31 protein-coding genes are annotated in these 40,875 nt (G+C 56.0%); 14 read left to right on the forward strand and 17 right to left on the reverse strand.

The annotated features are described in order from the left end of the window. The 10 genes from ISP15_RS16615 to ISP15_RS16660 form a co-directional block, all read left to right on the forward strand. Positions 1–242 (forward strand): hypothetical protein (locus ISP15_RS16615; RefSeq protein ID WP_404548894.1); only part of this gene is annotated, 242 nt, incomplete at its 5' end. 731 nt (positions 243–973) lie between these two features. Further along, on the forward strand, positions 974–1,198 hold the full coding sequence (locus tag ISP15_RS16620) for a hypothetical protein (RefSeq protein ID WP_404548895.1): 225 nt from the start codon (positions 974–976) through the stop codon (positions 1,196–1,198). Further along, on the forward strand, positions 1,195–1,695 hold the full coding sequence (locus tag ISP15_RS16625; protein WP_404548896.1) for a hypothetical protein: 501 nt from the start codon (positions 1,195–1,197) through the stop codon (positions 1,693–1,695). Before ISP15_RS16620 ends, ISP15_RS16625 begins: the two co-directional genes overlap by 4 nt. Next, complete coding sequence (locus tag ISP15_RS16630) at positions 1,692–3,449, forward strand: hypothetical protein (RefSeq protein ID WP_404548898.1); 1,758 nt, start codon at positions 1,692–1,694, stop codon at positions 3,447–3,449. The genes ISP15_RS16625 and ISP15_RS16630 overlap by 4 nt, the downstream gene beginning before the upstream one ends. Before the next feature lie 338 nt (positions 3,450–3,787). Then, positions 3,788–4,909 (forward strand): glycosyltransferase, encoded by a 1,122-nt coding sequence (locus tag ISP15_RS16635; protein ID WP_404548899.1) that lies wholly within the window; start codon positions 3,788–3,790, stop codon positions 4,907–4,909. 4 nt (positions 4,910–4,913) lie between these two features. Beyond that, positions 4,914–5,399, forward strand: a complete 486-nt coding sequence (locus tag ISP15_RS16640; RefSeq protein ID WP_404548901.1) for a hypothetical protein — start codon at positions 4,914–4,916, stop codon at positions 5,397–5,399. 4 nt (positions 5,400–5,403) lie between these two features. Then, the gene (locus ISP15_RS16645) at positions 5,404–14,745 is read left to right on the forward strand and encodes a calcium-binding protein (protein ID WP_404548902.1); all 9,342 of its coding nucleotides are present in this window, start codon (positions 5,404–5,406) and stop codon (positions 14,743–14,745) included. A 182-nt stretch (positions 14,746–14,927) separates the two neighbouring features. Further along, positions 14,928–16,205, forward strand: coding sequence for a glycosyltransferase (locus ISP15_RS16650; protein ID WP_404548904.1), 1,278 nt, complete (start codon positions 14,928–14,930; stop codon positions 16,203–16,205). Positions 16,206–16,287: 82 nt separating this feature from the next. Beyond that, positions 16,288–17,010 carry a cysteine peptidase family C39 domain-containing protein gene (locus ISP15_RS16655; RefSeq protein WP_404548905.1) on the forward strand — a complete coding sequence of 241 codons (723 nt, stop codon included), beginning with the start codon at positions 16,288–16,290 and terminating at the stop codon, positions 17,008–17,010. A 147-nt stretch (positions 17,011–17,157) separates the two neighbouring features. Beyond that, complete coding sequence (locus ISP15_RS16660) at positions 17,158–17,751, forward strand: DUF4158 domain-containing protein (RefSeq protein ID WP_404548907.1); 594 nt, start codon at positions 17,158–17,160, stop codon at positions 17,749–17,751. Positions 17,752–18,386: 635 nt separating this feature from the next. Here ISP15_RS16660 and pspF read toward each other — a convergent pair. Then, positions 18,387–19,457, reverse strand: coding sequence for a phage shock protein operon transcriptional activator (gene pspF, locus ISP15_RS16665; RefSeq protein WP_404548908.1), 1,071 nt, complete (start codon positions 19,455–19,457; stop codon positions 18,387–18,389). A gap of 216 nt (positions 19,458–19,673) precedes the next feature. Here pspF and pspA point away from each other — a divergent pair, with 216 nt between their 5' ends. The 4 genes from pspA (at position 19,674) to ISP15_RS16685 (ending at position 21,530) form a co-directional block, all read left to right on the forward strand. After that, positions 19,674–20,351, forward strand: a complete 678-nt coding sequence (gene pspA, locus ISP15_RS16670; RefSeq protein ID WP_404548909.1) for a phage shock protein PspA — start codon at positions 19,674–19,676, stop codon at positions 20,349–20,351. Between the two features lie 297 nt (positions 20,352–20,648). Beyond that, positions 20,649–20,912, forward strand: coding sequence for a PspC domain-containing protein (locus ISP15_RS16675; protein WP_404548910.1), 264 nt, complete (start codon positions 20,649–20,651; stop codon positions 20,910–20,912). A 3-nt stretch (positions 20,913–20,915) separates the two neighbouring features. Further along, positions 20,916–21,308: an envelope stress response membrane protein PspC gene (gene pspC / locus ISP15_RS16680; protein WP_404548911.1), complete on the forward strand. Its 393-nt coding sequence runs from the start codon at positions 20,916–20,918 to the stop codon at positions 21,306–21,308. Between the two features lie 9 nt (positions 21,309–21,317). Then, positions 21,318–21,530, forward strand: coding sequence for a hypothetical protein (locus ISP15_RS16685; RefSeq protein WP_404548912.1), 213 nt, complete (start codon positions 21,318–21,320; stop codon positions 21,528–21,530). A gap of 391 nt (positions 21,531–21,921) precedes the next feature. On the opposite strand, the gene ISP15_RS16690 is transcribed toward ISP15_RS16685, so the two are convergent. The 16 genes from ISP15_RS16690 to ISP15_RS16765 all read right to left on the reverse strand — a co-directional run bounded on the left by ISP15_RS16690 (position 21,922) and on the right by ISP15_RS16765 (position 40,797). Beyond that, a complete protein-coding gene (locus ISP15_RS16690; RefSeq protein ID WP_404548913.1) occupies positions 21,922–22,359 on the reverse strand; it encodes a RidA family protein in 438 nt (145 codons plus the stop codon). Beyond that, positions 22,302–23,375: a PLP-dependent cysteine synthase family protein gene (locus ISP15_RS16695; protein ID WP_404548914.1), complete on the reverse strand. Its 1,074-nt coding sequence runs from the start codon at positions 23,373–23,375 to the stop codon at positions 22,302–22,304. The genes ISP15_RS16690 and ISP15_RS16695 overlap by 58 nt, the downstream gene beginning before the upstream one ends. A gap of 86 nt (positions 23,376–23,461) precedes the next feature. Beyond that, positions 23,462–24,190, reverse strand: a complete 729-nt coding sequence (locus ISP15_RS16700; protein ID WP_404548915.1) for a TenA family transcriptional regulator — start codon at positions 24,188–24,190, stop codon at positions 23,462–23,464. Next, positions 24,183–24,746: a GNAT family N-acetyltransferase gene (locus ISP15_RS16705; RefSeq protein ID WP_404548916.1), complete on the reverse strand. Its 564-nt coding sequence runs from the start codon at positions 24,744–24,746 to the stop codon at positions 24,183–24,185. Before ISP15_RS16705 ends, ISP15_RS16700 begins: the two co-directional genes overlap by 8 nt. 4 nt (positions 24,747–24,750) lie before the next feature. Beyond that, on the reverse strand, positions 24,751–25,215 hold the full coding sequence (locus ISP15_RS16710) for a ParB N-terminal domain-containing protein (protein ID WP_404548917.1): 465 nt from the start codon (positions 25,213–25,215) through the stop codon (positions 24,751–24,753). 396 nt (positions 25,216–25,611) lie between these two features. Beyond that, positions 25,612–26,631 carry an amidohydrolase family protein gene (locus tag ISP15_RS16715; protein WP_404548919.1) on the reverse strand — a complete coding sequence of 340 codons (1,020 nt, stop codon included), beginning with the start codon at positions 26,629–26,631 and terminating at the stop codon, positions 25,612–25,614. Between the two features lies 1 nt (position 26,632). Next, a complete protein-coding gene (locus ISP15_RS16720; protein ID WP_404548920.1) occupies positions 26,633–26,899 on the reverse strand; it encodes an acyl carrier protein in 267 nt (88 codons plus the stop codon). Further along, positions 26,896–28,578 (reverse strand): AMP-binding protein, encoded by a 1,683-nt coding sequence (locus ISP15_RS16725; protein WP_404548922.1) that lies wholly within the window; start codon positions 28,576–28,578, stop codon positions 26,896–26,898. The genes ISP15_RS16720 and ISP15_RS16725 overlap by 4 nt, the downstream gene beginning before the upstream one ends. Then, the gene (locus ISP15_RS16730; protein ID WP_404548923.1) at positions 28,579–29,658 is read right to left on the reverse strand and encodes a beta-ketoacyl-[acyl-carrier-protein] synthase family protein; all 1,080 of its coding nucleotides are present in this window, start codon (positions 29,656–29,658) and stop codon (positions 28,579–28,581) included. Between the two features lie 4 nt (positions 29,659–29,662). Then, positions 29,663–30,925, reverse strand: a complete 1,263-nt coding sequence (locus tag ISP15_RS16735) for an ABC transporter permease (RefSeq protein ID WP_404548925.1) — start codon at positions 30,923–30,925, stop codon at positions 29,663–29,665. Positions 30,926–30,986: 61 nt separating this feature from the next. Beyond that, on the reverse strand, positions 30,987–32,285 hold the full coding sequence (locus tag ISP15_RS16740; protein WP_404548926.1) for an ABC transporter permease: 1,299 nt from the start codon (positions 32,283–32,285) through the stop codon (positions 30,987–30,989). A gap of 16 nt (positions 32,286–32,301) precedes the next feature. After that, on the reverse strand, positions 32,302–33,588 hold the full coding sequence (locus tag ISP15_RS16745; protein ID WP_404548927.1) for a cytochrome P450: 1,287 nt from the start codon (positions 33,586–33,588) through the stop codon (positions 32,302–32,304). 26 nt (positions 33,589–33,614) lie between these two features. After that, positions 33,615–34,382 (reverse strand): aspartyl/asparaginyl beta-hydroxylase domain-containing protein, encoded by a 768-nt coding sequence (locus ISP15_RS16750; protein ID WP_404548929.1) that lies wholly within the window; start codon positions 34,380–34,382, stop codon positions 33,615–33,617. A gap of 44 nt (positions 34,383–34,426) precedes the next feature. Then, the gene (locus tag ISP15_RS16755; protein WP_404548930.1) at positions 34,427–35,260 is read right to left on the reverse strand and encodes a phosphotransferase; all 834 of its coding nucleotides are present in this window, start codon (positions 35,258–35,260) and stop codon (positions 34,427–34,429) included. Next, complete coding sequence (locus tag ISP15_RS16760; RefSeq protein ID WP_404548932.1) at positions 35,253–36,077, reverse strand: aspartyl/asparaginyl beta-hydroxylase domain-containing protein; 825 nt, start codon at positions 36,075–36,077, stop codon at positions 35,253–35,255. Before ISP15_RS16760 ends, ISP15_RS16755 begins: the two co-directional genes overlap by 8 nt. A gap of 127 nt (positions 36,078–36,204) precedes the next feature. Then, positions 36,205–40,797: a non-ribosomal peptide synthetase gene (locus tag ISP15_RS16765; RefSeq protein WP_404548933.1), complete on the reverse strand. Its 4,593-nt coding sequence runs from the start codon at positions 40,795–40,797 to the stop codon at positions 36,205–36,207. Positions 40,798–40,875 lie beyond the last annotated feature (78 nt).

The following is a 40,875-nucleotide window of genomic DNA, read 5'->3' on the forward strand; positions in this document are numbered from 1 at the left end:
TCTGCGTGATGCCTGGCTGCCCGCGGCATTGGCCAGGGCGCTTTGACAGAATCACCTTTTATGCACAACCGCTGGAGCTGGCTTTCCTATTGCCTCAAGCTAGCCTTGTTGTTACCGGTGGCGTGTCGACCACGACGACGACGTTACTTGTTGGTCTGCCGATTCTTTCGGTTCCGCGCACGTTGGAGCAACACAAAGTTGCTCACATGCTGGAACGGAGCGGAGCGGAGCGGCCAAGATAGCTGATGGGGGAGACGTGGAGCGCATTGCTCAGGACATCAGCGAGTTACTAGTCAATTCGAAGTACAGGCAGGCGGCCATACGAATTGCCACGAAGTATATGGCAACTCAATTTGAAAATAATGCCCCCAGTGTTGTCGGAAACTAAAATGCAGGGACAAGCCGTGCTACGAGGATTTCAACTGTCAATTGTGAGTCAATAGGCATCTGAATCAAGATGCTCGGAGTATGCAATTTATGAGAGTTTCGGCAATCAACTATCTCCTTTTGGGTGTAGTCGCCTTTGCAGCTTTCTTTGGTATCCAGACGTTGGTCGTTCCTCATTATCTGCCGACGCCGACCATTGAGAATTTAGCCATCCTTTAGAGGTGAGTGGAAGCTACACATATTATAAAGGATCTCGCACGCAGAGCGTCGTCTGGGTGAATAATAAGCCGTTCTATTGTGGTGCGAGTGCCATGGGTTATTATACTTGCCTTAGATATACAAATGGTTTGCCACAACGATCGCCAATTACCGTACAGATTGTAAATCTGAAAACAGCTTACTGTGATATAGCGATGGCAATGAATATTAAATCTTCGGGCGCAGAATTGTTTAGTCAAACCCCTGTTCAGTGTATAAATGCCTGGAGAAATGGAAACAATTTTTGGTTTTCTGCCTTTTCTTTGATTATTGCGATCTTGGTCGTAGGCTTTACTCACATTTTTCTCACTAGTAGGGATAAGATGGTATGAGCGCTCTGACAAGTTTGGCTGGGCCGAGCAACTTTCATCTGAAGAAGAGAGTTTCCGGAGAGTCGATGGAGCGAATTGCTGAAAACATAAGCGAATTTCCAGGTGATCTAAAGTACAAGCGAGCGGCTAAAAGGATGGCTGTGAGATATATGGCATTTCATTTTGAAAAAGATGCGAATAAATTGAGGCCGGAAAATATACTTGAGGTATGCTCGCAATGAAAGATTCGGCAATCCATTATATCCTCCTTGGCGCTATAGTATTTGCAGCTTTCTTTGGCATTCAGGCGATGGTCGTTTCTCATTACTTTCCGGTACCTGATACTGAGGACTTTAACCATCCTTTAGAGGTGACTGGAACCTATAAATATTATAAAGCTTCTCGCGGTGCGAGCACTGTTTGGGTAAATAACACGCCGTTCTATTGTGGGGCTGGAGCTATAAGCTTTTATACCTGTCTTCGATATACAGAACGTTTGCCGCAGCGGGCAGTCATTACCGTGCAAATTGTAAACATAAAAATGATATACGGCGATATTGCGATGGCAATGAATATCAAGTCATCAGGTGCGGAATTATTCATTCAAACCCCCGCTCAATGCATAAATGCGTGGAGAAATGAAAATATTTATTGGTTTTCCAGCTTGTCTTTGATTATTGCGATTTTTGTTGTGGGCTGTACACGTATTATTCTCACTCGGAATAGGATGACAACATGAGCGCAGTGACGAGTTTGGAGACATGGGCTGAGAATTTCTCCTCTGAGGAAGGGAATGGAAATATCATTTCCTCATTCGCTGGGCTCGGCGTAGATTCCGTGGCCTTGTGTGAAGATATTAGTCTTTATTTAAGTGGTAAAGCGACACTTAATCAGCTAATGGTTGATGCTTATAAGATCGCTCGTGACGCTTCTGAGCTCGTTGTCGAGGTTCAAAAGTCTGATACTGTCCTCGGGAAGGTCATGGGCCGAATCTTTGCAATTGCCTCTGTGCCTGGCGATGTAGCCGATGTTGTGGCTAAAGTCGATGGCGCGAAGGGTGTGAGTGGTTTATCAACTTCAGATATTTTTGCGATATTAGGCGACGTGCTTGACATGGACGGAAGCTTGGTCGCAATTGCCGGGGTTGTTGACCCTCCTGTCGAAGCTGTTGGCCTTACTATCAAGACGGCTGCGTGGGGATTGGGGGTGTGGTCGGTTCATTTGTCCGAAGAGGAGGATTCGCAAGAGGGTCAGCAAAATACTGCTTCCGAATCTGAATCCAATCCGCAGCCTGCGACTATTACTCCCACCGGTAGCGCTGACCCAGGCGTCACTATGGGTTCGGGCACCGTGACTCAGTCCGATGGCTCTCAAGCCACATATCAATCCGGCGCCAATGGTCTAGTCAACAGCGATTCGTGGACATCTACCAATCAGACGACTGAAACCGATACGCTGAATGCTGATGGCTCGACCACCAGCAAGATTACTTATGCCAACGGTACCTATGCCACTGTGACTGACGATGGCCACGGTAATGTGACCACCGACTACTTCACCCAGAATGGCATCGAAACCCGTTCGACTTGGATACATTCCGATGGTACGTCGGGCTCGGTAACGGTGTATCAGGATGGTTTGACCAATATCCCGAATGGCCCTCCGCCTTATACGGTTCCGCTATCCGAGGCGATGATCATCCAGAATCCTGATGGCAGCTACGAGAATGTCAGCTCAAATTCGCAAGACCAAACGCTGACAACCAACTACAGCTCCACCGGAGACCAGACGGGTCAAAGCAGCGCGACTGGAGCGGGCTCCAACGATTTGACCGTGGCCAGTAGTAGCACGCCCATCAATAACGGTGCAGGCGAGGAGATAACTAACAACTACAACGCGGCGGGCAATTGGATCGGCGATACCTGGGTCAGTATTGCAGGCGCGGGCGTCTATGTGGCCTGGGCCAATACCAACATGACCAAAGGGACAAGCGTCGTTAATGCCAGCGGCGTGGAAATCACCAATGACACGGCGGTAGATGGGAGTATCTGGCGCGACACTGCGGAGGGGAACGGAACCACGATCACCCACCTCAATGCGCAGGGAACGCTGCTTTCGGATCAGTGGACTGACACGGATGGAGCCAGTGGCACGGATACCTTCGATTCCGACTCCTCGGGCTCGGGCACCTTCAGTAATGCGGACGGTAGTGGCGGCACGGTGACCCTCGGGGCGCAGGGCGACATCACCATCACCAATACCAACCAAAGTGGGCAGACGACCAGCACGGATGTCTGGCATCAGGCCACGGACAGCTATGACATCACACTGTTCAATTCCGATGGCAGCATGAGTTCGGACTACGACTACTTGGCCAATGGCAATGTCGTCGTTACGGATTACAACAGCGACGGTTCAGTGGCGGCTCAGAGTCTCAATGTAGTCCAAAGACTACACGTATGTAGGGCAACTCCCATATTCGTTATGTTGTAAGGAATGTAAGCTACATATTAAGGTGCAATCTATTCATTAGAGGGCACGGGGCACACGAAATTCGTCAATGGAAGACGTGCAGGACTTTAAAGTCTGGCGCGCTCATTCCATGTGGCCAGCGGGCGCCCTGCGAGTCCCCATGGTTACCATTGCAAGTGGGAAGCGAGCCTGCACGTCAGGCTGGCCAGGGGAGAAGGAAGCAAATGTGGCAAGCAAAGGATGGCTTGGGGCGAAGGCAACACTCTCGCGTTGAGCCGAGCGACACACCGAAACCGCAAGGCGCTGGGCGTGTTCTTATAGCCGGCGAATTCGCGAATAATTGGGGACATCTCGGCTGCATGCTCGCGATGGCGCGTGCCTATCGCGCCGCTGGGCACGAGGTGGTTTTGGCTGTCAGTGACTTGAATGCGGCCCGATTCTTCTTCTCAGGCGATGACTTCCCGCTGCTTCAGGCCCCCGTACTTCGTATTACTCAGCATCCCGCAGCTCACCAAGGAGCAGCGCTCAATTTTGCCGATCTGTTGTGGCGGCTAGGCTATGCAGATCCCGTTGCACTTGCTGCGGCCACGGAGGCATGGGTAGCGCTGCTCGCCCAGATAGACCCGACACTGCTGGTGTATGTCAACGCACCCACTGCGGTGCTGGCAGCGCGTGTTCGGTGTACGCCGACCCTTTTTGTGGGGGGCGCGTTTGACGTTCCACCAACTCTCACCCCGTTGCCCATCTTTCGGGAAGCAGTCGACCCCTCTGTACAAGAACTTGCGATGCTGCGGGAAGCGGAGGTCACGGAAAACATCAATTCGATTCTGAGTCGATTTCAACAACCCGCTCTCAAGTTCTTGGGAGAACTCTTCCCCGCAGAGCAGGTAAGACTCACCACGTTGCCCGAACTGGATCCCTTCGGTTCTCGCCTCCAGGAGCAATACGTCGGGCCAATATTTGCACTGCCTGCCTTTCATCGCGCTGGGTGGAAAAACACTGGTGCAGGCACTCGAATTTTTGCGTATCTGCACCCGCAAGCACCTGCCTGTGAAAGTGTTCTACAGGCACTCAATAGCCTTGAGGCCGAAATACTCTGCGTCATGCCCGGCTGCCCACCGCAGTGGCCAGCAAGTTTCGACCGCATCGCGTTCTATGCACAGCCATTGGAACTGGCTTTCCTGTTGCCAAGGGCGCGTCTCGTCATCACCAGTGGCGTGGCGACCACGACAACATCGTTGCTTATCGGGCTGCCGGTCCTTTCGGTTCCACGCACGTTGGAGCAACACGTGGTCGCCCATGCGTTGGCGCAGACTGGAGCAGCCAAGACTGTAGAGGGTGGTGCTTCAGTGGAAAGCATTGCCAGGGATATTGGTGAATTATTGGAGGTTCCGAATTACAGGCAAGCAGCCGTGCAGATTGCCATGAAGTATATGGTGGTCAAATTCGAGAATAACGCACAACTTCTTGTGGGGGAATGAAGCAATGACCGGCTCATTATTTTTCAAGATTGCAATCGGTTTATTTATTTTCTTGGCGGCGATCACCTATCAGTTTGGAAAGCTAAAAAAACTGGCTCCAAGTTTAGATGATTTCAAGAAAACGACGGATATTTCTGGGGCTTATTCATATCAGAAGTTTGGGAAAAATTACGAAACGCAGGTGGACGGAAAGTACATATATTGTGGCGTTAATTACAGCGGTGGCGTGGGTTCGTGCATCGCGCATTTAAAGGAGGTTCCACCAAACAGTCAGGTTACGGTCACTGTGGCTTCGATTAAGACAAATGGTGGAGACGTGCTGTGCGCAAGTAGTATCAAGTTTGAAGGTAGGGAAATATACAGAAAATCACCGGAAAAGATTTTCAGTGACTGGTGGTTTACAAGTCGCCTGCATGTAACGATTATTCCAATGCTTCTGGTTGCCATTTATCTCGTCATCATATTCGTATTCTTTACTCAGAGGGGGTGATTTCATGGGTCTCGGTCTCGACTTTGCAAGCACCGCGCTGGATGCCAAAAACCTGGGTGCGGATGTTTTGGATTATTTGGGTAGTAATGAAAACGACCTGACGGATACACTGGTTGACCTGACCAAGTTATGCATTGATCTCACGAATACGCTAAAGGATTTTGAAGAAGCACCGGCTACAGAGCTTCTTTCGAAAATTCTCGGCGTGCCAGCCATGGTGGCTGATGCAGCTCAAATAATGGATAAGATAGAGACAATTAAATCGGGTGACGGGACTTCTGCCGATATATTGACGACCATAGGTGACTTGATAGATCTATATGGAAATTTCGCCGAAATTTGCCCGCCCTTGGAACCGAGCGCCCTTGCGGCAAAGGTAATTGCATGGGGGATCGGTGTTGCTGCAGCACAAATAGACCCATCCGAGAGCGTAAATACGTCCAATAACAGCTCACAATCGTCCTCGACCTCTCAAGACCCTCAGGCAGCCACCCTTACCACCGCAGTCGCTCCCAACCCTGGTGTTACGGATGGTTCCGGCACACTGACCCAGTCCGATGGCACCCAAGACACATATCAGTCGGGCAGCAATGGCCTGATCAGCGGCGACTCCTGGACGGCGACCGACCAGACGTCAGGCACCGACACGCTCAATGCGGACGGTTCGACTACCAGCAAGATCACCTACGCCAACGGTACTTACGTCACTGTCACTGACGACGGCCTTGGCAATATCACCACCGACTATTTCACGCAGAATGGCATCGAAACCCGTTCGACCTGGGTGCACTCCGATGGCACGTCAGGCTCCGTAACGGTGTATCAGGACGGTTTGACCAACCTCCCGGATAGCACCACCCCTTATACGGTTCCGCTATCCGAGTCGATGATCATCCAGAACCCTGATGGCAGCTACGAGAATTTCAGCTCAAATTCGCAAGACCAATCACTCACAACCAACTATAGCGCCGCCGGAGACCAGACTGGTCAAGGCAGTGCCACTGGAGCGGGCACCAACGATCTGACCGTGGCCAGTAGCACCACTGCTACCAGCGGTGGTGAACAGATAACCAATAACTACAACGCGGCGGGCAACTGGATCGGCAATACCTGGGTCAGTACTTCAGACGCAGGCGTTTTTGTGGCCTGGGCCAATACCAACATAACCAAAGGAACAAGCGTCGTTAATGCCAGCGGCGTGGAAATCACCAATGACACGGCGGTCGATGGCAGTATCTGGCGCGACACTGCGGAGGGTAACGGGAACACCATCACCCACCTCAACGCGCAGGGAACGCTGCTTTCGGATCAGTGGACTGACACGGACGGAGCGAACGGCTCGGATACCTTTGATTCCGGCTCCTCGGGCTCTGGCACCTTCAGTAATGCGGACGGTAGTGGTGGCACGGTGACCCTCGAGGCACAGGGTGACATCACCATTACCAATACCAACAAGAGCGGGCAGACGACGAGCACGGATGTCTGGCATCAGGCTACGGGCAGCTATGACATCACACTGTTCAATTCCAATGGCAGCATGAGTTCGGACTACGACTACTTGGCCAATGGCAATGTCGTCGTTACTGAGTACAACAGCGATGGTAGTGTCGCCGATCAGCAAACCGTTGCAGCCGGCCTGGTGATCGATCCCGACGGATCCAGTTTTGGCGATGTCGTCAACGCGGACGGTACTTACACAGTCTATTTCGAAAATGCTTCCGGCGACACTACCGCTTGGCAGTTCAGCGTCAGCGGCGAGCTCACCGGCAGTTATCACACCACGAGCAATAATTCCCAGGCCTCGGCGTGGACAGGTACGTTTACGAATGGGCAGGCATGGACTAGTAGTGATAATTCCTCCACGGCCCACTTTACCGATTCGCAAGGCAATACCTGGACCATATACACGAACTCGTCAGGGCAGGAGACGGGTGGCGACTACAGCAACGCATCGACCGGGGCGCATGGCTCCGTCACGTACAACTCAGATGGCTCTAACGAAGAGGTCAATTACGCTGCGGATGGTAGTTCGTACACCATTTTCACCGGCGCGAATGGTGAGGTCAGTAACGAATACTTTGACGCCAGCGGTACCGAAACCAGCGACGTGTGGCAAAATACTGATGGAAGCGGTGGCGGAGACATTTACAATACGGACGGCAGTTCGGAAACCTACATTAAGGATGCGTCAGGTAACACAAGTTACTTCTATTACAACGACCAAGGCGAATTGACGGGTGTTGAGTGGAGTAGCGGCAATAGCGATGTAACCACTTCCACCGGTACCAATGCTGCGGGTGCCGTGGTCATCACCAGCACCAACAGTTACGATGGCTCTAGCGTCGTCGAGACGCTCAATCAAAACGGCAGCCAAACCATCGTGGGCAGCGACGGACTAGGCAATACCGGCACGTTCAATACCAGTGCAGACGGGGCCTCGAGCGACAGTTGGCAAAATGCAAATGGCAGTACGGGCACGGCCATTACCAATGCCAATGGCTCCGGCTCCAGCACATTCGTCACGACCTATGGTTCGGGCAGTGGCAAAACGACCAACGCGGATGGCAGTTACAGCGCCTTTACCACCGATACGTGGGGCAATACCAGCACTGACAACTACAACGTCCAAGATGTGCTGACCGGTGTAGCCTGGAGTAGCAACAACACCGACGTGACCAGTACGACCAGCACCAATGCAGCGGGAGCTACGGTCACCACCAACAGCAATGGCTACGATCACTCCAGTATCGTCACCACGGTCAATAGCGATGGCAGCGAGACCATCGCCTACAGTGACGGGAATGGCAACAGCATTACGGATAGCTACAACGCCAGCGGGTTACTCACAGCAGATGCCTGGACCCAATCCGATGGGACGACGGGTAGCGACAACTATTATGGTGGCCTCGGCATTGACGGCCCCTTTTCGACCATCATCCATGCAGGTGCCGGCGGCACAGAAACCGCACCCCTTGTGGTTATCGCAGGTAGCGGAAGTGCGACAGTCTACGCGGGCGCTGGGTTCGATCAAATCCAAGGCGGTAGCGGTGCTAACACCATTGAAAGTGGCTCGGGCTCCGCAAAGATAGTGGGTGGTACCGGGCAGTCGACTTACGTATACAACCTGGGCGATGGGTCGGACACGATCGACGAAAACGCTACAACGGCCGGCACCGATGTACTGGAGTTCGGTGCCGGTATCAGCTCATCCGATTTGACTTATAGCTATAACTCGACCTCGAACACCCTGACCATCGGCTTTGGGGCGTTGTCCGATACGACGTTGACCGTGGCGGGCTTCGAGGCTTCGCAACCCAGTCAACATCAGATCACGACATTCTCGTTTGCCGATGGTACGACCCTGACTCAATTGCAGGTCTTTCAGAAGGCCGTTGCCATCAACGGAACGACTGGAAACGACTCACTGGTGGGTACCACGGGTGCGGACTATTTCGATGGTGACGGTGGAAACGATACGGTAATCGGTAACGGCGGTAGCGATACCTTCGTGTTCAATGCTGGTTATGGGCAACTCACCATCGACGAGACCTATTCCAGTGGTCAACAGCCCGTGTTGCAACTGGGGGCGGGGATCACCGCATCTGCGCTGAAAGTGACAGAGAATGGCGCCGATCTGGTGCTTACCGACGGCGTCAGCGGCGACCAGATCACTCTGGACGGCATGTGGTCATCGAGTAGTGACGGCGTGGCAGTCGTCCAGTTCGCCGACGGTACCAGCCTGGTTGCAGCACAACTGAAGCAGACGGGAATGACCGGTACGACCGGTAGCGACACGATCTACGGTACATCGGGCGCTGATCTGATCGATGGCAAGGGCGGCGGCGATATCGAATATGGTGAAGGTGGCAGCGATACTTTCGTATTCAACGCTAGTTACGGCCAACTAGAGATCAACGAGAGCTATACAACCGGCCAGGTACCGGTGTTGCAATTGGGAACTGGGATCACCGCGTCCGCGCTTCAGGTCACGTCGAATGGCACCAATTTGATATTGACCGACGGTATCAGTGGCGATCAAATCACCCTGGACGGCATGCTTTCTAGCAGCGGTGATGGTGTTGCGGCCGTGCAGCTCGCCGATGGCACGAGCCTGACGGCATCGCAGTTGATCCAGATGGAGATGACTGGAACAACTGGCAGCGACACGCTCTATGGCACGTCGGGTGCCGATCTGATCGACGGTAAAGGCGGTGGTGATTCCGTCAACGGTGGTGGCGGTAGCGACACCTTCGTCTACAACGAGGGCTACGGCGAGTTGGTCATCAATGAAAGCTACTCGAATGGTCAACAACCCGTGTTGGAGCTTGGCGCGGGCATCACAGCGTCGACGCTGCTGGTCTCGTCGGATAGCAACAACGGGCATGACGATCTGGTTCTCACGGATGGAATCAGTGGCGATCAAATCTATTTGCTGGGTGAAGATTCACTTCCCAACACTGGCGTAGCCGAAGTGCAGTTGGCTGATGGAACGACGTATACCGCGGCTCAACTCATCCAGATGTCGCATGACATCAACGGAACGACCGGCGACGACACCCTGGACGGCACAGCCGGGGCAGACTTTTTTGATGGCAAGGGTGGCAATGATCTCGAAATTGGCGAGGGCGGCAATGATACTTTTGCGTTCGACGCCGGTTACGGCCAGCTTACCATTGACGAAAATTACTTGAATGGTCAGCAGCCTGTGCTCCAATTGGGCGCGGGCATCACGGCCTCGTCGCTGCAAGTCACGACGAACGGCGAGGATCTGTTCCTGGCTGACGGTGTCACGGGCGACTCCATTGATCTGGAGAGCATGTGGGCGAGCCCATATTGGGGTGTCGCTAGCGTGCAATTGGCCGACGGCACCACGTTGACCGCAAGCCAGTTGATCCAGATGGGCGTGACGACAACGGGTACGACCGGCAACGACAGCATGTATGGCACCTCGAATGCCGAGTTGTTCGATGGAAAGGGCGGAAACGATTACATCAACGGTGGCGGCGGTAGCGACACGTTCGTATTTAATGCTGGCTATGGTCAGCTGAGCATTGAAGAGAACAACGACACCGGTAATCTGCTGGAGCCGCGAGATACCTTCCCCACCGGCGTAGTGCCCGTGCTCGAACTTGGCGCCGGCATCACCCTGGCTAATCTGAAAGTGACGGTGGGTAATAGTATCGTCTTGACCGACGGCATTGCGGGCGATCAGATTACCCTCGATGGCGAGGGCGCTTATGGTGGCTACGGTGTCGCTGAAGTGCAATTCGCTGATGGAACCACGTTGACCGCCGCGCAGCTCATCGCACTTGGCTTCATCGGTACGACTGGCAATGATTATATTGTCGGCGACCCCGATAACGAATTGATCGATGGTAAAGGTGGGGATGACACAGTCGTGGGTGGAGGTGGCCAAGACACCTTCGTATTCGACGCCGGCTACGGTCAATTGAATATCACTGAGACAAACAGCGGTAACGCCGTTCTCGAGCTAGGCCCTGGGATTACCGAATCATCGCTGCACGTGTCGACACAGGCTGCCGCGTATTACCCAACCTACACGTTTGGAAACATGTACATCACAGATGGCATAACCGGTGATGAAATCACTATAAACGGCGGGTGGGACAATTACGGAAACGGTATCGGCACCATCCAATTTGCCGATGGCACGACCATGACCATGGCGCAGCTAGAACAACTTGAAATGCAAGGCACGTCAGGTAACGACGTCATCTATGGGACGTTGGGTTCCGATCTTCTCGATGGAAAAGGCGGCAACGACACCATTTACGGCAGTGAGTGGAGTACAGATCCAAATGACTATCCCTATGTGCCGGGGGACGGTAACGATACGTTCGTATTTAATGCTGGCTATGGTCAGTTGACGATCTGGGACCAATATCGCAGCGCGGCAAATGGCCAGGGTAACGTCCAAAACGGAGAGCCTGCTGAGACCCCCATTATCCAACTGGGCTCAGGCATCACAGAGTCGGCGCTACAGGTGACATCAAATGGGCTTGACCTCATTTTGACGGACGGCATAAGCGGAGATCAAATCACCATCAAGGACATGATGGCTGGAGATGCGGGTTCGACAACGTGGGGCATAGCAGCCGTGCAATTTGCCGATGGCACAACGTTGACCGCTGCCCAATTGGAACAAATGGAAATGACCGGGACCACCGGCAACGACACGATCTATGGCACCGCAGGTGCCGACCTGCTCGATGGCAAGGGCGGTGACGATTCTATCGTTGGCGGTGGCGGCAACGATACCTTTGTCTTCAACGCCGGATATGGACAGCTTGTCATTAATGAAAGCTACAGCAGCGAACAACAGCCGGTACTGCAGCTCGGCACTGGCATTTCAGCATCCAATTTGCATGTTACATCCGATGGCACGAGCCTATTCCTGACCGATGGCGTCAGCGGCGACGAGATTACGCTGTTTGATGAATTGCGGTACGAAGATGAAGGCGTCGGCGAGGTGACCTTTGCCGACGGCACGTCCTTGACCGCAGCGCAGCTCAATCAAATGGAAATGACGGGTACATCCGGGAATGACACCCTCTACGGGACCTATACCAACGATGTGATCGACGGCAAGGGCGGAAACGATTTAGTCATCGGCGCGGCGGGATCGGACACCTTTGTCTTCGATGCGGGCTATGGCCAGTTGGAGATCCAGGACTCGGCATACTCTTCCTCAATATTGCAGTTTGGCGCGGGGATCACTGCCTCGTCACTGCATGTCACATTTAGCGGTAGCAATTTGATTGTCACGGATGGCATCGCGGGTGACCAGATCACCATCGACAATATGTGGTCCAACAGCAGTGAGTACGGTGTTGTCGGGGTCGACTTTGCCGATGGCAGTACGCTGACGGCGGCCCAGCTTATCCAGTTGGAACTGACCGGGACAACGGGCAACGACACCATTACGGGTACAACCGGTGCTGATCTGATCGACGGCAAAGGTGGTAATGATTCCGTGACCGGTGATGGTGGCAGCGATACCTTTGTTTTCAACGCTGGCTATGGGCAGTTGACGATCAACGAGGCCTATACCAGTGGCCAGACGCCGGTATTGGAGCTCGGTGCTGGCATCACCGCCTCGGCACTTCATGCCACGAAGAGCGGCAACAACCTGGTGTTAACCGATGGCGTGACAGGCGACCAAATCACTTTGATTAACATGTGGACGACCAGTGGCGATGGCGTGGCGAGCTTGGCGCTGTCGAACGGTACGACGCTGACGCGGGCGCAGATCATCGCGTTGGAAATGACCGGTACGACGGGTAATGACACGATCACGGGCACGTCGGGCGCTGATCTGATCGACGGCAAAGGTGGTGATGACTCCGTGACCGGTGATGGCGGCAGCGATACCTTTGTGTTCAATTCCGGCTATGGACAGCTGACGATCAATGAGACCTATACCGGTGGCCAGACACCGGTGTTGGAACTCGGTGCTGGCATTACGACCTCGGCACTTCACGCCACGAAAAGCGGTAACAATTTGGTGCTAACCGATGGGGTCAGCGGCGATCAAATCACCCTGGTCAACATGTGGACAACCAGTACAGATGGCGTTGCGAGTCTGGAACTGTCCAATGGTACGACCCTGACACGGGCCCAGATCATCGCACTGGAAATGACTGGGACGACAGGTAACGACACCATCACAGGTACGACGGGCGCTGATCTGATCGATGGCAAGGGCGGCAACGACTCGGTGACGGGCGATGGCGGTAACGACACCTTCGTTTTCGACTCCGGTTACGGGCATTTGGCGATCAATGAGGTCTACACCAGTGGTCAGACACCCGTATTGAAGTTCGGTCCGGGGATTACCTCCTCGGCGCTGAAAGTAACGAAAAGCGGCAGCAATGTAGTCGTCACCGATGGCGTGACAGGCGACCAAATAACCTTGGATGGTATGGATACGAGCAGCACCGATGGCGTCGCTACGGTGCAGTTCTCCAATGGTACATCGCTCACACGGGCTCAGTTGATTGGGATGATTGGCCAAACGCCAACGCCCACCCCGACGCCTACGCCTACGCCCACCCCGACGCCCACACCCACCCCGACGCCCACACCCACACCTACTGTGCTGACAGCGGGACCGAGTAACACGCTAGTCAGCACCAATGGCGTGGACATTCTGGAAGCGAATTCGAGCAACGATACGCTGACAGGCGGCTCGGGTACGGATACGCTGGAAAGCGGCGTAGGCAATACGCTGATGCATGGCGGTTCCGGCGCAGAAACCTACCTGTTCAACGCGGGCTTCGGCCAAGACACCCTCGTTGCCAACGATAACGCCACCAGCAATACGATCCAGTTCGGTGTGGGGATCACGGTTTCGGATCTGGAGTTTGAAACGGACGGCAGTGAATTGCTGATCGAGGACACAGTTTCGAATGGTAGCGACGGCCAGGCCAGCTCCATCACGCTGCCCGATCACTTCGTCAACGGCTCGCCAGTGAACGACGTCGGCGAATTGCTGTTCAGCGACGGCAGCTACGTAACCATGGGGCAGATCAATCAGTTGTTCGCCTCGCCATCGCCATCGCCATCGCCAGCACCTTCGCCGACGCCGACCACAGTGCTGACCGCTGGATCGAGCAACACCCTGATCAGCGACAACGGCATCGATCTGCTTGAAGCCAACTCCGGCAACGACACGTTGACGGGTGGTTCCAATATGGACACGTTGGAGAGCGGCGTGGGTAACACGCTGATGAACGGCGGTTCTGGTGCGGAAACCTTCCTGTTCAATACGGGCTTTGGCCAGGACACCATCGTGGCCAATGGCAAGGCGACGAGCAACACGATCCAGTTTGGCGCGGGGATCACGGTTTCGGATCTGGAATTCGAAACGGACGGCAGTGAACTGCTCATTCTGGACACGACGTCGAACGGAGGCGACGGCCAGGCCAGTTCCATTACCTTGCCCGATCATTTCGTCAACGGTTCGCCGGTGACCGACGTGGGCGAGCTGGTATTCAGTGATGGAAGCTACGTGACGATGGCGCAGATCAATCAGCTGTTTGCGTCCTCGCCGTCGGCATCGCCGGCAGCTACGCCTGCCATGGCGCCGATCGATCGTGCGTCGACTGCATCGAACACGAGTTCGGCGGTGACATCCTCATCAAGCAGCTCAAGCGTCGTTAGCCAGCCTCATGAAATGGACGTGCCGGAAAACGCCCTGGTACTGCAGGTCAATCCGTTGATCCACGCCATGGCGAGCTTCAGTGGAACCAGCCTGGCGGCGGATGCTGCGCTGACCCTCACGTACAAAACCGAGGATGGAGCCATGTTGCACGTGGCGGCGTAGCGTTCTCCGGCTGCCTCATCGCCAGGGTAGTGACTCGTGGATTAGCCGATCAATGGCGGTTCGGCGGACTTTGCAGGCCTCACGCTTGGAGTCCGCCGAATCGCCGGCGTCAAAGCTATGTGTCATTTCCGTAACGACGGTGCGATCTATCTGGCTCATTTCACTCACGACGTTCGTTACACATGCCGCGCCGAATCGTTTTCATCCATCAAAATGCTCCAGGACAATTCAAGCATCTTCTGACTCATTGCGCGCAAAGCCCTGAGTATGAGGAGGTGGTAGTCATCGGCGAGAAGCGCCGCGTTCTCGCTCATTTTCCGCGTGCCGTGCCGGGCGTGAAATTTCACGTCTATGAAATGGCGGAGATAACCCCCGGGCAATTGCCACCGGAATTGCTGTACACGGCAAACGCGATGCGTAGAGGGCGTGCGGTAGCCCTGTGCCTGCAAAGTTTGCGCAGCACCGGGTTCCGACCGGATGTGATCTACGGACACCCGGGGTGGGGCGACACGCTGCACGTACGCGATGTCTTTCCGGAAGCGCGGATCATCAATTACTGCGAGTTCTACTTTAATCGGGAAGGCCAGGACATCGGTTTCGATCCTGAATTCCAGGCCGAAGTGACAGATGCCTATCGCGTTCGCACGGACAACATGACTCAGCTGTCCAGCCTGGTGGATGCGGATGCCGGCATCAGTCCCACATTTTGGCAGCGATCCCGCTATCCGGAGCTGCTACGCAAATCCATCTCGGTCATCCACGACGGTATCGATCTGGATGTCGTGCGCCCCGATCCGGCTGCCGAGGTCGTGCTACCGCATGCTTCGCTTCGCTTGAGCCGGCAGACACCCGTCATTACCTATGTCGCCCGAAATCTGGAGCCTTATCGCGGGTTTCACGTATTTATGCGCTCGTTGCCGGCCATACAGGCTGCATTGCCGGATGCGCGGATCGTGATCGTCGGTGGCGATGACGTGTCGTACAGCAAAAAGCCTGCACGAGGCGGGACCTATCGCGAAATGATGCTGAGCGAGCTGGGGGCGCGGCTGGACACCTCTCGCGTGCACTTTCTTGGCCGCATTCCCTACGCCCAGTATCTACGCGTGCTGCAGGTATCGAGTGTCCACGTTTACCTTACTTATCCCTTCGTGTTGTCGTGGTCGATGCTGGAAGCCATGGCGACTGGAGGCATGGTCGTTGCCTCAAGAACCGCCCCTGTCCAGGAGGTCATCGAAGATGGCATCAATGGCCGTCTCGTCGATTTCTTCTCACACCAGGATCTGACCGAAGCGGTATCCAAAGCGTGTCTTGAACGGGATTCGCTCGACGCGCTGCGCCACGCAGCTCGAGAAACGGTGGCGAAGCGTTTTGATCTCAAAAGAATTTGCCTGAGCCAGCAATTAGCCTTGCTGGATCCCGCTTACCCACCCGCATTCGTTTCTGCGAGTGCTACGCAATGACTGCCAGGATGATTGACATGGTGAATGAATTCGCCAAGCCGACGTGCAACCAGCACGTCATCGCGACAATGGAACGCATCGCATGAGCGCCGTAGAAGCTACCGTGACGGCGGACAAGCCGGATGCCAGGCCGGATCCAGGCCTGGCGCTGCTCCTTCTGATTGCCGGGTTTCATGGCGTTCCGGCCGAGGCGAGCCAGATTCGTCACAACGCCGGATTGCAGCGTGGTGTTTTTGAAGAAGGTGACCTAGTACTCGCGGCCCGCTCCCTGGGGCTGCGCTCACGTGCCATGCCGCTGCGGGTAGATCGCATGGATCGTTTGCCGCTGCCAGCGTTGGTGATGGACAAGCAGGGTGACCACTTCGTCATTGCGGCGATCAAGGATCAAACCGTCCTCGTGCAGGAGGCGAACACCAAGGCACCGACAGTACATAGCCGCGATGCGATCATTGCCCGTTCGAATGGTCGCGTGTTGCTGTTTGCCTCAAGGGCTTCGCTGGCCGGCGAACTGGCCAGGTTCGACTTCTCCTGGTTTCTGCCGGCCATGGTGAAATACCGGCACAACCTCTTGGAGGTGCTGGGCGTTTCGGCTGTTCTGCAGTTGTTCGGTCTCGTCACGCCTTTGATGTTCCAGGTGGTAATGGACAAGGTTCTCACCAACCGGGCCGAATCGACGCTTATTGTCATATGCGTCGCGCTGCTGGCCAGCAGCTTGTTCGAAGTCTTGCTGACCGGCTTGCGCAACTACGTCTTTGCGCACACCACCAACCGGATCGACGTGGAGCTGGGGTCGGTGTCACTTTGATTTAGGTGCAAATAGTGGCGCTTTGGCCCGTTGATTAACTTATTGATTCACATGGAAATATCTTGGATGTCCGACCAACATGTTGCGTAAAATCAACGACTTGCTGTTAACCTCTGGCACGTCCCCATGGAAAGATCAGAGGCAGGCATGCAGTACTGGCAGACGCCATATCTTGGACTGCGATCGATCCCGAAAGAGCTCAACCAATTCGAGCTCAACGCGTTTTTCACCTACTCGCCGAAGGAGCAACGCGCGATTCTCGCCAAGCGCGACACGCTGCATCGTCTAGGTTTAGCACTGCAGATCGGCTTTATCCGGATGACCGGCAGCGTGCTTGCCGCTGTCAAGGTAGTCCCTGCTGAGCTGTGGGCACATCTGGGTAAAACGCTGGGGATCGCCACACCGGATATCGCCTCGCTCCGATCGCTATACCGGCGCCAACGAACATTGTTCACGCATCAAAATGTTGCGATAGACACCTTGGGCTTCGTTCGCATGTCCGAACACCAGCGCCGCGCCCTGGTGCGCCATTTGCGTGTTGAAGTGCTATCTGAGTTTGATCGCCATCGCTTAATGACGCATGTCAAAACGTGGCTATATGAGCACTGCATCCTTATCGAGGGTGAGCGTATTAAGGAATATGCCATTTTCGTTCTTTGCATCACGGATTGGACCAAAGTTGTCAAACTTCACCAAAGAGCGTGTCAACGATGGGAAGCCCACCTCAAGGCGGTGAACTGAATGCATTTCCCAAGTCGGCATAATCCTTTATGCGGTTGGTGCAAACGGCGCAGACTTATTTGGGGCAATGGCAAAGTTCAAGTGCAGTTGGTGTACAGACTTAAGTGCCAGAGTCACAAAGCGCCTTCTCAACGTTTATGTGGATACGTCAGACCGCAGAAACGGGCCCTCGCGTTTTATAGCGTCCTAGCGGGCAAAGCCATCATTAGAAGCGCTCAGCTTTTTCCGTAATCACGGTCAAAAGATGACCGTATAAGCGGACATGACACAATTTGCGGGTCAGGCGACAGAATTAGCGGGACTGCGACAACTGACACCAAGCGCTGAAATGCCTGTCATTGCGCATAATGTATATTATGTCAAATTGCGGAACGCCTGAAATCAGCTGGTATCGCGGACCTTCCCACTGTTGGATTCTCGCCGACGCCCAAAATGGTGCGGGGGGGGGCATTGGCCTGGTTCTCGGTGGTACCTCGTGCCATGAATCGGTCTCCTTGATCGGCGCCCTGCCCGCTTGGTTTCATACTTGCGATTAGTGACTAATCGCCATTACGTATGACGGGCTACCTCTCAATGGGAAACCTTGGATAGCCAAGCATTATCAGCGTGGTAATTGTTCCCGACCGGAACTTTGATCAAGGTGACACCTCTCCGTCCCGGTTGCCGCGTGATTTCACCATGCCGTGTTTACGCAATAACGCACGCAGCTGGTGGTAGCTTAGCCCAAGCAGCGACGCGGCCATGGCCTGGTTACGGTGGGTTTCGGCAAGTGCTCGCTCGATCAGGTCGACTTCGAGGCGGGCAGTTTCCGACTTGATGTCGCATGGAAGGTGGCTCGACTTTTCAGACGACACCGGCGTGACTCCTGGTTCGGCTTCAACCACGGGACGAAAGGCGGAAGCGAATGGATCGAACACGATGGCGTCAACCGGCTGATCTGCTGCTGCGCGATGAACCGATCGCTCGACCACGTTCTTGAGTTCGCGCACATTGCCCGGCCATGCGTGATGGATCAGTGCCGCGCGGGCAGACTCGGTAAAACCGGCGAACAAATCACGTTGCAGTTCACGTGTGATATTGACGGCGAAGTGCTCCGCTAGCTGCATGATGTCGCCCTTGCGTGCGCGCAGCGGTGGCACCGTTAATACGTCAAAGGCCAGTCGGTCGAGCAAGTCGGCGCGAAACCGACCGGCGCGCACGGCGGCGGGCATGTCTCCGTTGGTGGCCCCGACGATGCGCACGTCGACGGTCAGTGTGTCGTTGCCTCCGACGCGCTCGAATTGGCCGTACTCGACCGCGCGCAGAATTTTTTCCTGCACGCGCATCGAGACAGTTGCCAACTCGTCGAGAAACAGGGTGCCGCCATTGGCCTGCTCGAAGCGACCAGCGTGCCGGCGATTGGCTCCCGTGAAAGCGCCGGCTTCATGGCCGAACAACTCGGTTTCGAGCAAGGCTTCGGTCAGGGTTGCGCAATTGAGTTTGACAAGGGGTGCCTGCCAGCGTGGCGAGAGGTAATGCAGGCGTGCGGCGATCAATTCCTTGCCAGTACCGCGCTCGCCAATGACCAGTACCGGCTTGTTTACGGCGGCGACGCGCGAGGCATGTTCCAGCAGGTCCAGAAAGGCCGGCGACTCGCCCAGCATGACGGTAGTTTCAGGATCGAATGACCGTGGGTCTGGCATCAGGGCATCACACGATAAGGGCATGGAATCTGCGTAACAGTATTCCACATCGAAAGCTTAATTGACCTATATTTAGTCATGTTGACTGCATATAAGTCAAATTAACTTATTCTAATCACCACTCCCAATCCCCTGGAGAAATAAACTATTATTTATCAATAACTTATATGATTTCGCATATTTGGCACGCACCGTGCTTTAGATGCTCCGTGGTTCTTCATTCTCACGAGGTGAGCAAACATGGGCGTTTTTTCAAGAATGAGCGACATCATTAACTCCAACATCAACGCGATGCTGGACAGGGCCGAAGAACCGGAAAAGGTGGTGCGACTGATCATCCAGGAAATGGAAGACACCCTGGTGGAAGTCCGCTCCGCGGCGGCGCGCGCCATCGCTGACCGCAAGGAATTGGAACGGCGCATGGATCATGCCCAACGCGAGGCTGACGAGTGGCAGCGTCGCGCTGAGCTGGCGATCACCAAGGGGCGTGATGATCTGGCCAAGGCTGCACTCACGGAAAAGAAACATACGGAGGTCGAACAGGCATTGCTGAAGGGGCAGCACAGCAATGCCGAGCAGGGCCTGGCCAAACTCAACGATGACATCATCGCGCTGCAAGCCAAGCTCGCTGACGCCAAGCAGCGCCAGAAGGCCTTCGAAGCCCGGCACAATACGGCCGCCAACCGCCTCAAGGCTCGTAGTCGCACCCATGACGAGCGGATCAATAACGCCTTGGGCCGGTTCGAACACTACGAGCGCAAGCTGGAACACATGGAAGGCAAGGTGGAAGCCTACGACCTCGGCAAGCAGCGCGACCTCGATCGTGAATTCGCGGATCTGGAAACCAACGACTACGTCGAGGCTGAGCTCGCCACCCTGAAAGAACGCATGGGCGCGGGAAAGTCTACTGGCGAGTAGAACCGGCCACGGGGAATTCACTGGCATGTTCGCCATCTTCTGCATTTTCGTCGAGCCGCTGTGGTCGATCATGGATCGCGCGAACTAATGAAACTTGGAGGTTGCTCCGCAAGCTGCGCAACGTCCCTGGCCGGGACATGCGGCGGACGAGAGGAAGGTGGCCTTTTCAGGTGCTTGCTCACTGCGGCAAACAGCTTTCGGCCAGCCCTTGCCTCTCTAGCAGGTGCCGAAATTCGCACATCTTCGATCGGCGGAAACCATTCTGGATTGCACAGATACCAATTGGAGTGACAAGGCATGAACGATTCACGGAACAAGTACCACTTCTATCGCGACTCCGAGCGTGGCGCTATCTTTGGTGTCTGCGCTGGCATCGCCGAAAGCTTCCAGTGGCCGATATGGCTGGCGCGTCTTGGGGCGCTTGCTTTGTGCTGGTTATTCCCGGTATCTGTCGCGGTGGTTTATATCATGGCTGCGCTGATCTTACGGGAGCGACCGCTGAGCTATCACGGTGATGGTGACGAACGCAGCTTCTGGCAATCAAGCCGCCACCGGAGCTAAGTCATGAGACGCAACCGAAACTGGCGTGCGCAATGCTTCTACCGTGATACTCAACGTGGCAAGCTCATGGGCGTGTGCGCGGCCCTGGCCGATTACCTTGACTGCAATGTCACCATCGTCCGGATCCTCGCGATCATTGTCCTGCTCTGGACCAACGGTCTTATTGTGATTGCGTACCTCATACTTGGCTTCATGCTTCCGACCAAGCCGGACATGCTTTACGCTTGGGATGCCGATGAGGAGTACTGGCGCAGCACAAGGCGCTCGGCGGGCGACACTTTTCGTGATACGCGCCATCGCTTTCGCGAGCCGGACATGAAGCCGCAGCACATGAAAGGCTACGTCACCTCGAGTCGATACGACCTTGATCGCCAATTTCGCGATCTGGAACATTAGGAGTCTACGATGGAACAGGGTCAAATCTTCGTACTTAGTATCATTATCATTGCCCTCGCCGCTCGCATTTTCCGAGATCACCTGCGTTATAAACAAATCCAGCCGCGCGAAGACCCGCAATACCAGGCGCGCATCGACGCCCTGGATCAACGTGTGAGGACGCTCGAGCGCATCGTGACCGACAAGGGTTACGACCTGAAACGGGAGTTCGACAAGTTGTAGGTGTATCTGGCTGTCGCGTGGTGATCGGCTGATCGATGAGTTCAACCTGATGCGCGAAATGGCTCTGGATGACTTGCCATTGGTGAAGCGTCCTCAGTTTTTCCGAGTCACCTGAAAGATGTGGTTGACCTGTGCAGCGACCGCCGGATCATTACAGTTCTCAGCTGCCAGATCCTTCAATCGGCAGAACCTTGACCGGCACTGGCCGGTCTCACTCTCGCGGAGCACCTGATCTGCTATGCGGTACGCCTGTTCATTGAGTTCTCATTGCCTGTTTAGGGCAGAGAACCCACCATCCAAGTGGCTACCCGTTTCGTATCAGGACACCTATTTAAACGTCGTGGTCCATGAGTCACACACTTCATTTAATGGGCCCTTCCCTAATTGGGCACTAGTCATCATTGCCACTGGGTGACCTATCTCTGATGGCGACGCCACATATCTTGACCTTCCCCCCAAAAGGCAATGCGGCTGCCTGGCAAACGGTTCTGGCGGGGCGCCGGCCGTCGACGAACAAATGCCGATAAACCGAGTTCAGCTGATCAATATCCGCAATGTCTATGAGTGCAACATCGATGAAGGCAAGATCGTTTTTGTGAAAGCCCGCGGCAGATATCGCACTGAAGAGATTGGAGAATGCTTGCAGAGCCTCGTCCGTCACTGATCCCGACACATAGTTGCCGGCACTGTCTATGGCCAGCTGACCGCTCACGTAGCAGATATCATTGACCACTACTGCGTGGCTGATTGGCGAGGACCACTGGGGCAATCCTATACCTTCTGTAATGTATTTACGCACTCGTTTTCCTCCGCGCCTACTGGAACGCATTCTGTTGCAGCACTTTGCCGCAGCTCGTCAAGCAGCTGCGACTCCCCTAAAACATGTACTGAATTTTTCTCGCGCCACTTCTCGTCGAATATTTGATCGAGGTAGTTGATGCCAGAGTCCGGGATGAGTGCCAGGGTTGATTTATCTTGGCTTTTATACAGGTGGTTAAGTGCCGTGAAGACCACGGCACCACCGGATCCGCCTATCAGAAGACCTTCGCTCCTTGCCAGGGATAGGCATGTAGAGATGGCCTGCTGGTCGGAAACAAGGCAGTAACGATCCATCACTTCAAAGTCCAGGTTGGCCGACCGCCACCCCAAGCCAATGCCATTTATTAAATATGGGGCGAACGAGTTCTTGAAGACTGCCGACCCCACTGAATCACATGCGACTATGGTGATGCTTGGCCGTTCTTTCTTGATGCGCCGAGCGATACCGGAAAGATGCCCCCCCGTGCTGACCGCACCTACAAGCGCATCAAACTTCCTTTCCGAGCGGAGTATCTCTACGGCGGTCGTGTTGTAGTGGAATAGTGGATTGCTTTCGTTGTCATATTGATTGGGCCAGTACGCATCCGGATGCTGCTCCAGGTATTCCTTGACAGCCTTGATGCGATTCTTCTGGAAGCCACCCGCCTCGTCGGCGCGATCAACTACGATCATTTCAGCGCCAAGCGCGGAGTACATGGTGGCTGTAGCCTTTGAGATCTTTGGATCTACTACTACAACGACCTTGAACTTTAACGACGCACCGAGCATCGCGAGAGCCTTCCCAAGATTGCCGGAAGTAGACTCGATGAGAGTTCCACCCTTTCGCAGGTGACCACTCCTGAAGCCCTCTAGAACCAACCCGAGGGCGGTCCGATCCTTAACACTCAGCGAAGGGTTAAAACCTTCTAGTTTGAGTATTAGCTCTTTGCCGGGGGGGACCAATCCTCCGGTTACGCTCAGCATGGGTGTATGGCCAATCAAGCTGGCAATTCCCTGCAGTTGAGCATCCATGTGTTCATCGTCCATTGCGTGGGACTCCATAACCGTGGATAAGAGCGGAGCAACCCGTAAGGCAGTCTCAAGGGCCTGTCGACAGGACGCTCGCGAGAGCGCTAACAAGCCACCAGTGGGCGATTGATACAGAACGCCTGATACATGCCTTCGTACATCTGATAGAAGAGGTTCGAAGTATGGTCAACAGCAAACAAGGCCTCTTCCTGCATCTGCTGGTCCACACACAAATCAGCCACCATGTCCAATCCTTGCTGCACGTGAGCAATGTCTTCTTTTGCGTGGACTGAAAAAAACAGCAAGTCCTTCTCAGCAAGACCGTACACCTTGCCGAGAATTGAGTGGCGCGCCTCAATGGCAGTCGATTCCAGATTCTGCCCTTCACTGGCAATCATCACTGCAGCTGCGCCGATGTGGTATCGGGCCGGGTCTTTGACGGCCGCAAGACGGTAATCAATCAGTGCCGAGGTGGTCGGCAACGGCGTGGCGGCGTCGCGCTCCGCATCGCTTACTCCCAGAGCCTTCAAAAAACGCTCCATGAGCTCCACGTGGTTGGCCGATTTGGATAGCCGTCCGGTTTCTTCTTCGAAGAGGTTGAATAACAAACGCCGCTTGTGCCTAGGAAGGTCTTTCGGGCAGTAAAAGAACAAATGTTCAATGTAGTCCAAGAAATATTTCGTGATCTGATACCCCTCGATCGCCACTTTTCGCAGCAGCTCGATATCAGGTTTTTCGCCATTCATCAGAATCGGAAATAGCGGATGCTTCTTGCTGATGTGATGATGCAACGTCTCTTCAAGCTTGGCCCGGAATGCGGATTTCTCAAGCATTTGACTCCCCCTTGGTCTTTCGCGTCACCTGCGCCGCCAATGCATCTACGGATTGGCTCATGTAGCAACCACGATAGGCTACCCCGTTGTACCGAGAGTAATCGGGCATCACTCCCCACGTCTGGAACCCCAGGTGACTCCAGATTTGGTGTGCCCGGGAACCTTCCCTCGTATCCAGTGCCAGCTGTTCCACATTCAATGATCTTGCCTTCTCGACGATTGCGATCAAGGCGCGGGCCAGTAACCCGCCTCCTCGAGCGCGAGGCGATATGTAACCGCGCTTCACCGTGGCGACGTGACGAGAATTGTGTGCCGCGTTCGTTTCCATGATCGCAATCCCGCACGGTCCCTCGGTATCGGTGATCAAGAGCAACCTGCCATTTCCGCACGCAACAGACCGTTGGATGCCATCCACTAGCTCAGCCGACTCGTCGGCAGTCAAAGGCTCAGCGTAGCCGATCATCCCTTCTTCCAACGTACTTTCGTTGAATAGACGCAGAATGCTTCCCTTGACCCGTTGAACATCCTGCGCCTGTTCAATCCACTCAATTTCCATGTCATTAATCCGAATTCAAGAGGGCAAGTTCGACTTTTATCTGATCCAAGTCAGGGCTTAGCTGATGCCTTGTGGTCTTCTTTGGCAGCAGATAGCCACGCGATGCGGCAGCTAGAACCATGTCCCGATCAACGGCGACATCTGATCGCCACCCATCGAGATAAACCCGCGGGTCCTCATAGCTAAGCAGTACGCTCGGCACGAACTTGCAGCCGAGAATGGTCAGCGCCGCGACTCGATGATGGCCGTCCAGCAAGGTTAACGTGCGTTCCTCCACCACTACAGGTCGAGACACGTAGCCGTCCATTGCCATCAATCTCGACAACTGAAGAGCGGAATCGTGATCATGCTCTTCATGCGGGCGCAATTCGCCGAGCGGCAACAGCTTGACCACATAGCCGTTTGACATCGTCTTGATGGCCCGGGTGTTCTTTGGCGCATCTGGAGAGTTAATTTCCATTCTTTTCATCAAGTCCTCCGATTGTGACTCGCTGCGCTAGGCCGCTGCTCATGCCTAGGCCCTGGACACGCGCCTATCTCGGAAAGCGAATCCCATTGGGATCATGTGCCTTTGCCAAGCTACGGTCAGACAAAACATCGAGCGACCACCCAGTCAATGGCCTGGGCCGCGGTGAAACGAAGAATTGCCGTACTTTGGATAGAGAATGGCCGTCCTGCCATTTGACCGTTGTCCGGAGACATCGTCTATGGAAGCCGCGAACGCGCGACTTCCAAGCAATTCTCAATAAGCTGCGTATCCAACAAAGCCCCTCCCCTTTTATACGTTGTCACGATTGCCAACGGCAGACCCACTGGAGCACTATCGTGTTTGCTGCAGAATCCAAGCCGTACAGTACGACGGACCCTACTCAACCGCCGTCCAAGGACGGTGACCACCCGGATTCGGTTCACGCATTTCCTTCGCACTATCTTCTTGCGAGTTGGGCCCGCTGATCGTGGGCAGCAATGATTGAACGTTTCCGGCCATGATTCTGGCCACGTCGGCATGCGATAACTTGCTCATCGGACCATCCTCTTCGAGAAGTCCCGAGATCATCGCCTTCAAATCATCTTTCATGGAGAACACCGGCCAGTCGCTGCCGAAAATGATCTTGTGATTGATTTTCTGCGCAAACAGATCTGCCAAGTGGGCCTGCCATCCGCCGGCGGCCATGACTGCCGGAAACGCAGAAATATCCAGGTAAACGTTGGGGCGATAGCTGCACATGAGCTTGGCTTCTTCAACAAAATTTACCCCGCCGTGGGCGAGTATGAAGTTCACATTCGGGAACTTCTTCGCCGCAACATCGATCAGCGATGGATGGGCCGTATCAAAGCGCAGAGTTGGAGTGGTAGGTCCTGTGTGCAGAAGAACCGGAAGTCCGCGTTCCGAACATATTTCATAGAGCGGGAACAAAAGCTCGTCGCTGGGCGAGAAGCCGCAAGGCGGGTACACCTTCAAGCCTTCGAATCCATGCTCGGAGACCACTCTCTCGAAGAAATCGTAGCCAGCCTGCCCCCATCGAGGATCCACGCCGAAAAAAATGTGGAACCGTCCGGGATGCCGATCCCTGACTTGCGCGTGTTGACGCGCGAGATCCTCCATCGTGAACTCTGATTCGAACACGTAGGTAAAATCCGGAGCCAGCAGGATCGTCCTGTCGATTCCTGCGTCGTCCATCTTCTCCACGAGCTTGTCGGCGAAGTGATCGTCGTACTGCAGGATCAACATTCGAGCCACTTTCTCTATGTCAGCCGGCATGCCTTGGGCGCTCATCTTCCTGGCAATATTCGTCGCCACGCCAAGGAAGAAGCCACGCGGAATGCACCGGCTCGAAGCCAGGTGGCAGTGGCCGTCGATGACGAGTGGCGGACGAATGGCCATCCTATTTCTCCAGCTGCAACCGAATGAAGTCGGCCAGCTCCTGTACCGTATGAAGCTCGATGAGGGTCGGCATGTGATCTTCCAGGCTTATCTCAAATTCCTGCTCTATCAAGTTCATGAGCATCAACCGGTTGACCGACTCCATGCCGATGTCCTCGATGAAGCGACTGCTACCCGAAATAATCTGGTCGGGCGGCAAATCAACCACCACTTGCCTCACCAAGGAATCGAGAGTCAAAAGTTCCACCCGCGACGTGCCGGTGTTCATCGGTGACGCCCCTTTTGCCGTTCGATTTCAACCTGGAAGTGACGATAGGTGCCCTTGCGGTCGTACTTGAGGTTCCGGGTCAGCATGCCGTTATCGATAGAGGGCACGGCATCGGTAAGCACCCACCGATGGATCTTCTTGTAGTCCGGCAATGAGGCATTGACCGCTTGAACGCCGCTTTCGATTGATGAAGCGACTCCGGAATCGCCCTGCGCCGCCACGAACAGCACTGCTACCAGGCGCCCGTCGCTTTTCGACATCAGCACGATGCAATGATTGACACCGCCCAGGGAGGAAAGCGACCGTTCAAGTTCCTCTGGATGGAACTTTGCGCCGCTGCTGGTGACGATAATTTCCTTCTTGCGACCATTGAGCGTGAGATAGCCGTCCGCGTCGAGCGCGCCGATGTCGCCCGTTGCGATCGAGCCGTCGTTGAGGAACGTATTGGCGCTGTCGCTTTCGGTGCTGTCGAAATAGCCCTTCGACAGCGGAAAAGGCCGCCTGATGATGACTTCCGAATCGTCAGTGAGGTGCACGTGCCCGGGGTGAATGGGCTTGCCCACGGTGCCGACACGCTGGTTCTGCCTGGTGTTCCACGCGATTACACCGGTTTCGGTCACCCCGTAGGCCTCGAGCAGTGGGAATCCGAGATCATTGAAGGCCTTCAGGACATCGAAACGGATCGGCGCCATGCCGGTAATCATGAAGCGGATATTTCCGCCCAGGAATGCCGCCAGCTTCTCCTTGGCGTCAGCAGCTCGCCCGTAGAGGTTGTACACGTTCTCGTAGATGGCGGGCGGTGCAATGATGAAGCTCGGCTTGTACCGGCCAATATCCTGGAATACGGTGGTGTGGCGGGCGACCTTGAACGAAGTGCCGCTCCACAGGCATCCGTAGACCGACAGGCGCTGCTGGTAATTGGACAAAGGCAGGAAAATCAGATGGGAATCGGCCTCTTTCAGATCGAAGGCTGAAATGAAGTCGGAAACCAGCAGCTCGGTTCCGCGACGGCTGATGTTCAAGCCCTTCAGGTAACCCGAGCTTCCGGACGAATAGACGCGCGAATGCAAATCGCCATCCGTCACCGGAACCGCATTACGGTCGACTGGAAAGCTTTCTTCAGTAAGCGTGTCGGCAAGACTTACCTTGTTTGATATCTCCGGAATGTGCTCCGGCTTCTCGCAAACCCATAGAGCGATGCTCTGCTTCCGAGCAATTGCGGCAAGCATGTCCGATTGCAGATCCTCAGGAACCGCATGGATCACCGCGCCCACCTTGACCGCCGCCAGGTCCCAAAGCAGGTATTCGTAGCAGTTCGGCGCCTGCAGTCCGATCTGCATGCCCGCGATAAGTCCTGCGGAGGCCAGTTTGTCTGCCAATTGCCCGACCTGCCCGACGAGCTCATCAAAGGTAACGGCGCAGTCACCGCCACCAGCGAGCTTGGCGGAAACCAGCGCGCTGGCGAACTTGTCAGCCCGGGTAAACAACTGTTCGAAGTTCACGCTGCCGCCCTCAATGTGATCATCCATATCTCCCCTTGACGCCCTGTTGCTATCGCACGCCTCGCCGATTGGCAAAAAGCCACGGCTGATGCGTTTTCCCCTCAGTTTGGATTCCGCGCATCCGGAGTCCCCACCGCAACTTTTCAGCACCGAGCGGCCTGCCGCTCGCTCGATCACTTACGCCATCAATTCAGTCTTGATACTGACCGCCGGCAGATTACTGCGCGGCGTCACGCGCTCGACCAGCATCGACGCCAGAAACCCGGGGGCGTAGGCCTGGAGCAGAAATAAATCACCTCGATCCCAGTCCTGTTCCGAATCAAAGTACGCGCCAAGATTGAGCAACGGATCCGCGCACAGGCAGTGACCGAACTCCGGTGCATGCTCCGCGTACAGCTGATGCTCGACCAACCCCAGCGCCGTCGCGTTGTACTTGATGAGGGGCTTGAAAAAGTTCGTTCCGAAGACCTTCTTCACGCGCGCCAAGCTGGTGCCGCTGCCCGCGAAAACTTCATCGGTACCCGCGGTAGCCAGAGACGTTCTAGTTGCCAGATCGTCATCGCGCTGCATGCCGCGCAGATCGGACACGTGGGAAAATCCCTTGACCAGGAAATCCACGTCGCCGTTGGAAGAAACCAGGCACGCCACCACGGCGTCGCTGACGATGCCGAACGTCTGAATTCGCTGGTCGTCGTCACGCGCACGATCGTAAGATACGACCAAAATGTTACTGAACGACTTGCCCTGAATGTAGCCGAGGGCCAGGTGAATGGCCGACAGCAGACCGGTGCATTCCTGCGAGGTGATGGTCAACGGGAGCGTCAACGACAACCCGTGGCGCTGCAGTAAACGAGGCAGCAGTTGCCGGTCCGTCAGGAAGTCCACGTCCGCGGACGCCACGATCAGCATTTGCACGTCGCGTTCCGACACGCCGGTTGTGTCGAGGGTACGTGCGATAGCTCGAGAAATGGACTCTTCGGGAGCAAGCTTACTTTCGTAGAAGTACTCGTATCCGAGCATTCCCGCCGACATCGGGAGTTTGCACTTCCGGAACTTTTCCGCGGCATCCGGGATCGACTGGACGGCCCTTCTTCGCCCTAGTTCGACGCTGATGCCACCCCAGCCGCAAACACCGCCGTCTGTATTCTCCAGCATAATCGTCAACTTCCCTAAAGACGTGCTATCAGCGGCCTCGACATGCAACGCCGCTCCCCGTAGAGCTTTTACACTACCAGATTCCAAATCGACCGCATCCACTGCATTAAACGCTTCTCGTGGCCACCAGCGGTGACACCTTCGAGGCGCGCTTCGCGGGCACAAACGCTGCAATCTGCCCTAGCGCGAGCACCGTCAGCACGCCGATAATCACGTACCAGACGGGCATCCTCGCCAATTCGAAGGCATGCATGAGACCGATATTGATACTGATTGCCAGTCCCACGCCCACGATGCAACCTATACCGACAATCAGCAGATTCTCTATCTGGAAGTAACGCAGAATATCAAGCTGACGCGCACCCAGCGCACGACGGATGCCGATGTGCTTGTTCCGCTGGCTGACCCAGAAACTAGTCAGGCCGGTGATGCCCACGCCCGTAACGACCAGCAGGATCATGCAAATCGTCATCAGTACCTGCGTCATGAAAATGTCCTTCGCGTAGCTAACACTGCGAATGTGCGCGAACGATTGGATACCTTCCAGGCTGTAGCGCCCACCCTGTTCGATCACCCGCAACGGCTCGACTTGGAACAGCGCCTTGCGTGCTTCGTCGATGGCCTCCTGCATGCGGCCGGGCCGGGCGCGCACCGCATACCTCGTTGTTGCCACGTCCATGCGAATCGGTAGCAGCAATGAATTCCAGGCTATTGATTCGGGGGCGTCCGAATCGGCGATTATCATGTGCGCGACCACGCCAACGATCACACTCGGACTCTGGTTGTCATTGATATAAATGGGCTTGCCGAGGGCATCGCCTTGGGGAAACAATTTATCGGCCAGTGCCTTGGTCACAATCGCTACAGGCGGCTGAACCTCTCCTTGGGTCGCGCTGCGGCCAATCTCGGACGCGGTGAAATTGCGCCCGGCAATCAGCTGCAAGCCCAGTGTCTGCAGTATCTGGTCGTCGCCGGTGAAGGTATTGACGGAAGTCGTGTTGCGCGGCTCGTTGAGGCTTACCGTCACACTGCCGCCCCAGGGGTTGCGCAGCAACGGCAAGGAAGTCACCGGCGTTGCGAATTGCACGTCCGGAAGCTGACGAAGGGTTGCCAGGTCGGCCAACTGCATCGCATCCAACTTTGCGATGGAATCCGGGGCATCGCTGGGAGGCGCAGCAATGTACCGCTGGGTGATCAAAAACAGGTTGTCCTCAACCAGGCCGGACGGCCGCTGGATGCGCTCCACGTGTTGGCCAATGATGAATCCGATGTTGCACACAATCGCCAGGGTCAATGCGATCTGCAAACTGATCAGGACTACGCCGGCCTTGTGCTTGCGTAATGCCGTCAAGATGGGATGTAGCCTCATGCCTGTATTCCTTGATTCGACGAGATGGTGTTCCCACACGAATGTATGGCGCGGATACGCCCTAGTTGGCTTTTAGTTGCCACGAAGGTTGCACGCGCGCAGCACGGAACGCGGGATACAACGCCGCCAGTAAAGTGGCGAACATGCCGATGACCAGCGTCAACGACAACATTCCCAGATCTATTTGCGTCAGGACCGACCAGTTTTCAGGGAACCTCAAGCGCAACCACAACATGCCTAACCACGTCAGGGAAAGGCCGAGCAAGCCACCTATCACACCGATCAACGCCCCTTCGGTCAGGAACTGGGCATAGATCGCCGAACGCGGGGCGCCGAGTGCTCGGCGGACGCCGATTTCGCCGCTTCGACGCAGGAACTTCGCCAGCATCAAGCCGATGGTGTTAACCAGGCACACGATGAGCAGCCCGATCCCGACCGTCCGGAGAATACGGACGCCTGGTGGCACGACTTGTCGATAATCCAGCCATGACATGAGGTCGCGCAACCGCACGTTCGGCGGCCACGCAAAGTTCTGGCGCGCAAAACCCTGCAAGTATTGCTTGTAATCCTGGACCGCCTGAGCGCTGTCAAGTTCTACGATGTAGCTTATCCATAGGCAGCTCGAACGAAGCAAGCCATCGAAACCCTGTTCGGGTGAATGCAGGCAGGGCCGCTCACCGTCGCGTGGGACAGCTGCCTGGATCGCGGTATTGAAGGGCAACATCACCCCGATGGGCTGCACCATAAAACCGCCGAACGCGGGCACGTTAAAATATACCGGCTGTGGATTCCAGCGGCTCAGTACGCCGATCACGCGATAACTGCGGCCCTCGATGGTCAGGCTTTTGCCGACGCTATTGCCTCCGCCGAACACTTCGTCGTTGACATTTTCCCCGATCACAGCCACTTGTGCCCTGGACTCATCGTCGGCATCGCTCCAACCGCTTCCGTACTTGAACGGCGCGTCGACCATCGAGAACAGTTCACTGGATACGGCAAAACCGGATGCAACGAACGGATGCTTTCCGACTTCCGTGGGAATAATCGTTGGATTAATCCAGTACGTCGGCGACTGGAAGCGCGCGCGGTGATCACGCATCAACGCAACCGCAGTTCCATACTCCATCAGGCTGGGCGGCTCGTTGTTCCTCAGCATTGCCGATGGCCCCCATGCGTCAATCGTCGGCATGAACAAGCGCGCAGATTTATTCGGGATGGGGTCGCGACCCATCATGTGCACCAGCGTCCACGTAGTCATCGCCAACGCGACGCCCACGCCGATGCTCAGCACCATCAATACAGTCAGGCCCGCATTTCGTTTCAAGCTGCGCAAAGCCAGGTCAAGGTAATAACCGAACATTCCGTTCCCCATATTTTTATCCGTTTATCGAGCTTTCCACATTTCCGGTGCGGCGCCGGGTACCGGTACGCCAGGGATGCAACACCACGTTCAACTTTGAATAGCCTTTCAGGAAGGTTGACGGCAGGTAATCCGGCTCGCCGACCACTTCGACGCACTCGAAACGCTTCATGACTTCCTCCCACAGCACTCGCAACTGCATGCTGGCCAGGAGTTGTCCTGGACATCGATGCACTCCCCACCCGAATGCAAGACTCTTGGTCGCATTGCGACGCCCCGCGATGAAAGCGTGCGGATTCTCGAAGAACCGATGATCCCGATTGCCCGACGCATACCAGAGGAGCACCTTCTCACCCTCGCGGATGTGCCGTCCGTGCAGTCGGATGTCACACGCTGCCGTGCGTCGCATGTAGGCCACCGGCGACTGCCAGCGAAACATCTCCGGTATGGCCGTCGGCAGCACGAGACCGGGATCGTCCCTGAGCAAGTCGTACTGATCCGGAAAGCGGTTGAGCGCCACCACGCCACCGGTGATGGAATTGCGGGTGGTGTCGTTACCGGCGACGATCATCAACAGGATGTTGCCAAGGAACTCGCTGGGCTTGAGGCGCTTGTGTCCGTGCTGGTTGGCGAACAATGAGACCAGGTCGGTGTCGTCGCTGGGATCACGACTCCGGACCGAGTCGTAGAACTCGTGAAAGCACTCCATCAATCTGTTCTGGCGCGCATTCCAGGTCAGGCTTGCACCATTTTCACGGGAATTTGCCAGTACCGCCGCATCTGACCATTCGATCAACTTCCTGCGACGCTCGATTGGAAACTTGAACAGGCCGGCCAGTACGTAGGAAGTAATCTCGATCGACACTTGCTCGACCCAGTCGATACGCTCTCCGGTCGGCAAAGCATCGAGCACCGCAATGGTATGGGCTCGAAGGCCATTTTCCATCACCGTCACGTTCGCCGGCGAAAACAGCTTGTGCAGCGCGTTTCGATACACCGTGTGCCTGGGAGGATCCATCGCCATGAACATGGAGATGTCGAAGCCCTCCGGTATGTCTTCGACAATGGAAATGTCGCGAGAAGAAAAAAGATGGTGGTCGACATCGGCGTTCTTTACGTCTTCGTAGCGCGTAATGTTCCAGAAGGGACCACTCTCGCTCTGCGATTGCCAATGCACGGGATCCTCGTCCCGCAGGCGGTCGAAAATGGACTCGTGGCGATCGCGACTAAACAAGGTTGGATCGGTCAGATCGATCGTGTCGATGTCCGCCGGTTGTCCGGTGGTAAGCGGTGTGGCAGGCATGAGACCCTCCTGTGAATACCGAAAGGTCAGCCGGCCGAACGGCCGAGGGCGCCGCGGGCGTACATGGAGAGCTTGAAGGAAGTACGCAAGAACGTCGACACGAGCGTCTGACCGAACGCGCTCCCGAAATATCGCTTGAGCCAGGCCCGGCGCTGATACATGGCCTCCTGGCATATGTCGGCAAGCACTCGGCTGGAAATGGCCTTGGTCAACTTCGCGAACCTCGGAGTCATCACGTCCACGACCATGATATAGCGACGCCCGTCAGTATTATTCCATGCGGAATGCTGATGCGCATCGCAGAACATGAGGAATTTTCCTGGCTCCCAGCTGCGTGTTTCGGTGCCAACGCGAAATGCGCATCGGGGAGCCTGGGCGGGAATGATCAACCCCATGTGGCAGCGGATAATCGCGTTGGTATTGCCGAAGTGGGGTTTGATGGTGGTATTTGGCTCAAGCAGGTTGAAAGACGCTGCAGTTATGCCAGGGATGTTTTTCAGGATCGACCACGTCACGGGAAAACGCTGGCAATTGGCCTTCGATTTCAGGGTCCAGAACATCAGGCCAAGTGTTCGCCAACTCTCGGCGCGCGTCGCCATTTCTCTATTCAGATAAGGCTCGAGGATACGCTCGTCCTGTTCCAGATTTTTCAGGAGTTCGTCACGAATCTCCTCCCAGCGGGCCTCGACCTGCGCAACCCAGGGAAATTCATTGGTATTGAAATAGTAGGGTTCATTGCCATGGAACGGCTCGCCCTTGTCGGAAAACCACGGCTGAAGTGCATTATTGGTCATGATGGCACCGTTGATTGAAATCCTTTTGACGGTTCGGCCAATACTCAGGCCAGCTTTTTTAAATCCACTTCAATCTTTCGCTGAATCGATTTCGCGTACTTCTGAGGCTGTTCGAACAGGGTCGCCGCCATGTTGATCATTACCCAGCGCCTGAACTCCACAAAATCGATTGGATGTCGCGCCGCGTATGCACGCAGGTATACCTGAGCCCGCGCCTTGCAATACCACCTGGCAACGGCCTTGCTGAAACGCGGTTCGTTATCAAGAGGGTAACAGAGCATCAGCCAGGTTTTCGCTACGTCGCACAGGAAATTTCCATTGGCCGCCGCGCCCCAATCGCTGACGGTGATGCAATCACCCGAAATCAGGATGTTTTTCGAAAACAAATGGGTATGGCAAACACGTTCCTGGTCGCCCTCGGGAAGGGCTTGCAATACACGCATCAGTTTCTTGCGCGTCCCAAGACTCAGCCTGCTCGCCGTCGCGATGCGCTCGGCCAGATAATCGCGCTGGGAGCGCAACCCGTGTATTGCCGAATGTGCATGGATTTGCAAATGAGCATCGGCAATGATTTTGGAAAGCTTGAAAATACTCAAGGGCTGATCGCGAAAAAATTCCGAGAGCGGGCGACCCGATGCGCGCTTGAAAAGGATGCCCTGGCGGCCATCGTCCGCACGGTAGATACCAGGCTCTACGCTGGGTGAAGGAATTCCGATCGTATTGACCAGGGACGATGACCGCGATTCGCGCCGCACGTCGTCCGAGGAAATGTGGTCGCGGAACAACTTCAGCACGTGCGTTTCGCCGATATCTATCCATTCGTATTTATCCGTACTGGCGGTGATCGTCCAGCGAGAATTTCGTAATGCTTCATGCATGCGATTGTTCCCCCGCTCTCCGGCTCGACGACCAGCGTTGTTGAGCAAGGTTATACCAGTATGAGAGTTTCAGCTGCGCGTACCTTTCCGCCTTGAAAAAACAGATCAGCGACTTCCGCGCCCAATTCGTATTGAAATAATGTCTCAACCAGGCCTTGTGCTGGTACAACACTTCGACGCTGATCTTTCCCAGTACTTGTGCGCCGATCCAGTGCCTCATGTGGAAATACTCGGGGTACATCAGATCGAAGGAGATGATGAAGCGCTCATCGTCGGTATTGTTCCAGGCCGTGTGTTCTTGGGCATCGTTGAAGCACAGCGCCTTGCCTTCCACCCATTCCTTGCGCTCGGTCCCGCAGCGAAACCCGCAGCGTGGCAGTCCCGCCGGGATGACGAGGCCGACGTGGAAGCGCGCCATGGCATCCGTGTCGCCGATGTGCGGCTTGATCGTCGAATGAGGGCTCAGGCGATGGATCGAACAACTTGTAACGTTTGGAATGTTTTTGAAGAGCGCCCACGTCTTGGGGAAGCGCGCGATGTTTTCTGGTGACCTTACCGTCCAGTAGACCAGGCCGGCGGTACTCCACGATGCCTTCTTGTCAGTCTTGGCCAGGTCTTTGTATGGCACCAGGCCTGAGTCTTCCTTCGCCAGCGCCTCAAGCAATTCATCGCGGATGATGGTCCAGTTTTCTTCGATGCGCTTGACCTCTGGCCAGCCCGTCGGATCAATGAAAAAGGGCATGTTTGGCGGATATGGCTGGGAACTGTCAGATAACCAGGGGCGTCGTGTTTTGGTAAACAAGTTGGTGAAGAGCATGTTCTAAGATCCCTTCTGATTCTGGTCTTCAAGGAAGGCGTTGCGCTGGTCATCGCATATCGGCTGGCCACGCTCCAGGTCTGGGGAGTGGCCAGCCGGCCGTGTCGCGTCGACACCCGGTGCAGTTTCAGTTGTATTCGGCGGCTTCGCTGTCCTCTGCGAATTCCGGTGTGGATGCAGGCTTCATCTCGCCGGCCATCTGTCGGCGCAACAGCGTGGCAATCCTTTCTGATACCGGGGATCTCAACATGCTGTAATGATCGCCGCCGGCCACTTCCATGCTCACTCCGCCGCCTGCGCAGGCCGACCAACTTTGAATCGGATTGCGTCCGCTCATGGACAGGGACTCGAAGGAATCATCGGCTACCACGAGATACACGGGCACCGAACTCTCGCCCGGTCGATAGCTGCGCCATGCCTGGTAGATATTCTTGAACGCAACGAAATGCGCGGAGAACGATTCGCGACTGAAGTCCTGTGGCAGGACACCCAGCGACTTGGCGACCTCCATCGCCTGAGAGAGCGCGTCACCATCCTCGTCCAGCTCAACGTTAATGATGGAGTTGTGCGACACCTTCAAGCCGGAAGACGACAGCAGTTCACGAACGAACTTGTCGAGCAACTCATTTTCACCCAGTTCGATCGAGTCGAACCGTCCGTCCGCGGGATAGCTGTCAAGCATGGCGACCAGTTCGATCGATTCACCCACCTCTGACAGCTTGCGCGCAATCTCATAGGCCGTGACGCCGCCGAGCGACCAGCCGCCCAGCGTATAGGGCCCTTCCGGTTGAACCCGTTTAATGGCTTGAATGTAGAGTTCGGCCATGCTCTCCACGCTGATCGGCTCCGCAAGGATTTCGCCCGGCGCATTGAGCCCATAAATCGGCCGCTCGCCCTTCATCGAGCTGACCAGGCTCGCGTAGCACAGGACGCCACCGGTCGCCGCTTGCACGAGGAAAACCGGCCTGCCGTTGCCTTCACGGGACAGCTCCTTCAGGAGTTCGGCAGGATCGACGCGATAAGGCAAACGACGTTGCGCAGACCGCCGGAGCAGGCGGCCGCTCCAGCGCGTCAACCAGTTCCCGCGCGAAAGAGCCGAAGCCTTGCGTTGCAGCGGCTCCTCGACGATCAGGCCATGCGCTCCGCGCATCGACCGGACGTGATCGGCCAGATGCCGGATGGTGCCATTCCCGAACAACTCGAACAGCTCAATACTTACGCCCAGCCTGGATTCGATGAGCGAGCGGAGGGAAAGCGCGCTCAACGAATGCCCGCCGTACTTGAAAAAATTGTGGTGGAGACTGGCCGGCGAGTAATTGAGGATCTCTTCCCAGATGGCAACCAGCTCTTTTTCAACGAAGTCGTTTGGCGGCACGATTTCGTTCTCAGAGCCGAAGTGCTCGGCCGTGGGTGAAGGCAACGCCTTCGCGTCCACCTTGCCATTCCGATTGAGAGGCAGCCGTTCGAGAGAAACCACGGAGGCTGGAACCATGTACTGCGGGAGGCGGCCGCGTAGACCCGAAATCCATTCATCCGGGCCCGTGGCTTCTGCAGTTTCATCCGGCACGACGTAGCCGACCAGCCGTCGATCGCCTGGAACGTCTTCGCGCACCACGACACAAGCCTGGCTGACGCCTGGCAGTTCCTGCAGCACCGATTGAATCTCGCCCAGTTCGATGCGATAGCCACGGATCTTGACCTGGTCGTCCAGGCGCCCCACGAATTCCAGGTTGCGGTCACGCCGGAAGCGGACGCGGTCGCCTGTACGATAGAGACGATTGCGGCCATGCGGATCTTCCGGATCGACAATGAAGGCGTCATGGGTCATTTCCGGACGATTGACATAACCGTCGGCCAAGCCGACGCCTCCTATGTAAAGCTCGCCAACGATACCCACGGGCACCGGACTGCCGGCAGCATCCAGCACGCGCACTTCGACGCCCTGGATCGGCCTCCCGATGTGCGGCGCCAAGCCGTTGCCGGAGGCCGGATCGACCCGGCTGAGCGTGGTAATCACCGTCGCTTCGGTTGGGCCGTATGCGTTGTACACGGCGAATGGCAAGCCTGCCGGCGGTGCCGCGACGAGTCGATCGCCGCCCACCAGCAATGCGCGCAAAGCGATGCCTTCCGGCCACGATTCGGCCATCATCACCTGGGCCACCGGCGTGGGAGCGAACGCGTGAGTGATCGCGTGCTCGTCAATCCAGCGTATTAGCGCGGTAGGAGACATGCGCGTCACGTCATCAACCACCCGCAAGCGGGCACCATGTGCCAAGGCTCCCCACCACTCGACCATGCTGGCATCGAACATGGCACCGGCCACCTGCGAGCAACGAGCCGAGGGACCTATGTCCAGCGCACGTCCATACCAGTTGACCAGATTGGCCAGGGCGCCACGGGAAATCTTCACCCCCTTGGGGTGGCCGGTCGACCCGGAGGTGTAGAGCACATACGCTGCGTCAGTGGCGCTGCGTGTATCGTCCCCGGGCACGCCAAGTGCCGGCTGTTCGGTCTCAGGCGCGCCACATGACGACTGATCGATTTCGATGCACTCGCAACCAGGGAAACTGCGTTCCTCGGCCAGGGAACCGTGAACCAGCACGGCCCGCACGCTTGCATCTTCGATGATGAAGTTGAGCCGCTCCGCTGGATGCGACACATCCAGCGGCAGGAACGCGGCACCGGCCTTGAGCACGCCCAGCATGCCTGCAGCCGTTTCGATCGAGCGATCCAGGGCCAGCGCGACAACGTCGCCGGAGCCGATTCCCTTTTTACGCAATCGAAGAGCGATACGTCGGGCCCACGCATCCAGATCCCCGTAGCCGATTGAGCGATCATCCTGCTCCACGGCAATGGCATCCGGGTCTCTCAGTGCATGCATCTCGAATCGCGTGCAAACATCGGTAACTGCTTCCGGCACCGGCTCGCCCTGCCCCCACAAACGCAGCATCTCGCGATCGTCATCTTCGAGAAGGGGCAAGGCCGAAAGAGAAGCCTTCGGTTGATCCAATGCCGCTTTCAGCAGCAAGCGGAAACAATCGCTCATCTGCTCGATCGTGGCGCGATCGAAAATGTCGGCGTTGTACACGATGGATCCTTCCAGCCCGTCCTCGCCTTCGCCGATGGCCAGGGTAAGGTCGAACTTTGCCTCCACCGGTGCGATCCGCAACGGCTCCGTCTTCAATCCGTCAAGCTCGAACTTATGCTGGGGTCCGTTCTGCATCACGAACATTGCTCTAAACAGCGGCGACCGCGTCCATCGACGATCGGGCTCCAGTCGTTCGATCAGTCGCTCCAGGGGAAGTCGCTGATTGGCGAGACCGCCAAGCGTGACGCCTCGGACGCGATTAACTATTTCGCTGAAGGAGGGGTCGCCAGACAGGTCGGTACGAAGCACCAATGTATTGACGAAGAAGCCAATCAGTGATTCCAGTTCCTTCGAGCTGCGGTTGGCCACCGGAGAACCAACGACGATATCGTCCTGATCAGAGTAGCGACACAGCAGCGCCTTAAAGCCAGCCAGGAGCACCATGAACAACGTGGCCCCGGATTGATCGGCGAAACGCTTCGCCGCCTCAGTCAGATTTTTATCGAGGCGGAACACCAGTTCATCGCTCTTGGTGATCTGACGAAGGTTGCTGATGCGATCGGTGATCAAGCGCAACTCGGGCGGCGCACCACGCATCTTTTCCTGCCAGTAGAAGAGCAATTCCTCCAGAACGCCGAAGTTCATCCACTCGTCCTGCCAGGTCGCGTAGTCCGCGTACTGCAGGGAAACATTCTCGAGCTGTGCCGGTACGCCACTGCGGTGGCCGGCGTACAACTTCGACAACTCCCCAAAAAAAACGTCCATCGACCATGCATCAGTGATGATGTGATGCATGCCAATCATCAGCACGTGGTAGTCGGGTGCGAATCGCAACACGCTGACTCGCAGCAGCGGGCCGCGCTGAAGGTCAAATGGACGGTTAGCGTCGTTGCGGATCATCTGTTGGCCACGCTCGCGGGCATCCTCGGGCGCCAACAGCTCGAAGCTGGCCGTCGCGATGCGCACTGAGGCCGTCGCGGCGACGATCTGCACCAGGCGACTGCCAGGCTCCATGGTGAAGGTCGTGCGCAAGCTCTCATGCCTGGCCACCAGGTCATTCAGGCTGCGCTGCAGCGCCTCCATGTCGAGCTCGCCAGAGATCGCATACAACGAGTGTACGTTGTATGCGGTGGATGTCGGATCCAATTGGTGCAGAAACCACATGCGTTGCTGGGCATGGGATTGCACGAAGACGTTGTCGATGCCGTCTTCGCGACTGGCCGGCTTAATGGGGGGGATCGTCAATGCCGGCTGGCCCCAACGGCCGCTATCGATCGCCGCAGCCAACGCAATCAATTCCGGTTCCTCGAACAGGCCTTGCAGAGGAACCTCGATATTAAGTCGTTCCAGTAGTCGGGCCGCGACGCGCGTAGCCATTAGCGAGTGGCCGCCGAGCGCAAAGAAGTTGTCGCGCACGTCGATCTGCGAGCGGTCCAGCACCTCGCCCCAGATCTCGGCAACGAGGATCTCGGTGGGCGTCGTGGGCGGCACGTGATCGACGCGCCGTTCGTCTGCTTGCGGCAGCGCACGTACGTCCAGCTTGCCGTTGACCGTCGTGGGCAACTGATCCAGTCGCATCAGCGCCGCCGGCACCATGTAGCTCGGCAGCTTCACCCGCAGCCGCTCCAGCACGTCGTCCTCCCAGCCGGCCGCTACCGGGGCATCCACCGATGCCACCACGTAACCCACCAGGCGCAGTCCGCCGGCTCC

Source organism: Dyella jejuensis (assembly GCF_044904675.1).
Taxonomy (GTDB): Bacteria; Pseudomonadota; Gammaproteobacteria; order Xanthomonadales; family Rhodanobacteraceae; genus Dyella_B; species Dyella_B jejuensis.

Excerpts from the sequence above, each read along its gene's own strand:
- ISP15_RS16620 (WP_404548895.1), top strand. The coding sequence starts at position 974 with ATGAGCGCTCTGACAAGTTTGGCTGGGCCGAGCAACTTTCATCTGAAG.
- ISP15_RS16625 (WP_404548896.1), top strand. The coding sequence starts at position 1,195 with ATGAAAGATTCGGCAATCCATTATATCCTCCTTGGCGCTATAGTATTT.
- ISP15_RS16630 (WP_404548898.1), top strand. The coding sequence starts at position 1,692 with ATGAGCGCAGTGACGAGTTTGGAGACATGGGCTGAGAATTTCTCCTCT.
- ISP15_RS16635 (WP_404548899.1), top strand. The coding sequence starts at position 3,788 with ATGCTCGCGATGGCGCGTGCCTATCGCGCCGCTGGGCACGAGGTGGTT.
- ISP15_RS16640 (WP_404548901.1), top strand. The coding sequence starts at position 4,914 with ATGACCGGCTCATTATTTTTCAAGATTGCAATCGGTTTATTTATTTTC.
- ISP15_RS16645 (WP_404548902.1), top strand. The coding sequence starts at position 5,404 with ATGGGTCTCGGTCTCGACTTTGCAAGCACCGCGCTGGATGCCAAAAAC.
- ISP15_RS16650 (WP_404548904.1), top strand. The coding sequence starts at position 14,928 with ATGCCGCGCCGAATCGTTTTCATCCATCAAAATGCTCCAGGACAATTC.
- ISP15_RS16655 (WP_404548905.1), top strand. The coding sequence starts at position 16,288 with ATGAGCGCCGTAGAAGCTACCGTGACGGCGGACAAGCCGGATGCCAGG.
- ISP15_RS16660 (WP_404548907.1), top strand. The coding sequence starts at position 17,158 with ATGCAGTACTGGCAGACGCCATATCTTGGACTGCGATCGATCCCGAAA.
- pspF (WP_404548908.1), bottom strand. The coding sequence starts at position 19,457 with ATGCCCTTATCGTGTGATGCCCTGATGCCAGACCCACGGTCATTCGAT.
- pspA (WP_404548909.1), top strand. The coding sequence starts at position 19,674 with ATGGGCGTTTTTTCAAGAATGAGCGACATCATTAACTCCAACATCAAC.
- ISP15_RS16675 (WP_404548910.1), top strand. The coding sequence starts at position 20,649 with ATGAACGATTCACGGAACAAGTACCACTTCTATCGCGACTCCGAGCGT.
- pspC (WP_404548911.1), top strand. The coding sequence starts at position 20,916 with ATGAGACGCAACCGAAACTGGCGTGCGCAATGCTTCTACCGTGATACT.
- ISP15_RS16685 (WP_404548912.1), top strand. The coding sequence starts at position 21,318 with ATGGAACAGGGTCAAATCTTCGTACTTAGTATCATTATCATTGCCCTC.
- ISP15_RS16690 (WP_404548913.1), bottom strand. The coding sequence starts at position 22,359 with ATGCGTTCCAGTAGGCGCGGAGGAAAACGAGTGCGTAAATACATTACA.
- ISP15_RS16695 (WP_404548914.1), bottom strand. The coding sequence starts at position 23,375 with ATGGACGATGAACACATGGATGCTCAACTGCAGGGAATTGCCAGCTTG.
- ISP15_RS16700 (WP_404548915.1), bottom strand. The coding sequence starts at position 24,190 with ATGCTTGAGAAATCCGCATTCCGGGCCAAGCTTGAAGAGACGTTGCAT.
- ISP15_RS16705 (WP_404548916.1), bottom strand. The coding sequence starts at position 24,746 with ATGGAAATTGAGTGGATTGAACAGGCGCAGGATGTTCAACGGGTCAAG.
- ISP15_RS16710 (WP_404548917.1), bottom strand. The coding sequence starts at position 25,215 with ATGAAAAGAATGGAAATTAACTCTCCAGATGCGCCAAAGAACACCCGG.
- ISP15_RS16715 (WP_404548919.1), bottom strand. The coding sequence starts at position 26,631 with ATGGCCATTCGTCCGCCACTCGTCATCGACGGCCACTGCCACCTGGCT.
- ISP15_RS16720 (WP_404548920.1), bottom strand. The coding sequence starts at position 26,899 with ATGAACACCGGCACGTCGCGGGTGGAACTTTTGACTCTCGATTCCTTG.
- ISP15_RS16735 (WP_404548925.1), bottom strand. The coding sequence starts at position 30,925 with ATGAGGCTACATCCCATCTTGACGGCATTACGCAAGCACAAGGCCGGC.
- ISP15_RS16740 (WP_404548926.1), bottom strand. The coding sequence starts at position 32,285 with ATGTTCGGTTATTACCTTGACCTGGCTTTGCGCAGCTTGAAACGAAAT.
- ISP15_RS16745 (WP_404548927.1), bottom strand. The coding sequence starts at position 33,588 with ATGCCTGCCACACCGCTTACCACCGGACAACCGGCGGACATCGACACG.
- ISP15_RS16750 (WP_404548929.1), bottom strand. The coding sequence starts at position 34,382 with ATGACCAATAATGCACTTCAGCCGTGGTTTTCCGACAAGGGCGAGCCG.
- ISP15_RS16755 (WP_404548930.1), bottom strand. The coding sequence starts at position 35,260 with ATGCATGAAGCATTACGAAATTCTCGCTGGACGATCACCGCCAGTACG.
- ISP15_RS16760 (WP_404548932.1), bottom strand. The coding sequence starts at position 36,077 with ATGCTCTTCACCAACTTGTTTACCAAAACACGACGCCCCTGGTTATCT.